Below are 56,213 nucleotides of genomic sequence, written 5' to 3'. Positions count from 1 at the left end.
TCTTCGTAAGCGCGGTACATGATCGGCACGAACACCCGACCTGTCGTCACGCTGGTACAAAGCCTTGAGGCCCTTGTGCCTGAAGCTTCGTATCATGGTCGCCAAAGTGTAAGGCCATACCTTACACACCTCAAGCACATCGAGCTCATTTGAACGTTGCTCCTCTACACAGAATGCACAATTCTGGAGGGAAGGCGTTCCGGGAGGGAGTTTCAGCTTTCCGCCTAAGGCGTGAGAGCCTTCCGATCCACTGGCGTGATCTGATACCTGCGAAAACCCACCACACAAACAGCAAAAAGGGCGACTGTCTCCAGTCGCCCTTAATCCCGCAGTTGCGCAGGCCCAGCCTCAGCCGGTCACTTCGCCAGAAACGCCAGCAAGTCGTCGTTCAATTGCTGCGCGTGGGTCACGGCAAAGCCGTGTGGTGCACCCTGATACACCTTCAACTGCGCCCCCTTGATCATCTCGGCGGCTTTCTTGCCGGTGGTCTCGAACGGCACGATCTGGTCGTCATCGCCGTGGATCACCAGTGTCGGTACATCGATCGTGGCCATGTCCGGGCGGAAGTCCGTTTCGGAGAACGCCGTCACACAGTCGATGGTGCCTTTGAGCGAGGCCAGCAGGGCAATGTTCAGGGTCTGGGCCTGCACACCCTGGGAGACTTTCTGCCCATGGTTGATGCCATAGAACGGCGCGGCGAAGTCGGAAATGAACTGCGCACGGTCGGCACGCAGGCCGTCGCGAATACCGTCGAATACCGACTTGTCGACACCCTCGGGGTTGTCGGCGGTCTTGATGAACAGGGGCGTCACCGCACCCAGCAGCACCAGCCCGGCCACGCGCTCGCTACCATGCTTGGCGATGTAGCGGGTGACATCGCCACCGCCCATGGAGAAGCCGACCAGGGTGACGTCACGCAGGTCCAGGTGCTCGATCAACTGGGCGATATCATCGGCAAAGGTGTCGTAGTCGTAACCGTTCCACGGCTGGCTGGAACGCCCGAAGCCGCGGCGGTCGAAGGCGATGGTGCGATAGCCGCGGCTGGCCAGGAACTCCATCTGGCCATCCCACATGTCGGCGTCCAGCGGCCAGCCGTGGCTGAACAGCACGGGCTTGCCGCTGCCCCAGTCCTTGTAATAGATCGCGGTGCCATCGCGGGTAACTAGTGTGCTCATGTCGGAATCTCCTGAAAGTCGGGTAGGTCTGGATCTTGAGTGCGGGGCGCGAGGAACATTCCATCGCGCGGCTGGCCGGTCGCTCACGAGGCGTACCGACCGGCCATTGGTTGGGTCACTTGCCCGCGGTGAGGGCGTTGTAGCTGGTGATCAGGTTGCGGTAGTCCGGGATGTGGTTGGAGCACAGCGCGGCCAGCCCTTCGACGTCGTTGCGCCAGTCGCGGTGCAGCTCGCAGGCCACGCCGAACCAGGTCATCAGTTGCGCACCGGCAGCTTCCATCCGGCGCCAGGCGGCATCGCGGGTCATCTCGTTGAAGGTGCCGGACGCATCGGCCACCACGAACACTTCGAAGTCCTCGGCCAGGGCCGACAGCGCCGGGAAGGCCACGCACACTTCAGTTACCACACCGGCGATGATCAGCTGTTTCTTGCCGGTGGCCTTCACCGCCTTGACGAAATCTTCGTTGTCCCAGGCGTTGATCTGGCCAGGGCGGGCGATGTAGGGGGCGTCCGGGAACAGTGCCTTGAGCTCTGGCACCAGCGGGCCGTTCGGGCCTTGTTCGAAGCTAGTGGTCAGGATGGTCGGCAGGTTGAAGAACTTGGCCAGGTCGGCCAGCGCCAGCACGTTGTTCTTGAACTTGTCCGGCTCGATGTCACGGACCAGCGACAGCAGGCCTGCCTGGTGGTCGACCAGCAGTACGGCGGCATCGTCTTTGTTCAGGCGGTTGTAGGTGAATTGGCTCATGGTCTGTACTCCCAATGTGTCTTCGATGTGCGGTAAGTGGGGTGTTGCGCGTTGATGAGTACAGATTAAAAACATCACCTTTGATGCGGTAGACTGCAAAAATTGTCTGTAGCGTTCTGTTTGGAGAACGATCTTGGAAGACCTGAATTCCCTCTATTTCTTTACCCAGGTCGTCGAGCATGGCGGCTTCGCCCCGGCGGGCCGGGCGCTGGACATGCCCAAGTCGAAACTCAGTCGGCGCATCGCCGACCTGGAAGACCGTCTTGGCGTTCGCCTGCTGCACCGTACCAGCCGCCACTGTTCGCTGACCGAGATCGGCCAGGCCTACTACAACCGTTGCCTGGCCATGCGTGTGGAAGCCGAGGGCGCGGCAGAGATCATCGAGCGCAACCGCAGCGAACCACGTGGTCTGGTGCGAATCAGTTGCCCCACCACCCTGCTCAACTCGTGGGTCGGGCCGATGCTCACGCGCTACATGCTCAAGTACCCGCAGGTGGAGCTGTTCATCGAGAGCACCAACCGTCGCGTCGACCTGTTGCATGAAGGCTTCGATGTGGCGCTACGGGTGCGCTTCCCGCCGCTGGAGAACACTGACATGGTGATGAAGGTGCTGAGCAACAGCACCCAATGCCTGGTGGGCCATCCATCGTTTCTCGCCCAACTGCCCGAAGGTTTCGAACCGCAGGTACTGAGCTCGCTGCCAAGCCTGCACTGGGGCGCGGCGCAGCAGAAGTATCAATGGGAGTTGTTCCAGGGGGAGGACATGGCGCGCAAGCTGGTGATCACGCACACGCCGCGCATGGTCACCGATGATCTGTTCGCGCTGCGGCATTTCGTGGTGGCGGGGGTGGGCATCGCGCACTTGCCGCGGGTGGCGGTGCGCGAGGACCTGGCCCAGGGGCGCCTGGTGGAGATGTTGCCGGCGTGGCAGCCGCGCTGCGGGATCGTCCATGCGATCTTCCCGTCGCGGCGCGGGCTGCTGCCTTCGGTACGCTCGCTGATCGACCATCTGGCCGAGGAGTTTGCGGTCAGTGATATGGCTTGAGTTTCAGAACGCGAAGCAGGAACAGCCCAGCGCTCCCCAGAAGCCCTGATAGTCGCTCACCGGCACGCTGGAATGGCGTGCCTTCTCATGGCTGTGCGCATGCACCCCGCACGGCCCGACGCACTGGTGTACCGCCGCAGCCAGCGGCGCACCGGCCCGCCAGTGGCCCGGCACCTTGGCCACCGGCGACCACTCGGGCACCACCGGAATCTGCGCCGGGCCGAGCTTGTCGAACTCCGCCGCGCCGTACACCACCTTGCCATCCACCACCGTCAGCACCGACTCGATGCTCTTGATCGCCTCTTCCTCGACGCTGAAGAAGTCCAGCGACAGCGCCGCCAGGTCAGCCAACTGCCCGACCTTGATCTGCCCCTTCTTGCCCTGCTCGCTGGAGAACCAGGCGCTGCCATGGGTGAACAGCTCGAGCGCCGTGGCGCGACTCAGGCCTTCCGGATACAGCTCCAGGCCGCCAACGGTCTTGCCGCTGACCATCCAGTACAGCGACGTCCACGGGTTGTAGCTCGATACTCGGGTGGCATCGGTGCCGGCACCGACCGGCACACCCTCGGCGAGCATGCGCTGGATCGGCGGGGTCTTCTCGGCGGCCTTGGCGCCGTAGCGGTCGACGAAATACTCACCCTGGAAGGCCATGCGGTCCTGGATGGCAATCCCGCCATTCAACGCCCGCACCCGCTCGATGTTCTTCGGCGAGATGGTTTCGGCGTGGTCGAAGAACCACGGCAGGTTGTTGAACGGGATGTCGCGGTTGACCTTCTCGAACACATCGAGCATGCGCGAGATGGACTCGTCGTAGGTGGCATGCAGGCGGAACGGCCAGCGCTGCTCGACCAGGTGACGGATCACCGGCTCCAGCTCTTCTTCCATGGTCTGCGGCAGGTCCGGACGCGGCTCGAGGAAGTCCTCGAAGTCGGCCGCGGAGAACACCAGCATCTCGCCAGCGCCGTTGTGGCGCAGGAAGTCGGTGCCGCTGTGAACTTTCACGCTGGAGGTCCACTTCTTGAAGTCGTCCAGCTCTTCCTTGGGTTTCTGGGTGAACAGGTTGTAGGCGATGCGCACGGTCAGCTGGTCGTTGTCGGCCAGTTGCTGGATCACCGAATAGTCGTCCGGGAAGTTCTGGTAGCCGCCACCTGCGTCGATGGCGCTGGTCAGGCCGAGGCGGTTGAGCTCACGCATGAACTGACGGGTCGAGTTGACCTGGTACTCCAACGGCAACTTCGGCCCCTTGGCCAAGGTGGCGTAGAGGATGGTCGCGTTGGGACGGGCGATGAGCATGCCGGTCGGATTGCCGAACTTGTCGCGCTGGATTTCGCCACCGGGCGGGTTGGGTGTGTCCTTGGTGTAGCCGACAGCACGCAACGCCGCGCGGTTGAGCAGCGCCCGATCATACAGGTGAAGGATGAACACCGGCGTGTCAGGCGCAGCCTGGTTGATTTCTTCAAGGGTAGGCATGCGTTTTTCGGCGAACTGGAATTCGTTCCAGCCACCCACCACTCGCACCCATTGCGGCGTTGGTGTACGCAGGGCCTGCTCCTTGAGCATGCGCAGGGCATCGGCCAGCGATGGCACACCTTCCCAGCGCAGTTCGAGGTTGTAGTTAAGGCCGCCGCGGATCAGGTGCAGGTGCGAGTCGTTCAGACCCGGGATCACCGTGCGCTGCTTCAGGTCGATGATCTGCGTGCTGTTGCCCTTGTGGGCCATGGCCTCGGCATCGCTGCCCACGGCGACGAAGCGCCCGTCCTTGATGGCCACGGCAGTGGCGGTCGGTTTTTCACGGTCGACGGTGTGCAGCTTGCCGTTGAACAGAATGAGGTCGGCGGTCATGGGATCTCCTGAAATGTTGGCATGGGCGGAATCGGTGAAGGGCAGTGCGGACCAGAGCGCGCCGGCCGCACCGAGCAGGGTGCTGTTGGCGAGGAAACGGCGGCGGCTCTTGTCGGTGGGGTCCTGGTTCATGATGCTCTCCGTCCGGTGGGGTGATCGGGCGATTGAACGCTAGCAGTGGATCGTCAGGCGTGCGCTCAACGGCGCAGCCATCCGGCGCAGCGGCGCGTCACCCACGGCATGATGAAGAACACCACCGGGAGGATGACGCACAGGTTGACCAGCAAGTTGCTCGCCAACGGCCCGCCCAGCGGCGGCACCTTTGCGAACAGCGGCGCCAGCAACAGGGGCACCAGCAAGGTCATCGGGCAGATAACCAGATAAGTCAGCACCGCCTGCTTCCAGCGCGCAGGCTGTGTAGCTGCCGTGCTGGATGGGGTGAACCAGAACTCCGGGTCATCGTGGATACGGGTCTGGTCACCCTCCTCCAGCAGCGGCAGCACTTCGGCGACCAGGCGCTGGCGCTCCGGTGAATCGACCCAGGCACGCAGTTGTCCTGCATCGGCAAAACGCACCACGGTGGTGAACTGACCGCCATTGGCGTCCGGGCGGATCACGTTCACGTCCAGATGACCCGGTTGGCGGCGGGCAACCCCGACGGTATGACGCAACCAGGTCTCGTAGTGCGCCAGGGCATCGGCCCGGACCTTGTGCTGGATCACCAGGGTGACCACGCTGCTGTTGTTCATTGCTGAATACCTGAGCAAAAGTTGACCAGGCGCCGCAGAGGGCGCCTGGCGGGGCGGCTCACTTGCCCGCGGTGAGGGCGTTGTAGCTGGTGATCAGGTTGCGGTAGTCGGGGATGTGGTTGGAGCACAGCGCGGCCAGGCCTTCGACGTCGTTGCGCCAGTCGCGGTGCAGCTCGCAGGCCACGCCGAACCAGGTCATCAGTTGCGCACCGGCAGCTTCCATCCGGCGCCAGGCGGCATCGCGGGTCATCTCGTTGAAGGTGCCGGACGCATCGGCCACCACGAACACTTCGAAGTCCTCGGCCAGGGCCGACAGTGCCGGGAAGGCCACGCACACTTCAGTTACCACACCGGCGATGATCAGCTGTTTCTTGCCGGTGGCCTTCACCGCCTTGACGAAATCTTCGTTGTCCCAGGCGTTGATCTGGCCAGGGCGGGCGATGTAGGGGGCGTCCGGGAACAGTGCCTTGAGCTCTGGCACCAGCGGGCCGTTCGGGCCTTGTTCGAAGCTAGTGGTCAGGATGGTCGGCAGGTTGAAGAACTTGGCCAGGTCGGCCAGCGCCAGCACGTTGTTCTTGAACTTGTCCGGCTCGATGTCACGGACCAGCGACAGCAGGCCTGCCTGGTGGTCTACAAGCAGTACGGCGGCGTCGTCTTTGTTCAGGCGGTTGTAGGTGAATTGGCTCATGGTCGTGCTCCTTCGGATGGGGTTGGGTTGTTGTCTCGACTGCATGGGCACAGATTAAAAACATTGCATTTCTTGCGGTAGATAGTGAAAAACAGCCTTAGCGTTCTTTTTTTGGAACGATGACATCGGTGCAGTCTTGTTCGCGGGCAAACCCTCTCCCACAGATGCCCCATTGCCTGGGCAACCAACCTGCTCTTTACTACCCCTCAGCCCTCCTCTAGCCCCCCGAGACCACCATGCTGGCCTTCATCCAGTCTTATCCCCTGCTGCTGGGTACCTGCCTGATCTTCCTCGACCTGCTGCTCTGGCAACTGATCCCGCTGGAGCGCCGCGCCTGGCGTATCGTCACGCGCCTGAGCATCTTCGTCATCTTCAGCGCGGTTCTGCTGGCTGCCGGCATGAGCCCACTGCAACCGCCGCCATGGGCGGACGATGTCGCGCGCAACCTGATCGCCACGGTGCTGACCATCGGCTGGTGGCTGTTCGGCGCGCGCACGGTGACGGTGGTGTTCGGCCTGCTGATGATCGCCCGCGGCAGTCACGGCGGACGCCTGCTGCAGGATGTCGTGGGGGCGCTGATCTTTCTCGCCGCGGCCGTGGCAGCGGCGGCCTATGTCCTGCAACTGCCGGTCAAGGGGTTGCTGGCGACCTCCGGCGTGATGGCCATCGTCATCGGCCTGGCGCTGCAGAGCACCCTGGCCGACGTGTTCTCCGGCATCGTGCTCAACACCACGCGGCCCTACCAGATCGGTGACTCGATCTCCATCGACGGCACCGAGGGCAAGGTGGTGGATATCGACTGGCGCGCCACGCGGCTGATCACCGGCAGCGGCAGCCTGGCGGTGATTCCCAACTCGGTGGCAGCCAAGGCGCGCCTGCTCAACCACAGCCGGCCTGCCGACCGCCACGGAATTTCGATCAGTGTGGTGGTTCCCGCCAGGATCCGCCCCAAGCGGGTGTTCGATGCGCTGGAAAAAGCCCTGCAAGGCACCAGCGCCCTGCTCCCGTCACCCGCAGCGAAGGTGTCGGTGAAAGCCTCGACACTGGAATCGGTGGAATACGAGGCCAGCGGCTTTATCGCCGACGCGGCGCACAAGACCGAAGTACGCAACCAGCTGTTCGACCTCGCCCACCGCCATCTCGAGGCCAGCGGCGTGATGTGGAACCTCGACCTCGCCGTGACCCCACGCAGCCGACAGCGTGAGCTGCTCGACGAAGTGCGGGTGTTCCGCTCCCTGAGCAGCGAAGAGCGCGATGCCCTCAGCCAGCGCATGATGGCGGTGGAGTATCTGGCCGACCAGGTGATCCTGGATGTCGGCGAACAGTCCGATCACCTGCTGGTGATCGGCAGCGGCGTGGTCCAGGCCTCAATCCGCAATGGCGACAAGCGGGTGGAGGCCGGGCGCATGGGGCCGGGGGAAGTGCTAGGGATCGAGGGCATCATGGACGAGGACAGTTCGTTCGCTGAATTCCGCACCCTGACCGGCTGCCTGCTGTACCGGATCGACAAGGAGCAGGTGCGCAGTTGCCTGGCCGAGCGCGGCGAAGTGGTGCAGGCGTTGAACAAGCTGCAGCGCTTCAGGCTGCAGAGCCGGGAGTCACTGCTGCTGCAGAAACCGGCAGCGGTGAAGAAGGGTGGCTTCCTGAGCTGGCTGCACAAATAAACGGGCCCTTTCGCAGGCTTATCCGCGAAAGGGCCAGGGCAATCACAACACCACGCGCAAGCACTGCCCAGCGTGATACAGCGAGAAGCCCGACTCGTAGAAGGCCGTGCGCAACGAAGGCGCACTCACCGGTTTCATCGGCGAGAACGGGATCGGCAGGTGGTCGGGATCATCCTTGAGCAGAAACTCCGCAAGGGCCCGGCCAATCACCGTGCCCGTGGTATTGCCACGACCGTTGTAGCCCGTCACCGCCACCACCCCCGACGCCGGCTCGAACAGGCGCATCAGGTGGTCGGGGGTGAAGTCGATGCAACCGGTCCAGTGCACCTCCCACTCGACCTTGCCCAGCTCGGGGAAGTAATGGCTCTGGATTCGATCGGCCCAACTGCGCACGAACCAGGCCGGCTTGTTGTCGACCCGACCCAGGCTGCCGAGCAGCAGGCGACCTTGATCATCACGGCGGATGCTGCTGAGTACGGTGCGGGTATCCCACGAGCCCTGGCCATGGGGCAGGATCCTGTCGGCCGCCGCCCCCTGCAGTGGCTTGGAGGCGACCTGGTAGTAGTAGCCGCGGAAGAAGTGCTTCTGCAAATGGCTCCAGTCGCCCTCGGTGTAGGCGCCCGTGGAAATCACCACCTTGTCGGCGCGCACGCTGCCACGGTCGGTGGCGACTCGCCAGCCGTCGCCATCACGTGTCAGGCCTTCGACCGGCGATTGCTGGAACAGCTTACCCCCCAGACGCTGCACCGCGGCGGCCAGACCCTGGGTGTAGCCCATGGGGTTGATGGTGCCAGCGCGGCGGTCGAGCAGCGCGGCGGAAATCTTGTCGGTACCGCAGTATTCCTGGCACTCGGCCCCCCGCAGCAGTTCCACGTCGGCACCACGGCGGCGCCATTGCTCGTGGCGTGCTTCGAGGTCGGCGAGGCCCGTGGCGTTGTGTGCCATGTGCAGGTTGCCTTTGTGCTGAGCCTGGCAGTCGATGCCCAGGCGTTCGATCATGGCGAAGACTTCACCGGGCGCCTCGCCCAGCACCTTGTTCAGGCGCCCGCCCTGCTCGACGCCCAGGGTTGCCTCGACGTCGTCAGGGCGAATCCAGGTCCCGGCATTGACCAGCCCGACATTGCGCCCGGAACCGCCATGCCCAACCTTCCAGGCCTCCAGCAGGATGACCGACTTGCCTTGTTCGAGCAGGTGGATCGCCGCCGACAGCCCGGTGATTCCTGCGCCGATCACGCAGACATCGGCCTTGTATTCACCGGCCAGGGCCTGTGAAGCAACGGTCGGTTGGGTGATCGATTCCCACAGACATTCTTGACGCAGTTCGGACATGGCCCGGCTCCAGCAATATTGTTCTTGTTGCGGTTAGGGCGGCGTACCGCCCAATCGCGGGACAAGCCCGCAGGGATCGCGCAGGCGATGGGGATCCCTGTAGGGGCGGCTTGTCCCGCGAACCGGGGGCCAAGGCCCCCGGCCATTACATCAGTCGAACACGATACCCTGCGCCAGCGGCAGCTCACGCGAGTAGTTCACGGTATTGGTCTGACGGCGCATGTAGCCCTTCCACGCATCCGAACCGGACTCACGGCCACCACCCGTCTCTTTCTCACCACCGAAGGCGCCGCCGATTTCCGCGCCGCTGGTGCCGATGTTGACGTTGGCGATACCGCAATCACTGCCCGAGGCGCTCTGGAAGCGCTCGGCCTCGCGGATGTCGGTGGTGAAGATGCACGACGACAGGCCCTGTGGCACTTCGTTGTTCAGGCGCAGCGCCTCTTCGAAATCATCGTAGGCCAGCACGTAGAGAATCGGCGCGAAGGTTTCGTGGCGCACCACCTCGCTCTGCGCCGGCATCTCGGCAATGGCAGGCGATACGTAATAGGCATTGGGGTACTGGTCGGCCAATTGGCGCTCGCCACCGAAGACCTGCCCACCCTCGTCGCGTGCCTTGGCCAGCGCGCCCTGCATGGCGTCGAACGACAGCTTGTCGATCAGCGGGCCGACCAGGTTGTCCTTGCGCGGGTCGCCGATGCGCACCTTGCCGTAGGCGGCTTTGACGCGGGCGACCACTTCGTCCTTGATCGAACGGTGGACGATCAGGCGGCGCAGCGTGGTGCAGCGTTGACCAGCAGTACCCACGGCCGAGAACAGGATGCCGCGCACGGCCAGGTCGAGGTCGGCGCTCGGGGCAAGGATCATGGCGTTGTTACCGCCCAGTTCGAGGATGCTGCGGCCGAAGCGCGCCGCAACCCGTGGGCCTACTTCGCGGCCCATGCGGGTGCTGCCGGTGGCGCTGACCAGCGGTACACGCGGATCATCGACCAAGGCTTCACCGGCTTCACGCCCGCCGATCACCAGTTGGCTGAGCCCCTGCGGCGCCTCACCAAAGGCTTTCAGGGCCTTCTCGAACAGCGCCTGGCAGGCCAGTGCGGTCAGCGGGGTCTTTTCCGAAGGTTTCCACACCACCGAGTTGCCAGCTACCAGCGCCAGCGTGGTGTTCCATGCCCATACCGCAACCGGGAAGTTGAAGGCGCTGATCACCCCAACCACGCCCAGCGGGTGCCAGGATTCACGCATGTGGTGGCCCGGACGCTCGGAGGCGATGGTCAGGCCGTAGAGCTGACGTGACAGGCCGACAGCGAAGTCGCAGATGTCGATCATCTCCTGCACTTCGCCCAGCCCTTCCTGGGTGATCTTGCCGGCTTCGATGGACACCAGCTCGCCAAGGTCAGCCTTGTGCGCACGCAGCACTTCACCAAACAGACGCACCAGCTCGCCGCGTCGCGGGGCCGGTACGTTGCGCCAGGCTTCGAAGGCTGTTTGCGCCTGGTCGATGCGGGCGATGGTCTCGGCTTTGCCGAGCAATTTCACCGAGGCGATCTGGCTGCCGTCGATCGGCGTGTGGACAGGGTAGTCGCCCTGGGTGTGATCCGCGGCGGCGACGCCGAGGCGCTCGAGCAATGCAGCAACCATTGTGCTTCTCCTACATCGGTTGAAGGGTTGAAAAGGTGATGGGGATCAGTATTAATCCGATTACATTGCTGCAACAAACGACCTTTATTCCTCTTATCATTCCCCTGCGGAATGGTATCGCTGCCGTAGAGAGTGCCATGTCCAAACGCCTGGTTCCGTCGATGACGGCCTTGCAGTGCTTCGAGGCTGCCGCCCGCCACCTGAACTTCACCCGCGCCGCCGAAGAGCTGCACCTGACCCAGAGCGCTGTCAGCAAGCAGGTGGCACAGCTCGAAGAGATGCTGCGTCACCACCTGTTCCTGCGCATCCGCCGGCGCCTGCAGCTCACGCCGGCGGGCTCGCTGTACCTGGCCGAGGTCAACAAGATCCTCACCCAGGTGGACATGTCCAGCCGCTATGTCCTCACCTATGGCGAGCAGACCGAAGTATTGAAAGTAGCCACTCAACCGAGTTTTGGTGTGCGCTGGCTGATTCCTCGGCTCAAGGGCTTTGGCAAACGCCACCCGAACATCCACCTGGACATCCGTAACGAAATGGAGCCCTTCGCCCTGCTGCAAGGCTCGGCCGACGTGGTGTTCTTCTTCGGCCAGGGCACCTGGCCGGGTGCGACCTGCGTGGAACTGTTCGGCGAAGAGGTAGTGCCGGTATGCGCCCCGGAGCTACTGGCCGGACAAGTGCTGGACAGCCCCGGCGCGCTGGCCGGGCAGGTGCTGCTGCAAAGCACTTCGCGGCCGGAGGCCTGGCATGAATGGTTCCTGGAACAGGGGCTGCACACCGACAACAGCTACCATGGCCCGCGCTTCGACACCTTCTACATGGCCCTCAGTGCCGCGCAGTCCGGCTGCGGCGTGGCCCTGGTGCCGCGCTACCTGGCGGCCAAGGAGTTGGCCGAGGGTAGCCTGGTGGTGGCCTGGAACCATGCCATGTCGAGCAACGGCAAGCACTACCTGGCGTTCGCCGAACATGCCGCGGAGGTGCCCAAGGTGCGGGCGTTGGTGGAGTGGATTCGGGCGCAGTTGCCTGGGTGATGCGCTGGAGCGGCCGGCCCTATCGCGGGACAAGCCCGCTCCCACAGGCACCCCGCTGGTCTCAGAGTCCGCGGGGGCCTGTGGGAGCGGGCTTGCCCCGCGATTGGGCCGACAAATTCAATAGCAAAAGGAATGACCCTCACACTTTTTTTCGCTTGTGGACAAAGTCCATTCCCCGCTTTCATGTAAGGGTATCTACTGACCTTCAGGAAGCTAGCGATGCCCGCCCACGATTTCGTCAGCCCCGACAACATCCGCGCGCAGTTCTCTGCCGCCATGTCGCTCATGTACAAACAGGAAGTGCCGCTGTACGGCACGCTGCTGGCGCTGGTGAGCGAAATCAACCAGCAGGTCATGGCCCAGCAGCCTGAAGTCGCCCAGGCCCTGCGCTGGACCGGTGAAGTCGAACGCCTGGATCAGGAGCGCCATGGCGCGATCCGCGTCGGCACCGCCGAAGAGCTGGCGACCATCGCCCGCCTGTTCGCCGTTATGGGCATGGAGCCGGTTGGCTACTACGACCTGAGCTCGGCCGGCGTCCCGGTGCACTCCACCGCCTTTCGCGCGGTGCACGAACAGGCGCTGCACATCAGCCCGTTCCGCGTGTTCACCTCGCTGCTGCGCCTGGAACTGATCGATAACCCGCCCCTGCGCGCATTGGCCCAAGACATCCTGGCCAAACGCCAGATCTTCACCCCGCGCGTGCTCGAACTGATCGCCCAGCGCGAACGCGACGGCGGCCTGAACGCAGCCGATGCCGAAACCTTCGTACAGGAGGCGCTGCACACTTTCCGCTGGCACCAGCAAGCCACGGTCACCGCCGAACAGTACCAGCAACTGCACGATCAGCACCGCCTGATCGCCGATGTGGTGGCCTTCAAGGGCCCGCATATCAATCACCTGACCCCGCGCACGCTGGACATCGATGCAATCCAGGTCGGCATGCCGGCCAAGGGCATTCCGCCCAAGGCCGTGGTCGAAGGCCCGCCCACTCGGCGTCACCCGATACTGCTGCGTCAGACCAGCTTCAAGGCGTTGCAGGAAAAGGTCGCGTTCAGCGATGCCCAGGGCAGCCACACCGCGCGCTTCGGCGAGATCGAGCAACGCGGGGCGGCGCTGACGCCGAAAGGCCGGGCGCTCTACGACCGCCTGCTCGACGCGACCCGGGCCGCCCTCAACGGCGTACCGGCCGAAACCAATGCCGAGCACTACAAGACGCTGCTGGCGCAACACTTTGCCGAATTCCCGGATGATCTGACGCAGATGCGCGAGCAGGGGCTGGCGTACTTCCGTTACTTCGCCACCGAAAAAGGCCTGGCCGAACGAGGTCGCCAGGATCGACCGTCCACGCTGCAAGGCCTGATCGACGCCGGGCATGTGCATTTCGAAGCGCTGGTGTACGAGGATTTCCTGCCGGTCAGTGCCGCAGGGATCTTCCAGTCGAATCTGGGCGACGATGCCCAGGCCGACTATGGCAGCAATGCCAACCGCGATGCCTTCGAGGCAGCGCTGGGACTCAAGGTGCAGGACGAACTTGCGCTGTACGCCCAGAGCGAACGACGTTCGCTGCAAGCCTGTGCACAGGCCTTGGGCGTTACGCTGGAATAGGGCTGCGAGGCAGCCCCTGTGTGCGGCCTCGGCCGCACGCCATCACTCGCCGATGGCAGCCTTGTAGCCTGCCGCGTCCAGCAGTTTGTCCAGCTCGGCCTTGTCGCTCGGCTTGAGCTTGAAGATCCACGATTCGTAGGGCTCTTCATTGAGCAGCTCAGGGCTGTCGGCCAGCTCCTCGTTGACGGCGATGACTTCGCCGCCGACCGGGGCGTAGATGTCGGATGCGGCCTTGACCGACTCGACCACCCCCGCAGCGTCGCCCGCGGCGAACACCTTGCCGACTTCGGCCAGTTCGACGAACACTACATCACCCAGAGCTTCCTGGGCGTGATCGCTGATACCCACGGTCACGGTGCCGTCGGCTTCCAGGCGCGCCCATTCATGACTTTCAGCAAAACGCAGGTCGGCGGGGATATTGCTCATGTGTCGTATTCCTCGGTTGGCTCAGCGGTCTACCGCCGGTAATTGAGTGTTTAGATCAGGGTCTTGCCGTGGCGCACGAAGGTCGGTTTGACCACCCGCACCGGATACCACTTGCCACGAATCTCTACTTCGGCGCGGTCGCCAGTGGCGATGGGCACGCGCGCCAAGGCAATGGACTTGCTTAGCGTAGGGGAGAAACTACCACTGGTGATCTCTCCTTCGCCAATACCGGCAACACGAACTGTCTGGTGGGCACGCAGAACGCCGCGCTCCTCCAGTACCAGGCCGACCAGTTTGTCCTGCACACCACGCTCGATTTCCGCCAGCAGGCCGCTGCGGCCGATGAAATCGCGGTCAGCAGGCTCCCAGGCAACGCTCCAACCCAGGTTGGAGGTCAGCGGTGTGTGGACTTCGTCGATATCCTGGCCGTACAGGTTCATGCCGGCCTCCAGACGCAGCGTGTCACGAGCGCCGAGGCCGCTGGGGGCGATGCCGGCGCCGACCAGGTCGTAGAAGAAGCTTGCGGCCTGATCGCCCGGCAGGATGATTTCCAGCCCGTCCTCGCCGGTGTAACCGGTGCGGGCAATGAACCAGTCGCCTTCGGCGACGCCCTCGAACGGGCGCAGCTCGCGAATCAGCGCCGCACGCGCAACACTGAGCAACGCAGCGACCTTCTCACGGGCGTGGGGCCCCTGGATGGCGAGGATCGCAAGCTCGGGGCGTACCTCGATGCAAACGGCAAAGCCTTCGCTTCGGGCCTTCAGCCAGGCCAGTACCTTGTCGCGGGTGGCAGCATTGGCCACCAGTCGATAGCCGTCTTCGGTGCGGTAGGCGATCAGGTCGTCGATGACCCCGCCCTGCTCATTGAGCAACGGGCTGTAGAGGGCTTTGCCGGGGCTTTCGAGGCGGGCCACGTCGTTGGCCAGCAGGCGCCGTAGCCAGGGGGTGGCGTCGGCACCGTCGATGTCGATGACTGTCATGTGGGAAACGTCGAAGACGCCGCAATCACTGCGGACCTGATGATGTTCTTCGACCTGAGAGCCGTAATGCAGGGGCATGTCCCAACCGCCGAAATCGACCGTCTTGGCGCCAAGCGCCAGATGCAGGTCGTACAGGGGCGTGCGCTGTCCCATGGGTTTCTCCTTCCGGGCGTGGCGAAGCAGAGGCGGTCGGTGCTGTTGAATCACCACCTGATCTTGTAGGACCCACCTCTACGAATGCCGCGCATTGTAGCCGCAAGGGCGGGGACTGGCACCCTCAGCGAGGATGCCCAGGACGAGAGGCAGAGCGGCGGATCAGGCCGATGACCGGCAAAAGCCCCACCAGCACCAGGGTCAGGGCCGGCAGCGAAGCGCGCGCCCATTCGCCCTCGCTGGTCATCTCGAACACCCGCACGGCCAGGGTGTCCCAGCCGAACGGCCGCATCAGAAGCGTGGCCGGCATCTCCTTCAGCACATCGACAAACACCAATAGCGCGGCACTGAGCGCACCCGGCACCAGCAGCGGTAGATACACCTTGAAAAACAATCTCGGCCCCGCCACGCCGAGGCTGCGCGAAGCCTCCGGCAACGACGGGCGGATCCGCTCCAGGCTGCTTTCCAGCGGCCCGTAGGCCACCGCGATGAAGCGCACCAGATAGGCCAGCAACAGCGCAGACACACTGCCCAGCAACAGCGGCTTGCCGGCGCCGCCCAGCCAGGTGGAAAGCGGAATCACCAGTTGATTGTCCAGATAGCTGAACGCCAGCATGATCGACACCGCGAGCACCGAGCCAGGCAAGGCGTAGCCCAGGTTGGCCAAGCCGACGCCGGCACGAATCGATGGCGTGGGCGCCTGACGCCGGGCAAAGGCCAGCAGCAGCGCCACGCTGACGGTGATCAACGCCGCCATCGCGCCCAGGTACAGGGTGTGCAGGATCAACGCGCCATAGCGCTCGTCCAGATCATGTCGGCCCCGCTGCCAGAACCACGCCAGCAACTGCAGCAGCGGGATGACGAAGGCGCAGGCGAACACCAGCAGGCACCAACCACTGGCCGCCAGCGCCTTGAGCCCGCGCAGATGATAGAGCGCCTGCCCGCGCGGGCGCTCGTTGCCGCTACGGCTGGCGCCACGGGCGCGGCGTTCTCCATAGAGCACCAGCATCACGGCCAGCAGCAACAGGCTGGCCAGTTGCGCCGCACCGGACAGGCTGAAGAATCCGTACCAGGTCTTGTAGATGGCGGTGGTGAAGGTGTCGAAGTTGAACACCGAGACCGCACCGAAGTCCGCCAGCGTCTCCATCAACGCCAGGGCGATGCCCGCGCCGATGGCCGGCCGCGCCATCGGCAGCGCCACCCGCCAGAACGCCTGCAACGGCGACAGCCCCAGCACCCTCGCAGCCTCCATCAGGCCCTTGCCCTGGGCCAGGAAGGCGGTGCGCGCCAACAGGTAGACATAGGGGTAGAACACCAGCACCAGCACGATGACGACCCCGCCAGTCGAACGTACCCGGGGCAGGCGCATCGGCCCGAACAGCTCGCGCAAGGCACTCTGCACCGGGCCGGAGAAATCCAGCAGGCCGACGAAGACGAAGGCCAGCACGTAGGCCGGGATGGCAAAGGGCAGCATCAGCGCCCAGTCGAGCCAGCGCCGGCCGGGGAACTCACAGAGGCTGGTGAGCCAGGCCAGGCTGACGCCCAGCACGGTGACGCCGACACCCACGCCCAGCACCAGGGTCAAGGTGTTGCCCAGCAGGCGGCTCATCTGGGTGTCGAGCAGGTGCGACCAGATCTGCGTGTCGATCGACTGCCATGACAGCACCAGTACGCTCAGGGGCAGGAGCACCAGGGCGGCGACAAGGCTGACCGGAAGGTACCAACAGCGTTGGGGGGAGTGGGGCAAGGCAGGTATCTCGGTTGCAGGTTGCGACCGCTGTGCAGTCGTTCGCAGCTAAAGCCGCTTCCAACCTGTGGGAGCGGCTTCAGGCGAAGGGGCCCAGGAAGGCCCCGAGAGGATAAGCTGTGAAACTCAGTTCCAGCCAGCCCGATCCATCAGGCGAATGGCTTCGGCCTGGCGCTTGCCGGCCACTTCCACCGGCAGGCTGTCGGCCTTGAAACTGCCCCAGGCCGCGACTTCATCCGATGGCTTGACCTTGGGGTTGGCCGGGAATTCCTGGTTGATGTCGGCGAACAGCTTCTGCGCTTCCTCGCCCGTCATCCACTCGACCAGCTTCTTCGCCGCTTCCGGGTGCGGGGCATGCTTGGTCAGGCCGATACCCGAGAGGTTGACGTGCACGCCACGGTCGCCCTGGTTGGGCCAGAAGATCTTCACCGGCAGCTTCGGGTCGGCCTTGTGCAGGCGCCCGTAGTAATAGGTGTTGACCACGCCCACGTCACACTGGCCCGCGGCAACGGCCTGGATCACTGCGTTGTCGTCGGAGAACACGTCGGTGGACAGGTTGTTGACCCAGCCCTTGACCAGCTTCTCGGTCTCGGCCTCGCCATGGGTCTCGATCAGGGTGGCGGTCAGCGACTGGTTGTAGACCTTCTTCGCGGTGCGCAGGCACAGGCGGCCTTCCCACTGTTTGTCGGCCAGGGCTTCGTAGGTGCTCAGTTCCGAGGGTTTGACCCGCTCGGTGGAGTAGATGATGGTCCGCGCACGCAGGCTCAGACCTGTCCAGTCGTGGGAAGAGGCGCGGTACTGCGGCGGAATGTTCTTGTCGATGACGTCCGACTTGATCGGCTGCAGGATGCCCATCTGCTCGGCCTGCCAGAGGTTGCCGGCATCAACGGTGAGCAGCAGGTCGGCGACGCCGTTCTGGCCCTCGGCCTTGATGCGCTGCATCAGCGGCGCTTCCTTGTCGGTGATGAACTTGATCTTCACCCCGGTCTTGGCGGTGTAGGCATCGAATACCGGTTTGATCAGTTCGTCGATGCGCGAGGAGTACACCACCACTTCATCATCCGCCGCCTGGACGGAACCGGCGAACAGGGTCAGGGCCAGGGCGGCCAGTAGGGGCTTGCGGGGCGACATGGTGGATGCTCCTCGGGGTTAAAGAGATGCAAATGGTAGTGAATCCCATTTTCCCACTCACCCTGGAAGCAGTTACCGGATGTTGCAAAGCAATCGCGGGGCACGCCCGCGCCTACAGAACCACCCCGTTCTTCAGGCAGGTGGCGTACCTGTAGGAGCGGGCTTGCCCCGCGATAGGGCCCTCAAGCCTTGGCCAGGTCTGGAAGGTCGCCGCTCAACCCCAAGGCCTGGCGCACGAACACTGCCTTGGCCTCGGGCATCCCTTCCACCAGTTTCAAGCCCGTGTTGCGCAGCCAGCGCAGCGGCAGAGGATTGGTCTGGAACAGGCGTTCGAAGCCCTCCATCGCCGCCATCAGGGCAAGGTTGTGCGGCATACGTCGACGCTCGTAGCGACTCAGCACCTTCACATCCGCCAGGCGCTCGCCACGCTCGCACGCGTGCATCAGCTCCTCGGCCAGCACTGCCGCATCGAGAAAGCCCAGGTTGACGCCCTGCCCCGCCAGGGGGTGGATGGTGTGGGCAGCATCGCCGATCAGCACCAGGCCTTCGTCCACATAGCGCTTGGCATGGCGCTGGCGCAGCGGTACGCAGACACGGCGGTCGGCGTGCAGCACCTGGCCCAGACGGCCTTCGAAGGCGCGCTCCAGCGCCTGGCAGAACGCCGCGTCATCCAACGCCATGGCCTGCTCGGCCTGCTCCGGGGTAGTGGACCAGACGATCGAGCACCAGTGCTGCCCGTCATCGCGCGACAACGGCAGGAAAGCCAGCGGCCCTTCGTCGGTGAAGCGTTGCCAGGCCGTGGCGCGGTGCGCCTCGCTGCAGCGCACGCTGGTGACGATGGCGTGATGCAGGTAATCCCACTCGCGCGTCTCGCAGCCCGCCAGGCGCCGCACGGCCGAATTGGCGCCGTCGGCGGCGACCACCAGCGGCGCACGCAGGCGACGGCCATCGGACAGGGTCACCAGCCACTCATCGCCGGAGCGGCGCAACTGCTCCAGGCGAGCATTGGGCAGCAGCCCGACGTCACTGTCGTGCAGACGGTCCAGCAGGCCGTCCTGAACCACACGATTCTCGACGATGTGGCCGAGCACCTGGGCATGCACACTGGCGGCCGAGAAATGAATCTGACCGGTACCGCTGCCGTCCCAGACCTGCATGTCCGAATAGGGTGTCACACGGCGCCCGACAATGCCCTCCCAGGCGCCAAGACGCTCGAGAATGCGCTGGCTGGCCGCCGACAGGGCACTGACCCGCGGCTCGAAGGGCGCGGCGTCATCGAAAGGCTTGACCGACAGCGGCCCGCCATCGAGCAGCAGCACCTCCAGGCCACTGTGGCGCAACGCCAGGGCCAGGGCGCTGCCGACCATACCGGCACCGACAATCAACAGATCCGCGCGCATGTCCATGCCTTACGCCTGCCTCGCTTGCGGCTTGAGCCGCACGTATAGGGTTTTGTCGACCCGCGCCACCAGCTCGCCGGCGCCATCGCGGATATCGACCTGCAGACGCGGCAGGCACTTCTTGCCACCGGCCGTCTGCTGGCGGATGTCGTCCAGCAGTGCGTCATCGATGTGGAATTCGGCGAACACCGGGCCCTTGCCCGGTGCGATGAAGTCGATGCTGGCGGCCTTGTCCCAGACGATGTACTCGCGGCCCAGTTGCTCGATCAGCAACAGCATGTAGAACGGGTCGACCATCGAGTAGAGGCTGCCACCGAACTGGGTGCCGACATAGTTGCGGTTCCAGCGGGTCAGGTTCATGCGCACCTTGACGCTGCGCATGTCGGGGCTGATGTGCTGTACGCGGATACCCGCCCCCAGGTAGGGCGGGTAGAAATTCAGCAACCAGCGCAACATGCGGGCCCGACGGGCGAGCTTGCGGGCGTCCTTCATGCGCGGCCCCGCGGGTCGGGGCGGGTTCCCAGGCCCATGGCCTGGCGGGCGAACCAGCTCTTGGCCGGTGGCAGCAGGTCCAGGCCCAGCAGGCCGAGATTGCGCCCGGCGGCGAGCAGCGGTTGGGCGCTGCCGAACAGGCGGGTGACCTGGTCGGAAAAGCCGATGGTCAGGCTCTGGTCCAGACGTTGGCGCTGGCGATACCCCTGCAGTGTTGCCAGGTCGCCCGGCTGCTGCGGGCCTGCGAGCAGGGCCTCGGCCAGTGCCTGCACGTCGCGCAGCGACAGGTTGAACCCCTGACCTGCGATCGGGTGCAGGCTGTGCGCCGCGTTGCCCAGCACCACCAGGTGCGGGCGTACCTGCTCCTCGGCTTCGACCAGCGCCAGCGGGTAGAGATGCCGTGCGCCGACCTGGCGCAGAGCGCCGAGGCGGTAGCCGAACGCGTCCTGCAGTTCGCGCAGGAAGGCGCGCTCGTCGATATCGGCCAGACGCCGTGCGTCCATGCCCTGCCGCGTCCAGACCAACGCGCAGCGGTTTTCCGGCAGTGGCAGCAAGGCCATCGGGCCTTGCTCGGTGAATCGTTCGAAGGCCTGGCCACGATGGGCCTCGCCTGGAGAGATGTTGGCGATCAGCGCGCTCTGGTCATAGGGCGTGCGGCGCACATGAATGCCCAACTGCTCGCGCAGGCCTGAGCGGCCGCCGTCGGCGAGAATCGCCAGGTCGCATTCAAGGCTGGTGTCATCGTCGAGTTGCAGGCGATAACCGCCCTCGACAGGCTGCATGGCCCTGACTTCGGCCGGGCAGCGCCAGCTCACCACCTCGCTGTCCAGCCCCTGCCACAGGCACTGGCCAAGCCAGGCGTTTTCCACCACATAACCCAGCGCAGGCACACCTTCTTCCTGGGCATCCAGGCGGGTGGCGCCAAAGCGGCCGCGGTCGGACACCTGGATCTGCCGGATCGGCTCGGCGCGGCGCTCGATGCCCTGCCACAGGCCAAGCTGGTCGTAGATCTGCCGAGTGCCGAAGGACAGCGCCGAGGAACGTGCGTCGTAGCTGGGCTGGAAGCTGTCGCCGGGGGCGAACGGCTCGATCAGCAGGATCTTCCAGCCACGCGCCTTGGCCCCGGCCTGCAGCGCCAGCGCCAGGCTGGCGCCGACCAGGCCGCCGCCGATGATCGCCAGGTTGACCCGGCTCATGCCACGTCCTTGCGCGCGTCGAGCATCAGTGCCTCGATTTCTTCGACTGTCTTCGGCACACCCGAAGTAAGAATTTCACAGCCCTTTCTGGTGACCACCACGTCGTCCTCGATCCGCACCCCGATGCCGCGCCACTTCTTCGCCACGCTCTGGTTGTCGGCTGCGATGTAGATACCTGGTTCGACAGTCAGCGCCATGCCCGGTTCGAGCACCCGCCACTGACCGCCGACCTTGTATTCACCCACATCGTGCACATCCATGCCGAGCCAGTGTCCGGCGCGGTGCATGTAGAACGCGCGGTAGGCTTCGCTGTCGATCAGCGCCTGCACCTCACCCTTGAGCAGCCCCAGTTCGACCAGGCCCTGGGTGATCACCCGCACCGTCGCTTCATGGGCGTGATTCCAGTGTTTGCCTGGCGCAATCTCGGCAAAGGCGGCTTCCTGGGCCTTGAGCACCAGTTCGTAGATCGCCTTCTGCTCGGGCGAGAACCGCCCGCTGACCGGGAAGGTACGGGTGATGTCGCTGGCGTAGCAGTCGATCTCGCAACCGGCGTCGATCAGCACGAGGTCACCGTCCTTGAGCGGCGCATCGTTCTGCTGATAGTGCAGGATGCAGGCATTGCGCCCGGCGGCGACGATCGAGCCGTAGGCCGGCATCTTCGCGCCACCCTTGCGGAACTCGTAGTCCAGCTCGGCCTCCAGGCTGTATTCGTGCAGACCGGCGCGGCAGGCCTGCATGGCTCGTACATGGGCGCGCGCGGAAATCGCCGCGGCCTCACGCATCACCTTCACTTCCGCCGCCGATTTATACAGGCGCATGTCGTGCAGCAGATGATCCAGGGCAACGAACTCGTTCGGCGGCTGCGCGCCAAGGCGTGCCTTGGAACGGATCACATTGATCCAGTCCATCAGCCGGCGGTCGAACTCGGGGTTGCTGCCCATGGCGCTGTAGACCCGCTCGCGACCTTCGATCAGGCCAGGGAGGATCTCGTCGATATCGGTGATCGGGAAGGCATCGTCGGCGCCGAAGTCGCGTATCGCGCCCTCCTGGCCGGCACGCAGGCCGTCCCAGAGCTCACGCTCGGGGTTGCGCTCCCGGCAGAACAGCACGTACTCGCCGTGCTCGCGACCGGGGATCAGGGCGATCACCGCCTCGGGTTCCGGGAAACCGCTCAGGTACTGGAAGTCGCTGTCCTGGCGATAGACGTGCTCGACGTCGCGATTACGGATCGCGACGGCCGCCGCCGGCAGGATGGCGATGCTGTCGGGGACCATCTGCGCCATCAGCGCCTTGCGCCGACGGGCGTACTCTGCCTTGGGTATGTGGCTCATGGGCAAACGACCCCCGGGTCGATCAATGCAGCGATGGTTTTGGTGCCGGCGCAACAGGCGCGGCCAGCTCCGTGTACAGCAGCAGCGGTGCGACGCGCAGGTACTCCATGACTTCCATGTAGTCGCTCTCGCCGTCCTCGGACTCTTCCAGCGCTTCTTGCACTTGCGAGATGGCGACCAGGTCCTGGAGCACTTCCTTGGCATCGGTGGACAGGTCCTTGCCGCCGGCGTTCAGGCCAAAACCGGTAATGAAGCCCTGGCACCATTGGCCCAGTGCGGTGGCGCGATCGCTCAGGGCGGCATCATCGGTCGGCAGCAGCAGCACGATGGCGACGTCTTCGCCGGTCAGCTCGGCCTTGACCATCTCCTGCAGGCCGATCAGGGCGTTGCGGACGTTGTCACCGGGCTCGGTTTCAAGCAGTTGGGCGGCGTCGGCCAGCCAGGCGTCGGCATCGAAGCCGGCACCGGCGCAGCTGCGGCCGATCAGCAGGCCGTGCAGCTCGGCAGGGGTGGCGGGATGGCCATTGCTGGAGAGCAGCATGGCGAAGGCGGTGTAAGGCGATTGGGTATTGGGCATGGGCGGCTAGGCGCCAGACGGCGCATATGACTAGAATGAAGACCTTGTATCCTAGCACCGGCAGGCGCGCCAAGACCATCTGCGCTGGCCGTCGCGGCTCGGGCAGAGGCATGATCGCCAGGCGATCGACGAAGGAGCGGATCGAGTGCAACCCATGCAAGACAATGACCTGCAAGCGCTGATGAGCCGATTCGAGTTGCTGATCGAGCGCGTCGAGCAACTAAAACGGCAAAATGCACTCCTAGTAGCTCAGGAAAAATCCTGGCGCGAAGAGCGCGCCCACCTCATCGAAAAGAACGAGATCGCCCGGCACAAGATCGAGTCGATGATCTTGCGTCTGAAGGCCCTGGAGCAAGACTCATGAGTTCAAGCAATAGCGTCACCGTCCAGATTCTCGACAAGGAATACTCGATCATCTGCCCGCCGGAAGAACGCAATAACCTGGTCGGTGTCGCGCGCTACCTGGACGGCAAGATGCGCGAGATCCGTAGCAGCGGCAAGGTGATCGGTGCCGACCGCATCGCGGTAATGGCAGCGCTGAACATCACCCATGAACTGCTGCACCGCCAGGAGCGCCCTGACGTCGCCAGCGGCGGCACCACCCGCGAGCAAGTGCGCGACCTGCTCGAGCGTGTCGACCAGGCACTGTCCGACGACGCGGTTAGCAAAAACGATTGAGATTGGTATACTGGCGCCACTCCCTGGGGGATGCGCCAGTCGGTTATGTCCCTGAGCCGATACGCACAACCACGGGGGTTGCACGTGGGGCAGGTGTGCATGTCCGCTCGACGGAAAGCCTTAACGCCTCCTGCAATCTCCACCTTGAACTTTCGGGTTCAAGGGCTACACCGATAGCGGTCTTGTCGGGGAGCCTGAATTCTCAATGCCCGCCTTTACCGGCGGGCATTTCGTTTGTGCCGCCGTCGGCGGCCAGCATCCGGGATCGCCTGTGCCATGACCGACACCGTGCCGCTCACCCGCCCACAACTTCGCCGCGTGCTGCGCAACGCACGACGCGCGTTGACGCCCGCCCAGCAACGCCAGGCTGCCGTCGGGCTGTACCGGCAACTCGCCCAGCACCCGCTGTTTCGCCGCGCGCGGCATATCGCCCTGTACCTGCCCAACGACGGCGAGATCGACCCACGCCTGCTACTGCGCGAAGCCCAGCGGCGCGGCAAGCGCACCTACCTGCCAGTGCTGCATGCCTGGCCGCGCACGCGCATGGTGTTCCAACGCTTCGAACAGGGCGAAAAACTGCGACGTAATCGCTTCCGCATTCCTGAACCGGTCATCGAGCGCAAGCGTCAGCGGCCGGTCTGGTCGCTCGACCTGATCCTGCTGCCACTGGTGGGTTTCGATGAAGTGGGCGGACGGCTGGGGATGGGCGGCGGCTTCTATGATCGCAGCCTGGCCTATCAGGGGCGGCGCAAGGCGTGGAAGAAACCGCTGCTGCTGGGGCTGGCACATGAATGCCAGAAGGTGGAACGACTGGCGCAGGCCAGTTGGGACGTACCCTTGCGCGGAACGGTCTCGGACCGTGACTGGTACCTGGCGCCGGCCTGAAGGTCAGGCCGCGCGCCGCAGCACTTCAGCGTTGCTGTTGGGCGGATACGGCCGGCGCCTGATAGGCGGCGTCCAGCTTTCGCTCCCACAGACCCTGCGCATAACCCGTGGTGACGACACCCAGACCGAAAATGAAGGCCAGGATCCACAGCAGGTCCGGTTTGCGTTTGTTCATCGTTGCCCCCCTAGGCAAACTGTTCAGGCTCGGCAGCCTTCTTGGTGCTACCGGAGCGTATAGCTTTAAAATCGGCGCATTTTCCGACAACGTGACGCGGCACGCAAACGTTGACGCCAACCGGCTGTCGGTTTGATGCAACATCTTATTTCAAACCTTGTCAGGAGCAGCACCCATGGCCTACTGGCTGATGAAATCCGAGCCCGACGAACTTTCCATCGAAGGCTTGGCCCGTCTCGGCGAGGCGCGCTGGGACGGGGTGCGCAACTACCAGGCACGCAATTTCCTGCGGAACATGAGCGTAGGCGACGAATTCTTCTTCTACCACTCCAGTTGCCCGCAACCGGGCATCGCCGGGATCGCCCGGATCAAGGCCGGCGCCTACCCCGACCCGACGGCGCTGGACCCGCAAAGCCACTACTTCGACGCCAAGGCCAGTGCCGAGAAGAACCCCTGGAGCGCAGTGGATGTCGAGCATGTGCGCACGTTCGGCCAGGTGCTTGGCCTCGGCTTGCTCAAGCAGCAGACGGCACTGGAAGCGCTTGCACTGGTACAGAAGGGCAGCCGCTTGTCGGTAATGCCGGTGACCCCGGAACAATGGCAGGCGATCTGTGCGTTGGCGAGGTGATCCAGGCAGCCGATGTGTGGGCGCCCGTCAGGGACCTCACTGCACGATCAGGTTGTTGAATAGCAGGTCCTCGACGATAGGCTTGCCTTCTTCGGTTTCCATCACCTGCTGGACCTGCTTCAAGGCTTCCTGACGCAACGCTTCCTTGGCCTCGACATTGCTCATGTTATCCACACCTTGCTGGGTGAACAGCGCCACCAGTTGGTTGCGAATCAGCGGCTCATGGTGCTTGACCGCCGCGGCAGCGGCATCGCCAGTCACGCGCAGGGCCACGTCGGCCTTGTAGACGCGCAGCTTGGGGCCGCCATCCAGGGCGTAGTTGCCGACCAGAGGCGGGCTCAGGTTGATGTAGGCAACCTTCGGCTGGCCTTCCTTGCTCTCTTCGGCCATGGCCGCCACGGGCAGCATCAGGGCCAGCACCATCAAGATCCACGCTTTCACGAAATCGCTCCTCAATACAATTGACGCCAGCTTACCCAGCGCATCGCTCAAACCCAAGCCCAGGCTTATGCCGACTCATCAGAGCAGGCCATGCTCGTTGACCCACCCCTTCGTCCTCCTACACTTATCGGCCATCACCCGCAAAGGAATAGCCCGATGAAAGCTGTGTTGTGCAAAACCCTGGGCCCGGCACGGGACCTGGTGCTGGAAGAGGTCGCAGGCCCCGTGCCGAAAAAGAACGAGATCCTCCTCGAGGTGCATGCCGCCGGGGTCAACTTCCCCGACACCCTGATCATCGAGGGCAAGTACCAGTTCCAACCACCTCTGCCCTTCTCGCCCGGCGGCGAAGCAGCTGGCGTGGTGGCGGCAGTCGGCGAGAAGGCCGGGGCTTTCAAGGTCGGCGACCGGGTCATGGCCCTCACCGGCTGGGGCGCCTTCGCCGAGCAGGTCGCGGTGCCTTATTACAATGTGCTACCCATCCCGGCAGGCATGGATTTCACCACGGCGGCCGCCTTCGGCATGACCTACGGCACCTCGATGCACGCACTTACCCAGCGTGGCCAACTCAAGGCAGGAGAAACCCTGCTGGTGCTCGGCGCGTCAGGGGGCGTGGGTCTGGCAGCGGTGGAGATCGGCAAGGCACTGGGTGCACGGGTCATCGCGGCGGCCAGCAGCACCGAGAAGCTCGCCGTGGCCAAGGCAGCCGGGGCGGATGAGTTGATCGACTACAGCCAGGCCAGCCTCAAGGAAGAGATCAAGCGCCTGACCAACGGCCAGGGTGTGGATGTGATCTACGACCCGGTCGGCGGCGAGTTGTTCGACCAGGCCGTACGAGGCCTGGCCTGGAACGGCCGGCTGCTGGTGGTGGGATTCGCCAGCGGCACCATCCCGCAGATGGCGGCCAACCTGGTGCTGCTCAAGGGCGCGGCGGTGCTGGGGGTGTTCTGGGGGGCGTTCGCCCAGCGCCAACCCGAAGACAACGCTGCCAACTTCCGCCAGCTGTTTGCGTGGCATTCCGAGGGCAAGTTGAAACCGCTGGTGTCGCAGACCTACGCGCTGGGCGAGGCGGGTGCGGCTATCGAACGGCTGGGGCAGCGGCAGGCAGTGGGCAAGCTGGTGGTGTTGGCCAGGTGATTCGGTGATGACTTCTTCGCGGGCAAGCCCGCTCCTACAAACTGTACCGTCTCTGCAGGAGCGGGCTTGCTGCGAAGAGGCCGGCGCAGTCAAACCTCGCGCAGGTTGTGGCAGCGCTGAAACCGCGCTTCCAGCTCCCGATCAGGCATCTGGTGGCTGCGCAGGGCATTCAGCGTCTGCTCCACGTACTCCCGCGTGGTGCCGTAACGCCCCTTGGCGCTGGCCAGAATCTGGCTGAACAGGGTGTCCGGCAGGTTGCCGGCATAGCACGGCAAGTGACGCTCCAGCACGAAACCCAAGGCTTGCACCTTGCTGCCGTCATCGAGTCGGCAGGTCAGCCAATGCGGACGATAGGCCGGATAAGGCATCTCCCGCTGCCACAGGGCCATCAGCGAGTCGTCCAGGCAGCTCTCGTCCAGGCGATAGGCAAAGCCGCTGCACGAACCACCGCGATCCAGGCCGAACACCAGCCCTGGGCATTCTGGTGTACCGCGGTGCTCATGAGACCACAGGTAAAGCCCACGATGATAACCGTGCACCCGCGCACGCTGACGCTCTACCGAGTTGCACTCCGGGCGCCAGATCAACGAACCGTAGGCGAACAACCACACAGGCCCACCGTCATGACGGGACATGGTCGTTGTCATGGAGTGCTGCAATTGCTCAGGGGTCAGTTGTTGACCGAAGTCGAGCGACGGAGGATAAGAAACCTGCCACGAAGAACTTTCAAGTGCCGACATAGGCTGCCGCCATTATTTCCTGTGTAACTACCGGAGTGCTGTATTGCGATCGACGCATTCGCATGCGAGCCCGTCCCCAATGCTGCGGGGCCTGTACCGCAAGAGGTTGATGACGATGTGCCTACCGTAAGACATATGACGGCGAAACCTCAACCCCTTTTGGCAAAGTTTCACGCGCGATACCGACGACTGGAAAGTGTTGTTATAAGCATAGTAAAAGTTATTAACCCGGCGGGTAATAATTCACTGCTTATAATCGACGACGATAACTTTGGTTATTAATCACGGCGCGCCATTGCAGCGCGCCGTAGGCTCTCATGAAGACCTAATTACTCAGCCGCGTGGAGCGTAGGCAAACACGTCGGCGCGCATGCGGTGCGCATCCATGCCCGCCTCGACCAGCGCATCGAGCGTGCCATAGACCATGTTCGGTGAACCGCTGGCATAGACATGCACACTGTTCAGGTCGGCGATATCCTCGCACACCGCCTCATGCAAAAGGCCGCAACGCCCCTCCCAGCCACACAGGTCGCTGACCACCTTGTGCAGGAACAGGTTGGGCAGACGCTCCCATTCGGCCCAGTGCTCGAGGGTGTAGAACTCCTCGGGCCGACGTACACCCCAGTACAGGTGCACCGGATGCTCGAAGCCGTTGGCGCGGCAATGCTCGACCAGGCTGTGCATCTGGCCCATGCCGGTCCCGGCAGCGATCAGCACCAGCGGTCCGTCCGGCAGCTCGGCCAGGTGTGCGTCACCGAATGGCAGTTCGATGCGGGCCATGCCGTTGCGTTGCAACTGCTCGATCAGCTTTACCGCACTGCTTTCACGGGCCAGCACATGCAGCTCGAGATCGCGACCTGCATGCGGGGCAGACGCCAGCGAGAAGGCAGCCTTGTCGGCCCCCTCCCGCTCGATCATCAGGTATTGCCCAGCGTGGTAGCGCGGCGGCTTGCCGGCGGGCGCGCGCAGACGCACGCGCCAGACATCCCCGCCTACCTCGACGCACTCGCTCACGGTGCAGGCCAGCTTGCGCACGGGCAACTCGCCCAAGGCCAGCACGCCATCCCACAGCAGCACGCAATCTTCCAGCGGTTCGGCGATGCAGGTGAACAGTTCACCGTGATCGCGGACCTCACCGTCCTGCCGCACCCGCCCTTCCACCAGCAACGCCGCACACACATGGCAATTGCCGTTGCGACAGCTGCTCGGGCACTCGTAGCCCAGGCGCCGCGCTGCATCCAGAATCCTCTCGCCCGGTTCGATGGACAGCACCGCGCCGGACGGCTGCAAGGTCACCTGCATCAATCTATTCCCAACTGGTCCCACAGCTCATCGATACGGCGGGTAACGGCCTCGTCCTTGACGATGACCCGGCCCCATTCGCGTGTAGTCTCGCCCGGCCACTTGTGCGTGGCGTCCAGGCCCATCTTCGACCCCAGGCCCGATACCGGCGACGCGAAGTCGAGGTAGTCGATTGGCGTGTTGTCGATCATCACCGTATCACGCTTGGGATCCATGCGCGTGGTGATGGCCCAGATCACGTCGTTCCAGTCGCGGGCGTTGACGTCGTCGTCGGTGACGATAACGAACTTGGTGTACATGAACTGTCGCAGGAACGACCACACACCTAGCATCACGCGCTTGGCGTGCCCCGGATATTGCTTTTTCATGGTCACTACCGCCATGCGGTAGGAACAGCCTTCCGGCGGCAGGTAGAAGTCGACGATCTCGGGGAACTGCTTTTGCAGGATCGGCACGAACACTTCGTTCAGCGCAACGCCCAGGATCGCCGGCTCATCGGGCGGCCGACCGGTGTAGGTGCTGTGGTAGATCGGCTTTTGCCGATGAGTGATGCGTTCGATGGTGAACACCGGGAAGCTGTCCACTTCGTTGTAGTAGCCGGTGTGGTCGCCGTAAGGGCCTTCCGGGGCCATTTCACCCGGATGGATCACACCTTCGAGGATAATTTCGGCGGTGGCCGGCACCTGCAGGTCGCTGCCGCGGCACTTGACCAGCTCGGTGCGGTTGCCGCGCAGCAGCCCTGCGAAAGCGTACTCGGAGAGGGTGTCGGGCACCGGCGTCACGGCGCCCAGGATGGTGGCCGGATCCGCGCCGAGTGCGACGGCCACCGGGAACGGCTGGCCGGGGTGCTTCTCGCACCATTCGCGGTAATCCAGCGCGCCGCCACGATGGCTCAGCCAGCGCATGATGACCTTGTTGCGACCGATGACCTGCTGGCGGTAGATGCCGAGGTTCTGGCGGTCCTTGTTCGGCCCGCGAGTCACCGTCAGGCCCCAGGTGATCAGTGGCGCCACGTCACCCGGCCAGCAGTGCTGGATCGGCAACTGAGACAGGTCGACATCCTCACCCTCGACCACCACCTCCTGGCACACCGCGTCCTTGACCACCTTGGGCGCCATGGACACGACTTTCTTGAAGATCGGTAGCTTCGACCAGGCATCCTTCAGGCCCTTCGGCGGCTCGGGCTCCTTGAGGAAGGCCAGCAGCTTGCCGATTTCACGCAGCTCGCCAACCGACTCGGCGCCCATGCCCATGGCCACACGCTCGGGGGTACCGAACAGGTTGCCCAACACCGGGATGTCGAAGCCGGTGGGCTTCTCGAACAGCAGCGCCGGGCCCTTGGCCCGCAGGGTGCGGTCGCAGACTTCGGTCATTTCCAGGACGGGCGAGATCGGAACCTGGATGCGCTTGAGTTCGCCGCGCTGCTCCAGGCCACGGATAAAGTCGCGCAAATCGCGATACTGCATGCGTGAGCCTCGTGTTGGCTGTATCGGTCGGGGGTGCAGAGTGTAGCGCCGATCGGGCTTTGATAGCCAAATGGCAGAGTGCAATGCGCTCGTTCGTAGGGCGCATCAATGACTTGGGGCCGTTCGCGCCCTTCGCGGGCAAGCCCGCTCCTACAGGATCTGTGCGATATCTGTGGGAGCGGGCTTGCCCGCGAAGGGACGCGAAGCGGCCCCAATCATTTCCAGCTTGAAACGCTTACTTGCGCTTCATCGACAGGAAGAACTCATCGTTGGTCTTGGTCTGCTTGAGCTTGTCGATGAGGAACTCGATGGCCGCCACCTCATCCATCGGGTGCAGCAGCTTGCGCAGGATCCACATGCGCTGCAGCTCGTCGTCGGCAGTCAGCAGCTCTTCGCGGCGGGTACCGGACTTGTTGATGTTGATGGCCGGGAACACGCGCTTTTCAGCGATGCGGCGGTCCAGCGGCAGCTCCATGTTGCCGGTACCCTTGAACTCTTCGTAGATGACCTCGTCCATCTTCGAGCCGGTCTCGACCAGCGCGGTGGCGATGATGGTCAGCGAGCCGCCTTCCTCGATGTTACGGGCAGCGCCGAAGAAACGCTTGGGCTTTTCCAGGGCGTGGGCGTCGACACCACCGGTCAGGACCTTGCCGGAGCTCGGGATCACGGTGTTGTAGGCACGCGCCAGACGGGTGATGGAGTCGAGCAGGATGACCACGTCCTTCTTGTGCTCGACCAGGCGCTTGGCCTTCTCGATCACCATTTCGGCAACCTGCACGTGGCGGGTCGGTGGCTCGTCGAAGGTCGAGGCGACCACTTCGCCGCGCACGGTGCGCTGCATCTCGGTCACTTCTTCCGGACGCTCGTCGATCAGCAGGACGATCAGGTGGCACTCGGGGTTGTTGCGAGTGATGTTGGCCGCGATGTTCTGCAGCATGATGGTCTTGCCCGCTTTCGGCGGAGCGACGATCAGGCCGCGCTGGCCCTTGCCGATAGGTGCGCACAGGTCGATGACACGACCGGTGAGGTCTTCGGTGGAACCGTTACCGGCTTCCATCTTCAGGCGATGGTTCGGGAACAGCGGCGTCAGGTTCTCGAACAGGATCTTGTTCTTCGCGTTTTCCGGACGGTCGAAGTTGATGGTGTCGACCTTCAGCAGGGCGAAGTAACGCTCCCCTTCCTTCGGCGGGCGGATCTTGCCGACGATGGTGTCGCCGGTGCGCAGGTTGAAGCGGCGGATCTGGCTGGGCGAGACGTAGATATCGTCAGGGCCGGCCAGATACGAGGCATCTGCCGAACGCAGGAAACCGAATCCATCCTGGAGAATCTCCAGCACGCCGTCACCCGAGATCTCTTCGCCGCTCTTCGCGTGTTTTTTCAACAGGGCGAAAATCACGTCCTGCTTGCGCGAACGGGCCATGTTTTCGATGCCCATCTGTTCGGCCATTTCCAGCAGATCGGTAATCGGCTTTTGCTTGAGTTCTGTCAGGTTCATAAGGGGAGTGACGTAATCATGTAAGAAGGGGGGAGAATTAAGCTTCTGGCTTAATGAGGCCGCGCCGCTAGATTGGCGACAGGATCGCGTACTGATTCGAATTGGGAGTGCGTCGGCGACGGCGTGCGAAGGGCACTGGAGAAGCAGTGCGAGGCCGAATGTAACACTTGCTTTTTTCGGCGTCTAGTGGTTTTGACAGGGGAAATCGAGCCTCGGGGACAAAAAAAGCCCCGCATTTGCGGGGCTCTTTCACATCACAGGTGGGCGTCGAGGAACGCAGCCAGCTGGGACTTGGACAGCGCGCCGACCTTGGTCGCCTCGACGTTGCCGTTCTTGAACAGCATCAGCGTCGGGATACCGCGCACGCCGTGCTTGGCCGGGGTTTCCTGGTTGTCGTCGATGTTCAGCTTGGCGACGGTCAGCTTGCCTTCGTAGGTGGAGGCGATGTCGTCCAGGACCGGAGCGATCATCTTGCATGGACCGCACCATTCAGCCCAGTAGTCGACCAGCACCGGGCCTTGAGCCTGCAGCACTTCGGCATCGAAGGTGGCGTCGGTGACGTGTTTGATCAGATCGCTGCTCATGGAGTTCTCCAGGTCGTAAGCATAAAAAACGTTGCCCATCATAGCCGCACCCACGCCCTACAGGAAGCCACGGCCGATTGAGTGTAACTATAGTTGTGCAAGACGCCACGAATCGAAACTGTCATACAAGCGTCATAGGATTTGTCCGAGGCCTTTGTTGATCAGTCATTCAGGCCACCCGCACATTGCCCTGCATCAATCCTCGCCATGTCGCGCGTTGGCGTATGCCCGCGATCATGGCAGGATTGCCGGGTTATCGACCGAGAACATCCAGATCATGCCGCAAACCACCGCGAAGAACCTGTCTCTGATCGCCGCCATCGACCTTGGCTCCAACAGTTTCCACATGGTCGTGGCCAAGGCCCACCATACCGAGATCCGCATTCTCGAACGGCAGGGGGAGAAGGTTCAGCTGGCTGCGGGCATCAGCGAAGATCGCCAGCTCAGCGAAGAAGCCATGCAGCGGGGCCTCGAATGCCTCAAGCGTTTCGCCCAGCTGATCAATGGCATGCCGGCCGGCGCTGTGCGCATCGTCGGCACCAACGCCCTGCGTGAAGCTCGCAACCGCAATGACTTCATCCTGCGTGCCGAAGCCATTCTCGGCCATCCGGTCGAGGTCATTTCAGGTCGTGAAGAGGCGCGCCTCATCTACCTGGGCGTGTCGCACACCCTCGCCGACACCCCCGGCAAACGCCTGGTCGCCGACATCGGCGGCGGCAGTACCGAGTTCATCATCGGTCAACGTTTCGAGCCACTGCTGCGCGAAAGCCTGCAGATGGGCTGCGTAAGCTTCACCCAGCGCTATTTCCGCGACGGCAAGATCACGCCGGCACGCTACGCCCAGGCCTACACCGCCGCGCGCCTTGAGCTGATGAGCATCGAGAACGCCCTGCACCGCCTGACCTGGGACGAGGCCATCGGTTCGTCGGGCACCATCCGCGCCATCGGCGCCGCGATCAAGGCCAACGGTTATGGCAATGGCGAGGTCAATGCCGAAGGCCTAGCCGTGATCAAGCGCAAGCTGTTCAAGCTGGGCGAAGTCGACAAGATCGACTTCGACGGCGTCAAACCGGACCGGCGCACCATTTTCCCTGCAGGGTTGGCGATTCTCGAGGCGATCTTCGACGCCCTCGAACTGCAGCGCATGGACCACTGTGACGGCGCCCTGCGTGAGGGCGTACTGTTCGACCTGCTCGGCCGCCATCATCACGAGGACGTGCGTGAGCGCACACTGAATTCGCTGATGGAGCGCTATCACGTCGATCAAGGCCAGGCCGCGCGCGTGGAGCGCAAGGCGTTGCACGCCTTCGACCAGGTGGCCAAGGCGTGGGATCTGGAAAACGGCAACTGGCGCGATCTGCTGGGCTGGGCGGCGAAGGTGCATGAAGTCGGGCTGGACATCGCCCACTATCACTACCACAAGCACGGCGCCTACCTGATCGAACACTCCGACTTGTCGGGCTTCTCCCGCGAGGACCAGCAGATGCTGGCCCTGCTGGTACGCGGCCATCGCCGCAACATCCCCAAGGACAAGTTCGCCGAGTTCGGCGACGAAGGCGTCAAGCTGATCCGCCTGTGCGTGCTGCTGCGCTTCGCCATCCTCTTCCACCACATCCGCGGCACCCAGCAAATGCCCAAGGTCGAGCTCAAGGCTGCCGACGACAGTCTGGAAGTGGTGTTCCCTGAGGGCTGGCTGGAGCAGCATCCGCTTACCCAGGCCGACTTCGCCAACGAGGCGGAGTGGCTGGCGCGGGTCGGGTTCGTGCTGAGCGTGCGCTGAACCCCGACGCTGACCCTATGTAGGCGCGGCCTTGTGCCGCGCCTACAGCGTGTCTAGCGTACGTTCAGCACCGGGTTGCTCAGGCGCTCCAGCAGCGTCGCCTGGGCGCTGCGCGGGTTCTGGTTGCCGGTCGGGGTACTGCGCACATAACGACCATCTGGCTGCAGGGTCCAGGCCTGGGTGTTGTCGGTCAGGTAGCCCTCAAGCTCCTTCTTCACCCGCAGCAGCAACTTCTTGCCCTCCACCGGGAAGCAGGTCTCGACGCGTTTGTCGAGGTTGCGCTCCATCCAGTCGGCGCTGGACAGGTAGATCTGCTCTTCACCCCCGTTGAGGAAGTAGAACACCCGCGTGTGCTCGAGGAAGCGGCCGATGATCGAGCGCACATTGATATTGTGCGAAACCCCCGGGATGCCCGGACGCAGGCAGCACATGCCACGCACCACCAGGTCGATGCGCACGCCCGACTGGCTCGCCTTGTACAGGGCCTTGATGACCTTGGCATCGGTCAGCGAGTTGAACTTGGCGATGATGTGCGCCGGCTTGCCGTCGAGCGCGAACTGCGTCTCGCGGGCGATCATGTCGAGCATGCCCTTCTTGAGGGTGAAGGGCGCATGCAGCAGCTTCTTCATGCGCAGGGTCTTGCCCATGCCGATCAACTGGCTGAACAGCTTGCCGACGTCCTCGGTGAGCGCGTCATCGGAGGTCAGCAGGCTGTAGTCGGTGTACAGGCGGGCGTTGCCGGCGTGGTAGTTGCCGGTACCCAGGTGCGCGTAGCGGACGATCTCGCCCTGCTCGCGGCGCAGGATAAGCATCATCTTGGCGTGGGTCTTGAAGCCGACCACGCCATAGATCACCACCGCACCGGCCGCCTGCAGTCGGCTGGCCATCTGCAGGTTGGACTCTTCGTCGAAACGCGCGCGCAGCTCGATCACCGCAGTGACCTCCTTGCCGTTACGCGCGGCATCGACCAACGCGTCGACGATCTCCGAGTTGGCCCCGGAGCGGTACAGGGTCTGGCGCACGGCGAGCACGTGCGGGTCCTTGGCGGCCTGGCGCAGCAGGTCGACCACCGGAGTGAAGGATTCGAACGGGTGCATCAGCAACACATCCTGCTTGCTGATGACGCTGAAAATGTTGTCTGCGTTCTGCAGGATCTTCGGGATCGCCGGGGTGAAAGGCGTGTACTGCAGCTCCGGGTGGCTGTCCAGGCTAGTGATGCTGAACAGACGAGTCAGGTTGACCGGGCCATTGACCTGGTAAAGCTCGCTCTCGCTCAGGCTGAACTGCTTGAGCAGGTAGTCGGAGAGGTGCTTCGGACAGGTGTCGGCAACCTCCAGGCGCACGGCGTCGCCGTAGCGGCGCGAGAACAGCTCGCCACGCAGGGCACGGGCAAGGTCGTCGACCTCTTCGGAGTCCAGCGCCAGGTCGGCGTTTCGGGTCAGGCGGAACTGGTAGCAGCCCTTGACCTTCATGCCCTGGAACAGGTCGTCGGCATGGGCGTGGATCATCGACGACAGGAAGACATAGTTGTCGCCGGGGCCGCCAACCTCTTCCGGCACACGGATCACCCGTGGCAGCAGACGCGGCGCCGGGATGATCGCCAGGCCCGAGTCGCGACCGAAGGCATCGACGCCCTCGAGCTCGACGATGAAGTTCAGGCTCTTGTTCACCAGCAGCGGGAACGGGTGGGTCGGGTCGAGGCCGATCGGGGTGATGATCGGGGCGATCTCGTCGCGGAAGTAGCGACGCACCCAGGTCTTGAGCTTGGGCGTCCAGTAGCGGCGTCGGATGAAGCGAATCGCATGCTTCTCCAGCTCCGGCAGCAACACGTCGTTGAGGATCGCGTACTGGCGGTCCACCTCCAGGTGCACCAGCTCGCTGATCCGCGCCAGCGCCTGATGCGGCTGCAGGCCGTCGGCACCGGCCTGTTCCCGGGCGAAATTGATCTGCTTCTTCAGCCCCGCGACGCGGATCTCGAAGAACTCATCGAGATTGCTGGAGAAGATCAGCAGGAACTTCAGACGCTCAAGCAGCGGGTAGGACTCATCCAGCGCCTGCTCCAGCACGCGGATGTTGAACTGCAGCTGCGAGAGCTCACGATGAATGTACAGGCTGCTGTCGTCCAGGCCGGGCACCGGAATCGCCGGGGCCGGCGCCGGGGCGGCGGCCTCGACGACAGGCGCAGGCTCCGGCTCAGGTGCCGCCGGCAGGTCCGGTGGGGTCTGCAGCAGTTCCTCCGGGAGGGCCTTGGCTTCCTTGATCTCGACAGCAGTGAGCACTTCGTTATTCATCTGACGTTCCTGTGAGGGCGTTACTGCCCTCTCAACAATTGAGCGGCACGCACGGCGAAATAGGTGAGGATGCCATCGGCGCCGGCCCGTTTGAAAGCGGTGAGGGATTCGAGAATCACGGCTTCGCTCAGCCAGCCGTTCTGGATGGCCGCCATGTGCATGGCGTATTCGCCGCTGACCTGATACACGAAGGTCGGCACGCGGAATTCGGTTTTGACGCGGTGAACGATGTCCAGGTACGGCATGCCCGGCTTGACCATGACCATGTCGGCGCCCTCGGCGAGGTCGGTGGCCACTTCATGCAGGGCCTCGTCACTGTTGGCCGGGTCCATCTGGTAGGAGGCCTTGTTGGCCTTGCCCAGGTTCAGCGCCGAGCCGACCGCATCGCGGAACGGGCCGTAGTAGGCGCTGGCGTACTTGGCGGAGTAAGCCATGATGCGCACGTTCACGTGGCCGGCCAGCTCCAGGGCCTCGCGGATGGCCTGCAGACGACCGTCCATCATGTCGGACGGCGCCACCACCTGGGCACCGGCTTCGGCATGCGACAGCGCCTGACGCACCAGGGCGTCGACGGTGATGTCGTTCTGTACGTAGCCCTCTTCGTCGAGGATGCCGTCCTGGCCGTGAGTGGTGAAGGGATCGAGTGCGACGTCGGTGATCACCCCCAGTTCCGGGAAGCGCGCACGCAGGGCGCGGGTGGCACGCTGGGCGATACCGTCCGGGTTCCAGGCTTCGGCACCATCGAGGGATTTCTTCTCCACCGGGGTCACCGGGAACAGCGCCAGCGCCGGAATCCCCAACTCGACCCAACCCTGTGCGGCTTCGAGCAGCAGGTCAATCGACAGACGCTCGACGCCCGGCATCGACGGCACTTCCTCGCGACGATTTTCACCGTCCAGCACGAATACCGGCAGGATCAGGTCATCGACGGTCAGGGTGTTCTCGCGAACCAGGCGACGGGAGAATTCGTCCCGGCGGTTGCGACGCAGGCGGGTAGCAGGAAACAGGCGGTTGGCGGGGGTAAAGCTCACGGCAGACTCCTGAGCCCGCGCAGGCGGGCTAGCGCGACAGTTATAAGCGCCCATTATGACGCCTAGGTTACAGGGAAGGGCAACCCTGCGACTTGTGGCCGCAGGCATTGTCCTTGTAGGAATTGTTCACGTCGAGACACATTTGGACACTTTCCCCCAGGCGCGCGAAGGGGTAGGCTGCGCGTTCATTTCGCCAGCACCTCAGAAAATGCTTCAACAATTCCTGCAGGATTTCGGCTATTTCGCCCTCTTTCTAGGCACCTTCTTCGAAGGCGAGACCATCCTGGTACTGGCAGGATTTCTCGCGTTCCGTGGATACATGGACATCAGCCTGGTCGTGGTGGTGGCGTTCTTCGGCAGCTATGCCGGTGACCAACTCTGGTATTTCATGGGCCGTCGCCACGGGCGCAAGATCCTCGCGCGCAAACCGCGCTGGCAGGCCATGGGCGACCGCGCGCTGGAACATATCCGCCGCCACCCCGATATCTGGGTGCTGAGCTTCCGTTTCGTCTATGGCCTGCGCACCGTGATGCCGGTGGCCATCGGCCTGTCGGGCTATCCCCCGCGGCGCTACCTGCTGCTCAACGGTATTGGCGCGGCGATCTGGGCCCTGGCCCTGGGCGCGGCGGCCTATCACTTCGGCGCCATCCTCGAAGGCCTGCTGGGCAACGTGAAGAAATACGAGCTATGGGTGCTCGGCGGCCTGCTGGTGCTGGGCGGGCTGCTCTGGCTGCGCCGACGTTTCCGCAACCTGCGTGCCGAGCGCAAGGCGGCGGCAGAAAGCCAGGCCGCACAGGCTGAACAGGCTGTAGAGCCCGAGCAGGAGCCAGGCCAAGGGCGTAACCGCCCCTAGGCCCAACACCCCACCCAGATAAAGCGCCGGCCCGTTGGACGCCAGCCGCAGCAGCTCGAGGCGCGCGGCCCAAGGCCGGTTCTCCAGCGCTACCCCAAGCACGAACAAGCCAAACGCCATCAGTGTCCAGCCCAGCACCAGCGCCGCTGGCGGCACGCGCTCGGCCACCTCCATCAGGTAACTCCCCAACCCTGCGTACACGGCGAACTGCAGCGCCACGTACAACTGCTGGGCTCGCCCCAGCGGTATCTCGAACTTGCGAAACTGCGCCAGATCAACCTTGGCCTGTGGATAACCCGCCTCCACATCCGCCGGTCGCCATCCGGTGGGCATGAACCAGATCCGCAGCTTGTCCCACAGACTGCGAGTGCGCCGCGCATCGCGCCAGAGCTGGGCATAGAACTGCAGGTTGGCCCACAGCGGATTCCAGCTCGCCAGCGGTGTGGTCACGCCGAACACCACGGGCTCGCGCGGGTCCTCCTCCTGGAAAGTGCCGAACAGGCGGTCCCAGAGAATGAACACGCCGCCGTAGTTGCGATCCAAGTACAAAGGATTCTGCGCATGGTGGACACGATGGTTGGACGGCGTGATCAGTACCCATTCGAGCCAGCCCAGCTTGGGCACGTGCCGGGTATGCACCCAGAACTGGTACAGCAGGTTCAGCGATGCCACGGTGACGAATACCAGCGGCGGCACGCCGATCAGGGCCAGCGGCAGATAGAAGATCCACGAGAAGAGAAAGCCGCTGCTGGTCTGGCGCAGGGCGGTGGTGAGGTTGTACTCCTCGCTCTGGTGATGCACCGAATGCGCCGCCCACAACACGTTGCGTTCATGGCCGAGGCGGTGCAGCCAGTAGTAGCAGAAGTCGTAGAGCACGAACGCCAGCAACCAGACCCAGACCGCACCGTCCGGCAGGCGCAGCAGCGCCAGGTGCTCCCAGGCCAGCGCGTAGCTCACAAGCCCCACGCCCTTGGTCAGCAGCCCCGTGCTGGTCGACAGCGCCCCGGTGCTCAGGCTGTTGATCGAATCGGCCAGGCGATAGTTGCGCTGCCCGCGCAGCCGGTCGGCGACCAGCTCCACAGCAATCAGCACGAAGAAGAACGGCACGGCCAGCAGAATCAGGTCCATGGTGACGATCCCAAGCGTTATCCACAGAGATTAGGCTGCGTCGGGCACAACCCTTATGGCCACATCTGCCAAACTAGAGGACATTTAGCGCCTCGACACTGGAGTAATGAGCATGACGAAAAAGGTAGCGGTGATTCTTTCCGGCTGTGGCGTATATGACGGCGCCGAAATCCACGAAAGCGTGATCACCCTGCTGCGCCTCGACCAGCGCGGCGCCCAGGTGCAGTGTTTCGCGCCGAACATCGCGCAGATGCACGTGATCAACCACCTGACCGGCGAAGAAATGCCCGAGTCGCGCAATGTACTGGTGGAGTCGGCGCGCATTGCCCGCGGTGAAGTGAAGGATATCCGCGAAGCCAGGGCCGAGGACTTCGACGCGCTGATCGTGCCTGGCGGTTTCGGCGCTGCGAAGAACCTGTCCAATTTCGCCGTCGAAGGGACCAGTTGCAGCGTGAACCCCGAGGTACTGGCACTGGCCGAGGCCTTCGCCGCGGCGTGCAAGCCGGTCGGCCTGATCTGCATCTCGCCGGCGTTGGCCGCGAAGATCTACGGCCCAGGCGTGGTCTGCACCATCGGCAACGATGCCGACACCAGCGCAGCCGTGGTGAAGATGGGCGGCACCCATGAAGAATGCGATGTGCATGACATCGTCGAAGACACCCAGCGCAAGCTGGTGACCACCCCGGCCTATATGCTGGCCAAGTCGATCAGCGAAGCGGCGGGTGGGATCTACAAACTGGTGGACCGGGTGCTGGAGCTGACTCACGAGAAGGACTGAAGCGCATCAGGGCGGGCCTTTTCGCGGGCAAGTCGGAGCGCCGAACCGCCGCGAAAAGGTCAACGCGTCAACCGCGTGAGGATCCGATCCAGCGAATTGGCAAACGCCTGCTTCTCCCGCTCGCCATAGGGCGCCTGCCCACCGCCGACCTGCCCCTGTTCTCGCAACTCGGTGAACAGGTTGCGCACCGCCAGCCGATCCCCCATGTTGCGCTCGTCGAACTCGCGACCACGCGGGTCCAGCGCCGCCACACCCTTCTTGATCAGACGATCGGCCAGCGGTACGTCGCTGCAGATCACCAGCTCGCCGGGCTCTGCATGCTCCACCAGGTAGTCGTCGGCGGCATCCATGCCGCTGGGCACCACGATCAGCCGCACGATCGCGAAGGCCGGTTTGGCCACGGCCTGGCCGGCCACCATCACCACTTCCAGCTTGCGCTTGAGGGCGAACTTGACGATCAGGTCCTTGGCCGCCTTGGGGCAGGCGTCGGCGTCGATCCATATGCGCATGACGATGTTTCCGTGATTCGAAAAGAAATAGTGTGCCAGCCCCGGCCTCAGTTCGCTGCAGCCCTGCGTTTTTCGGCAATGCGCGAGCGTCCGTAAAGCACCACGATAGCCAGCAATGCCACCGCCTGCGCACTCAACGAATAAGCGTCGGCATGAATCCCCAGCCAATCGAACTCGAAGAACGGCACCGGTCGCGTGCCCAGTACCCCAGCCTCCTGCAGCGCCTTGACGCCGTGCCCGGCGAACACCACCGACAGCGCGCACAACAACGCAGCGTTGATGCTGAAGAACAGCGACAGTGGCAGCTTCGCCGATCCACGCAGAATCACCCAGGCCAATCCCACCAGCAACACCAGCGCGGTAGCGCCACCGGCCAGCACCGCCTGGTGCCCGGCAGGCCCGGCCTGCAGCCACAGGGTTTCGTAGAACAGGATCACCTCGAACAGCTCGCGGTACACCGAGAAAAACGCCAGCATGGCAAAGCCGAAGCGCCCGCCACCACTGAGCAGGCTGCTCTTGATGTAGTCCTGCCAGGCTGCGGCGTGGCGCCGGTCATGCATCCACACCCCCAGCCACAGCACCATGACCGCAGCGAACAGCGCCGTGCAGCCCTCGAGCAACTCGCGCTGGGCGCCGCCGACATCGATCACATAGGCCGCCAGGGCCCAGGTGGCGAAACCTGCCACCAATGCCAGGCCCCAGCCAATGTTGACGCTGCGTACCGCCGACTGCTGCCCGGTATTGCGCAGGAAGGCGAGGATCGCGGCCAGCACCAGGATCGCCTCCAGGCCCTCGCGCAGCAGGATCAGCAGCCCGGAGATGTAGCTCAGCGACCAACTCAGACCATCGCTGCCCAGCAGTTTCGCCGCCTGCTCCAGCTTGACCTTGGCCTCGGCCAGGCGCTGCGCAGCCTGCTCGGCGGGCAAGCCATCCTGCAGCGACTGCCGGTAGGCCATCAACGACTTCTCGGTATCCTTGCGCACCTGCGCGTCGATGTTGTCGAGCGAGCTCTCCACCAGCTCGAAGCCTTCGAGATATGCGGCCACCGACAGGTCGTAGGCCTGGTCGTGATCGCCCTCGCGGTAGGCCGCCAGGCTCTTGTCCAGGGTGCTGGAGGTGTATTCGAGCAACTGTGCCGGGCCACGCTTGACCTGCGGTGGCTGGGCGCGCTGGGCACGGAATGCGGCAACGGCCGCGGCGCCTTCGTTGGCGGCGACTTCGGCCGGAGTCTGGCGGGCCAGATCGGCGATGTTCCAGGTTTTGTCACCCTTGGCCGCCTGCGGGTCGGCGGTGAAGCTGGCAATGTAGGCGGCCACGTCCCAGCGCTGGCGTTCGTCGAGCTGGTCGGCGAACGACGGCATCTCGGTGCCCTCGATACCCAGGCCGAGGGTGTTGTACAGGTCGAACAGGCTCAACTGGTCAAGGCGCTGGGCGTCACGCAGGTTGGCCGGCGCAGGCTCCAGGCCGACACCCGCAGGGCCGTCACCGGCACCGGTGTCACCGTGGCAGATCGAGCAGTTCTGCGCGTACAACGCAGCACCGCGTGCCGGATCCGGGGTGATCACCGGCGCCTGGCTGACCTCATAGGCCACCGCCAGCCGCGCGCCCAACTGCCGAGCCTGGTGCGCCACGGCGCTGCCGTCCTGGCGTTGCTCGATGGCCTGGCGCAGCGCCTGCACACCCTGCTCGAGAGCGTCGCGTTCGGGGTTGGCCGGCAAGCCATTGACCAGCTCGGCCAGCACCCCGCTGAACTCCTGCTGTTCGCGGTATTCACCTTCATCCACCACCTTGCCGCCCTCTACGGTCGGCGGGTAGTCGGCACCGATATAGTCCAGCAGGTGCAACGCCTTGATGGCCTCGGCGGGGGCTTCGGCCTGCGCCAGGGTGCTGCACAGCGCCAGCACCGGACCGAGCAACAAGGCCGGCAACCACGCGAGCGGACGGGAACGGGGAATCATGGGGCGATCTCGGCGAGAATACGAAAGCGAACATTGTTCACTTCCACTTCGACTTGCTCAAGGTTCGCGGGCGGATTTCATGAAAAATCTTGCAACGAATAAGTCCTGATCGGCCCGCTCAAGACGCTCCCAGGATCTCCACCTCAGGCAAGTCCATCGCCGCCGCCTCCTCCTGCAAGAAGGCACTCAAACGCCGCAACCGCTCGCCGCCCGGGCGGGTGCGCGGCCATACTAGGTAATAGTCCAGGCCGCTGGCCACCGCCGTCGGCCATGGCAGACTCAGTCGCCCCTGGGCGACGTCTTCGGCGACCATCAGCAGGTCACCCATCGACACCCCATAACCCCGAGCTGCGGCGATCATGCCCAGCTCCAGGGTATCGAACACCTGCCCGCCCTTGAGCGACACCGTTTCGCTCAGGCCCATGCGCGCCAGCCAACCGCGCCAGTCGCGACGATCGGGCGTCGGGTGCAGCAGCTCGACACTGGCCAGCCTGCGCGCATCCCACGGCGCTTCGGCCTGCAGGGCCGGAGCGCCAACCGGGATCAGCAGCTCGGCGAACAGCCGACGCACCTCCCAGTCCACCGGAAAGTTGCCGTCGCTGAGCAGCACGGCGCAATCGAAAGGCTCTTGATTGAAATCCACATGGTCGACGTCCATCCAGGCGCTCGTCAGTTGCACCTCGTTGCCCGGCTGCAGGTGGCGAAAGCGGCTCAGGCGCGCCAGCAGCCAGCGCATGGTCAAGGTCGAGGGGGCTTTCATGCGCAGGATGTCGTCTTCGCCGCGCAAGGTATTGCAGGCCCGCTCCAGTGACGAGAACCCGTCGCGCACACCGGGCAACAGCATCCGCGCCGCCTCGGTGGGCTGCAGATTACGACCGTTGCGCACGAACAGGCGGCAGCCGAAGTGATCTTCAAGCGTGCGGATGTGGCGGCTGACCGCGCTCTGGGTGATGGACAGCTCCTCACCGGCGCGGGTGAAGGAGCTCAGCCGCGCGGCGGCTTCAAATGCGCGCAGGGCATACAGCGGTGGTAGCTGACGAGACATGAGACACCTGTCATACGGGCGCATGAGGCAATTTGGCAGAAGCATACATCCATGAGTTGAACTCATGCCAATGATCGCTTTTATCTTTTTGTGCAATGTTGACCGAAGCCTCAGAATCGTGAGCTCTTTCTGTAGGACCCATACCCAAGGACTTCGCCCCATGCATGTCGCGCCCACCACCGAACTCAAGGCTCTGCTGCGCCTGGCCGGCCCCCTGGTCGCCTCGCAATTGGCGCACATGCTGATGGTGCTCACCGACACCCTGATGATGGCGCGCATCAGCCCACAGGCGCTGGCAGGGGGCGGCCTGGGCGCGGCGAGCTATTCGTTCGTGTCGATCTTCTGCCTGGGCGTGATCGCCGCGGTCGGCACCCTGGTGGCCTTCCGCAAAGGCGCAGGTGACATTGCCGGTGCTACGCGCTTGGCGCAGAACGGCCTGTGGTTGGCCTGGGGCCTGGCGCTGGGCGCGGCCCTGGTGTTGTGGAACCTCAAACCTTTGCTGCTGCTGTTCGGCCAGCGTCCCGACAACGTCGACATGGCCATGCAGTTCCTTACCCTGCTACCCCTGGCGCTGCCCGGCTACCTGACCTTCATGGCCCTGCGCGGCTTCACCAGCGCCCTGGGCCATTCGACCCCGGTGATGGTCATCAGCCTGGTGGGCACGGTACTCAACTACCTGTTCAACCACGCGTTGATCGAAGGCATGTTCGGCCTGCCCAAGCTGGGCCTCATGGGCATCGGCCTGGTCACTGCCGTGGTGTCGCTGGGCATGGCCATCGCCCTGGCTCTATACATCCACTGGCACCGTGCATACGACGCCTATCCGCTGCGCAAGGGCCTGTCACACCCATCGCTCGATGCACTTCGCGAGTTGTGGCGGCTGGGCCTGCCGATCGGCGGTACCTACATCGTGGAAGTCGGCTTGTTCGCCTTCGCCGCCCTGTGCATGGGTGTACTGGGCGATACCGAGCTGGCCGCCCACCAGATCGCCCTGCCGATCATTTCGGCAGCGTTCATGGTGCCGACCGGGCTGTCCTATGCGGTGACCATGCGAGTCGGGCTGTACTACGGCGCAGGCAACCTGCTGGCCGCGCGCAGCGCCGGGCGCATCGGGATCGGCCTGGGCGCGGTGGTGATGTTCACCTTCGCGGTGCTGTTCTGGCTGTTCCCGGAGACCTTCGTGGGGCTGTTGGTCGACCGCAATGACCCAGCGTTCGCCGCCATCTTCGCGCTCGCCGTGCAACTGGTGATGGTGGCCGCCTGGTTCGAGCTGTTCGACGGCACGCAGACCATCGCAATGGGCTCGATCCGCGGCCTGAAGGACGCCAAGACCACATTCGTGATCGGTCTGCTGTGCTACTGGCTGGTGGGCGCGCCATGCGCCTGGGTGTTCGCCTTCACGCTCGGCGGGGGTGCGGTGGGTATCTGGTGGGGCTTGGCGCTGGGGCTGGCGTGTGCGGCAGTGGCGCTGACGCTGGCATTCGAATGGCGGATGAAGCGGTTGCTGGGCAAGGCGGCCGTGGGGGCGGCGGTTTCGGCCTGAAATCAGTGGCGGCCCTATCGCGGGCCGCTACCGGCTAAACACTCACCAACTGCGGCTTGGCCGCCTGGAACAGGTAGACGATCAGCTCATCGATCGGCAGCGGCCGGCTGACCAGGAACCCTTGCACCTGGTCGCAACCGAAATCACGCAGCAGACCCAGTTGCTCATCGCTTTCCACCCCTTCGGCCACCACTTCCAGGTTGAGGTTGTGCGCCAGGTTGATCATCGCGTGCACCAGCTTGCGGTTTTCTTCGCGCTGTTCCATGCCGGCGACGAAGCTGCGATCGACCTTGAGCAAGGTGATGGGCAGGCTGTTCAGGTGCACGAACGACGAAAAACCAGTGCCAAAGTCATCCAGCGAGAAACGCACACCCAGGCGCCCCAGTGCATCCATGGTCTGGCGCACCACTTCGTTGCGGCGCATCACCGCGGTCTCGGTCAGCTCGAACTCCAGCCAACGCGCATCGACGCCGTGTTCGACGATCAGCCGGCTCAGGGTCGCCAACAGCTGGCTGTCCTGGAACTGGCGGAAGCTCAGGTTCACCGCCATGTGCAGCGGCGCCAGGCCGTGCTCGCCCAAGGCCTGCATGTCACGCAGGGCGCGGGAGATCACCCAGTAGCCCAGCGGTACGATCAGCCCGCTCTGCTCGGCCAGCGGCACGAACTCGCTCGGCGGCAGCAGGCCACGCTCGGCATGCCGCCAGCGCACCAGTGCCTCGAGGCCGACGATGGTGCCGTCCTTGAGGTTCAAGCGTGGCTGGTAGTGCAGTTCAAGCTCGTCACGACGCAGGGCCCGACGCAGCTCGCTTTCCAGATCGGCGAGGCTGCGGGCGTTGCTGTTTATCCGCTCGTTGAACACGTGATACGTGCAGCCTTGGCTGCCCTTGGCCTGGCGCATGGCGATGTGCGCATGCCACATCAACGGATCGGCGCCCGCTTGCGCACGGGCATGGGCCAGGCCCAGGCTGCAGCCAAGCAGCAGGCTTTCGCCATCGATCCAGTACGGCTCGGCCAGGGCTTCGACGATACGCTCGGCGGTGCGCTCGGCGCGGCTGGGGTCGCGGCGGGTGTCGATCAGCAGCGCGAACTCATCGCTGCCCAGGCGCGCCAACTGATCACCGGCCTCCAGCTGCTGCTTGAGTCGGTTGACCACCTGCAGGATCAGGCGATCACCGCCCTGGTGCCCCAGGGCGTCGTTGACGTGGCGGAAGTTGTCCAGGTCCAGGTGACCGAGGGCCAGGCCGCGGCCTGCGTTCTCCGCCAGGCGTGCGCTGAGCAGTGCCTGGAAGCCCTGGCGATTGGCGATGCCGGTGAGCGGGTCCTGCTCGGCCAGGCGTTGCAAGGTGGCGACCAGCACACCGCGTTCACGCACATGACGCAACGAGCGGCGCAGCGCGTCACTGCTCAGTTGCTCACGCACCAGCCAGTCACTCACGCCCACCGGAGGCGTCTCGGGCTCGTGCTCCAGCAGCAGGATGGTCGGCAGGTCGCAGCGTCCGGGTGTCGGCTGCAGGTCGGGCGTGGCCAGTACCACGGCCTGGCGATCGTGAACGAACAGGCTGTCCACCGCCTCCCAGTTCGGCGCAGTCAACAGTACCGCGCTGCCAGCCAGCGGCTGGACACATTCGCGCAGCAACGCAGCCCATTCCGGCTCATCGGCCAACAGCAGCAAGCGCAACGGTTCGACGGGCGTGGACAAGCGGGCTCCTTAGGGCTCGAACAGTGTGACCGAGGATGTGCCGTATCCTAACCGACAAGTGGAAATGATTCTCACTTTTATATGTGGCGTTCCCTGCCCCGCATCTCGACGGATTTTGCCGTGCATCCTGCGCGAAAGTCGCAACGCCCGCAAATCTGAATGGTGCGCTGCATCACACTGTCAGACGGTCGCGCCATAACCGACCCATGCCTGCTAGAATGCGCGGCTATTTTCTGGTTACTTCCGGTTTCTAGCATGTCCCGACTCAATCCCCGGCAACAGGAAGCCCGAGACTACGTCGGCGGCCCTCTATTGGTGCTCGCCGGTGCAGGCTCCGGCAAGACCAGCGTGATCACGCGCAAGATTGCCCACCTCATCCAGAACTGCGGCATCCGTGCCCAGTACATCGTCGCCATGACCTTCACCAACAAGGCCGCGCGCGAGATGAAGGAGCGGGTCGGCACCCTGCTGCGTCCAGGCGAAGGCCGGGGCCTGACGGTGTGCACCTTCCACAACCTGGGCCTGAACATCATCCGCCGGGAACACCAGCGCCTGGGCTACAAGCCGGGCTTCTCGATCTTCGACGAGTCCGACATCAAGGCGCTGCTGTCGGACATCATGCAGAAGGAATACTCCGGCGACGACGGGCTGGACGAGATCAAGAACATGATCGGCTCGTGGAAGAACGACCTGATCCTGCCCGCCGAAGCCCTGGAGAAAGCGCGCAACCCGCGCGAGCAGACCGCCGCCATCGTCTACACCCACTACCAGCGCACGCTCAAGGCGTACAACGCGGTGGACTTCGACGACCTGATCCTGCTGCCGGTCAAGCTGTTCCAGGAGCACACCGACGTGCTGGAACGCTGGCAGAACCGCGTGCGCTACCTGCTGGTCGACGAATACCAGGACACCAACGCCAGCCAGTACCTGCTGGTCAAGATGCTCATCGGCATGCGCAACCAGTTCACCGTGGTGGGCGACGACGACCAGTCGATCTACGCCTGGCGTGGCGCACGCCCGGAGAACCTGATGCTGCTCAAGGAGGACTATCCCTCCCTGAAAGTGGTGATGCTCGAGCAGAACTACCGCTCCACCAGCCGCATCCTGCGCTGCGCCAACGTGCTGATCGCCAACAACCCCCACGACTTCGAGAAGCAGCTGTGGAGCGAGATGGGCGTGGGCGACGAAATCCGCGTGATCCGCTGCAAGAACGAGGAAGCCGAGGCCGAGCGCGTGGCCATGGAAATCCTCACCTTGCACCTGCGCACCAATCGCCCGTACAGCGACTTCGCCATCCTCTACCGCGGCAACTACCAGGCCAAGCTGATCGAGCTGAAGCTGCAGCACCACCAGGTGCCCTATCGCCTGTCCGGCGGCAACAGCTTCTTCGGTCGCCAGGAGGTCAAGGACCTCATGGCCTACCTGCGCCTGCTGGTCAACCCGGACGACGACAACGCCTACCTGCGGGTGATCAACGTGCCGCGCCGCGAGATCGGCTCGACCACGCTCGAAAAGCTCGGCAACTACGCCACCGAGCGCGGCGTGTCGATGTACGCGGCAAGCGAGGAGCTGGGCCTGGGCGAGCACCTCGATGCGCGCTACACCGAGCGCCTGCAGCGCTTCAAGCACTGGCTCGACGGCGTGCGTCACAAGGTTGCCCTGGAAGACCCGATCGCTGCGCTGCACGAGATGGTCAAGGACATCGACTACGAGAACTGGATCCGCCAGAACACCGCCAGCGACAAGGCGGCGGATTTCCGCATCGGCAACGTCTGGTTCCTGATCGATGCGCTGAAGAACACCCTCGAGAAGGACGAAGAGGGTGACATGACCATCGAGGACGCCATCGGCAAGCTGGTGCTGCGCGACATGCTCGAGCGCCAGCAGGAAGAGGAAGAAAACGCCGAGGGTGTGCAGATGATGACCCTTCACGCCTCCAAGGGCCTGGAATTCCCCTACGTATTCATCATGGGCATGGAGGAAGAAATCCTCCCCCACCGCTCGAGCATCGAAGCCGACACCATCGAGGAAGAACGCCGCCTGGCCTACGTGGGCATCACCCGCGCCCGTCAGACTCTGGCCTTCACCTTCGCCGCCAAGCGCAAGCAGTACGGCGAGATCATCGACTGCACGCCCAGCCGGTTCCTGGATGAACTGCCGCCGGACGACCTGGCCTGGGAAGGCCTGGAGGATGCGCCTGTGGAGGTGAAGGCGGCGCGGGGCAATAACGCGCTGGCCGACATCCGGGCCATGCTCAAACGCTGACCAACCCTTACTCTTTAAACCTTAGCCGCGACCTTCTGGATGCGGCCACCTTTGCTACATCGAGGAATACACAGTGGAAGCACTGCAGCAGAAGATTCGCGAAGAAGGCATCGTGCTTTCCGATCAGGTTCTCAAAGTCGACGCGTTTCTCAACCACCAGATCGACCCTGCGCTGATGCAACTGATCGGTGACGAGTTCGCCCGCCTGTTCGCAGACTCCGGCGTGACCAAGATCGTCACCATCGAGGCGTCGGGCATCGCCCCGGCGGTGATGACCGGCCTGAAGCTGGGCGTGCCGGTGATCTTCGCCCGCAAGCATCAGTCGCTGACCCTGACCGAGAACTTGCTGACCGCTTCGGTGTATTCCTTCACCAAGCAGACCGAGAACACCGTGGCCATCTCGCCGCGTCACCTCAACAGCAGTGATCGCGTGCTGGTGATCGATGACTTCCTGGCTAACGGCAAGGCTTCCCAGGCGCTGATTTCGATCATCAAGCAGGCCGGCGCCACCGTGGCGGGCCTGGGGATCGTCATCGAGAAATCGTTCCAGGGCGGTCGCGCCGAGCTGGACAGCCAAGGCTATCGCGTCGAATCGCTGGCTCGGGTGAAGTCGCTGGAAGGTGGGGTCGTGACCTTCATCGAATAAGGCCGCTACGCGAGCTCTGTGGGAGCGGGTTTACCCGCTCCCACAGGGGCCAGCATGTCCGAGCGTTTATTTTGCAGCCTGCAACCCCGCCAGCAGCAACCGCTGGTACAGCTCCTCCTTCAGCCCCTGCGGTTCACTCAGCCCCATCCGCACCAGATGCGCCGTATAGGCCTGAGGTTCTGGCGCATCCAGCGCCGCCTTGCCCAGCTCCAGCACCTCGCTCAGCTTGAACTTGCTCTTGAGCCAGTTCAGCGCCCGCAGCAGGTCCTGCTCCTCAGGCGTGAAGTCGCTGCCCAGCGGGTACTCGGGGAACAACCCCGCATACCGCGCCCTGATCGCTTCCAGGCGCTCGGGCGTGTTGTCGGTGAAGCGTGCCGATAGCTCGAAGTCCCGCGCCAGCTTGCCGGCCTTCTTGGCCTGCTCCATCAAAGGTTTCTGAAAACGTGAGTCACTGATTGCCAGCAACCGTGCGATCACCTCGCTGTCGGTCTGCCCACGCAGATCGGCGATGCCGTATTCGGTGATCACGATGTCACGCAGGTGCCGGGGAATGGTGCAATGTCCGTACTGCCAGAACACATTCGACGTCACCTCGCCACCCGCCTCGCGCCAGCTACGCAGCAGCAGGATCGAGCGCCCGCCCTCCAGTGCATGGCCCTGGGCGACGAAGTTGTACTGCCCGCCCACACCGCTGAGCACCCGGCCATCTTCCAGCTGATCGGCCACCCCGGCACCGAGCAGGGTCATGCCAAACACCGTGTTGACGAAGCGCGCATCGCGGCGCTGGCGACGCTTGAGTGCTTCGTCGCCATACAGCTCGTTAATGAAGCTGATGGCGGTCATGGCGAAGCGTTTGCGCTGCTCAAGAGGCATCTGCCGCAAGCGCTGGTAGAAATCTGCGGTGCCGAGAAAGAACCCGCCATGCACCAGCACGCCCTGCTCGTCGGCCGGGCGCCGCACCACGCCTGCTTCGGCCAGCGCCAGCAGGCCGTTGACGAACATCTCGCTGCAGCCGTAGAGCCCTTGGGCGAAGGCATCCATACCACCCTCACGCTCGATCAGCGTTTTCCAGGGGTTCAGGTCCAGGTCTTCGAGCAACGCGCGGTAGGCGTCGTTGTCGTCCTGGCGCGCGAGCAGCGCTGCGGCCACGGCATCGCCCATGGCGCCGATGCCGATCTGCAGGGTGCCGCCATCACGCACCAGGGTGCTGGCGTACAGGCCGATGCAGTGGTCCTGGAGGGTGACCGGCATGTTCGGGGTGCAGAACAGTCGACGCTGCTCGGGGGTATCGATCAGCAGGTCGAAATCCTGTGCAGGCAGTTCGGCGTCGCCCGGCATGTAGGGCAGTTCGGCATGCACCTGGCCGAGCATGAGGATGGTTTCGCCTGCGGCACGGCGCTTGGCGATCATCGGCAGCAGGTCGAGGGTAATGTCGGGATTGCAGGCCAGGCTCAGGTGATCCGGACGCTCGGGCGTAGCGGCAACGATCTGGGCGATGAGGTTCAAGCCCTTGGCGTTGATATCGCGCGCAGCGTGGCTGTAGTTGCTACTGACGTAGTCCTGCTGGGCGGTCTCGCTGTGCAGCAGCGAACCGGGCTGCATGAAGAACTGCTCGACACGGATGTTGGCCGGGAGGGTGTCGTTGCGCAGGTCGGCGAGGTAGTCGAGCTCTTCGTAATCGGCGAAGACGCGCTCGACGAAGGGTTCGAGGAAGCGCCGCTGCAGGCCGTCACCCAGCGGCGGTCTGCCCAGGCTGAGGGCGGTGTAGATCGTCAGGCGCCGCTCGGGCAGGCTGCGGATGCGGGCATAGAGGGCGTTGACGAAGGCATTGGGTTTGCCCAGGCCCAGGGGCAGGCCCATGTGGATATGGGCCGGGAGGCGGGCCAGGACCTGGTCGACGGCCTGGTCGATCGAGCAGCGATGGGGCATCGGGGGCTCCTGTGGCTTTGTGGGGGCTTGCAGGCTGTGACCATTACCCTGGCTGATTTGCTGACCAGACCGGCCCTTTCGCGGGCAAGCCCGCTCCTACAGGTTGTGATCATTACCCTGGTTGATTTGCTGAACAGGCCGGCCCTTTCGCGGGCAAGCCCGCTCCTACAGGTTGTGACCATTGCCCTGGCTGATTTGCTGAACAGGCCGGCCCTTTCGCGGGCAAGCCCGCTCCTACAGGTTGTGACCATTACCCTAGCTGATTTGCTGACCGGGCCGACCTCTTCCCGGGGCCGGCACCTACCCCTAAATGCAAAAGCCCGCCATTAATGGCGGGCTTTACGCAAATCCAGTCCGGTCTACAGCCCGGACATCTTCTTGATCGCACCCTTGAGCTCTTCATCCGAGCAGTCGGCGCAGGTGCCCTTGGGCGGCATGGCGTTGATGCCGGTGATGGCCTTGGCCAGAATCCCGTCGAGGCCGCCCTGGTGATCGGCGCGCTCTTTCCAGGCCGCCGTGTCGCCGATCTTCGGCGCATTCAGCAGGCCCGTGCCATGGCAGGCATTGCAGTGCTTGGCGATGATTTCGTCGGGTGTCTTGGCGCCACCGCCACCGGCCGATACGGCCACTTCCATGCCCTTGCACTCCTGGCCCTGAACGCACACCTGCCCCACCGGCTCCAGGCGCTTGGCGATGTCGTCGTTGGTCGCAGCGCTTGCATTGAGTGCCCAGAGGGCGAATACGGCTGCTGGTACGGCCAGCATTTTCTTGATTTGGTTCACGCGTACACCCTCATGGTGGCTAATCACGCCCGCCGCCACGGCTGGCGAGCGTTGAAAAGTATAGCGGCTACCCGGAAGGCGTGAAACGACCCCACACAGGAAAGGGGTATTGGCGAAACAATACGCTGCGCTGGATCAAAAGTTCGAAGGCGTGGCAGCACTGATCAGGCGGGCAGGTTCGTCGAAAGGGTTGCGGAAACGGTGCGGACGGGTGCTCTCGAAGTAGTAGCTGTCGCCCGCTTCGAGGATGAAGGTTTCGGCGCCGACCACCAGTTCAAGACGGCCTTCGAGGAGGATTCCGGTCTCTTCGCCATCGTGTGTGAGCATCTCTTCACCCGTGTCGGCCCCCGGCGGATAAACCTCGTTGAGAAAGGCGATGGCACGGTTGGGGTGCGATTTGCCGACCAGCTTCATGGTCACCGCGCCGTCGGAAATGTCGATCAGCTCGTGGGCCTTGTAGACGATCTGGGTGGGGCTTTCCGGCGCAAGCTCGACGGAAAAGAACTCGACCATCGACATGGGAATGCCGCTCAGCACCTTGCGCAGGGAGCTGATCGACGGGCTCACGCTGTTCTTCTCGATCATCGAGATGGTGCTGTTGGTTACGCCCGCCCGTTTGGCGAGTTCGCGCTGGGACAGGCCCTTGAGCTTGCGGATGGCTTGCAGTCGTTCGCCGACGTCCAAAGCTTGCGCCTCCAGAAACGGTCGAGATGGGGTCAAATGTGAACGATATCATGGCAATGCCGTTCAGTATTTACAACACGCAAGACCCCAGCCTGTCCGCTTCAGCGCCTCATTCGCCGTAATAATCCAATGGCACGCGCCGCAGGTTGCAGAAGATCTGGTAGGGAATGGTGCCAGCCTGCTGTGCCACGTCACTGGCCAGGACCTGCTTGCCCCACAGCTCGACCGGGCTGCCGATACCCGCTTCGGGCACTTCGGTGAGGTCGACGCAGAGCATGTCCATCGAGACCCGACCAATCAGTTGAGTACGCTTGCCGGCGACCACCACCGGGGTGCCGGTGGGCGCGTGGCGTGGGTAGCCATCGGCGTAACCCATCGCGACCACGCCAACCCGGGTCGGGCGCGGGCTGGTGAACTTGGCACCGTAGCCGACTGACTCACCGGTCGGCAGTTCGCGCACGCTGATGATCCGCGATTGCAGGGTCATTACCGGTTGCAGGCGCGCAGCTGCGGCCTGCTCGACTTCGAACGGCGTGGCCCCGTACAGCATGATGCCCGGACGCACCCAATCACTCGGCACCTGCGGCCAGCCCAGCACACCGGGGGAGTTGCGCAGGCTGCACTCGGCGGCCAGCCCCTGGCGGGCGGCCTGGAACACGGCGACCTGCTGCTCGGTGGTCGAGGCATCGAGCTCGTCGGCACGGGCGAAGTGGGTCATCAGCACGATGCGCGCGACCTTGCCGCTGGCCAGCAGGCGCTGGTAGGCCTCGTGGTAGTCCTTGGGGTGCAGGCCCACGCGGTGCATGCCGCTGTCGAGCTTGAGCCAGATGTTCAGCGGCTTGCGCACAGCGGTCTGCTCGATCGCTTCGAGCTGCCACAGCGAGTGCACCACGCACCACAGGTCGTGCTCGGCGATCAGCGCCAGCTCGCTGGCCTCGAAGAAGCCTTCGAGCAGCAGCACCGGAGCCTTGATCCCTGCGGCACGCAGCTCCAGGGCCTCTTCGATGCAGGCAACGGCGAAACCGTCAGCCTCGGTCTCCAGCGCCAGGGCGCAACGTACCGCACCGTGGCCGTAGGCATCGGCCTTGACCACGGCAAGGGCCTTGGCGCCGGACAATTCACGGGCCAGGCGGTAGTTGTGACGGAGGGCTTGGAGGTCGATCAGGGCACGGGCGGGGCGCATGGAGGGCAGCCTTCTGGTGGATCTGTTTATGACGGAGGAACGGTGCTGGCCTTTTCGCGGGCAAGCCCGCTCCCACAAGTCCTCATCCTGCCGTGGGAGCGGGCTTTCCCGCGAAGAGGCCAGCGCTGCAATTACTGGTGAGCCGATACCGGGCTACCGTGGCCAGCACTCTCGCGGCTGTTGCCGTAGCGCGAGATATCCAGCCCTTCGGCACTGATCTGCGGCTTCTTGCGCGCGATCAGGTCGGCCAGCAGGCGACCGGAACCGCAAGCCATGGTCCAGCCCAGGGTGCCGTGACCTGTATTGAGGAACAGGTTGCGGAACGCGGTGCCACCGACGATCGGGGTGCCATCCGGAGTGGCCGGGCGCAGGCCGGTCCAGAAACTGGCCTGGCTCAGGTCGCCGCCGCGAGGATAAAGGTCGTTGACGATCATCTCCAGCGTTTCGCGTCGACGCGGGTTCAGCGACAAGTCAAAACCGGCGATTTCAGCCATGCCACCGACACGGATACGGTTGTCGAAACGGGTGATGGCGACTTTGTAGGTTTCGTCGAGAATGGTCGACGTCGGCGCCATGTCGGCATCGGTGATCGGCACGGTCAGCGAGTAGCCCTTGAGCGGATACACCGGTGCCTTGATGCCCAGCGGCTTGAGCAGTTGCGGCGAATAGCTGCCCAGCGCCAGCACGTAGCGATCGGCTGTCTCCAGCTTGCCGTCGATCCACACGCCATTGATACGGTCACCGGCATGGTCCAGGCGCTGGATGTTCTGGCCGAAGCGGAACTCGACGCCCAGCTTGATGGCCATGTCGGCCAGCTTGGTGGTGAACAGCTGGCAGTCGCCGGTCTGGTCGTTGGGCAGGCGCAGGGCGCCAGCAAGGATGTCCTTCACGCCCGCCAGCGCAGGCTCCACGCGGGCGATGCCGTCGCGGTCGAGCAATTCGTAAGGCACGCCAGACTGCTCGAGCACGGCGATATCCTTGGCTGCGGCATCGACCTGGGCCTGGGTACGGAACAGTTGGGTGGTGCCCAGGGTGCGGCTCTCGTAGGCGATGCCGGTTTCGGCGCGCAGCTCGTCGAGGCAGTCGCGGCTGTACTCGGACAGGCGCACCATGCGCTCCTTGTTCACCGCATAGCGATTGGCGGTGCAGTTACGCAGCATCTGCGCCATCCACAGGTACTGGTCGACGTCACCGGTCAGCTTGATGGCAAGCGGTGCGTGGCGCTCGAGCAGCCACTTGATGGCCTTGAGCGGCACGCCTGGCGCGGCCCAGGGCGAGGCATAGCCGGGCGAGATCTGGCCAGCGTTGGCGAAGCTGGTTTCCATGGCCACCGCCGGCTGGCGATCGACCACCGTCACTTCGAAACCTTGCCGGGCCAGGTAGTAGGCACTGGCGGTTCCGATCACACCGCTACCAAGTACCAGAACTCGCATCGTCTATCCCTCGCACGCGGTACACCGCAGTCTTTTGTTGAAATGGCATGGATGCGCGCAGTATAAGAATCTCGGCCCAGTGCTTTTCACTATATAAAAACCTATATTTGGCGAGAATTCTCGGCAAAAACGCCTTTCACGGAGGGGCATCCCCTATGAGAACCCAACACCAGAGCAAACGTGAACTGGACAAGATCGACCGCA

51 protein-coding genes, 1 other RNA gene and 1 pseudogene (2 of these 53 running past the window's edge) are annotated in these 56,213 nt (G+C 64.0%); 17 read left to right on the top strand and 36 right to left on the bottom strand.

The features are described from left to right. The 3 genes from ACMGGG_RS24720 to ycaC (ACMGGG_RS24710) all read right to left on the bottom strand — a co-directional run. Positions 1-96, bottom strand: partial view of a type II toxin-antitoxin system RelE/ParE family toxin gene (locus ACMGGG_RS24720; protein WP_414155842.1) — the 5' end (the start) only. The gene continues 183 nt to the left of window position 1, outside the view; the window shows 96 of its 279 coding nt (coding positions 1-96); it begins with the start codon at positions 94-96; its stop codon lies beyond the left edge, outside the window. A 260-nt stretch (positions 97-356) separates the two neighbouring features. Then, positions 357-1,175: an alpha/beta fold hydrolase gene (locus tag ACMGGG_RS24715; RefSeq protein ID WP_414154582.1), complete on the bottom strand. Its 819-nt coding sequence runs from the start codon at positions 1,173-1,175 to the stop codon at positions 357-359. Between the two features lie 115 nt (positions 1,176-1,290). Further along, positions 1,291-1,920 (bottom strand): isochorismate family cysteine hydrolase YcaC, encoded by a 630-nt coding sequence (gene ycaC / locus ACMGGG_RS24710; protein WP_054893711.1) that lies wholly within the window; start codon positions 1,918-1,920, stop codon positions 1,291-1,293. Between the two features lie 133 nt (positions 1,921-2,053). Between ycaC (ACMGGG_RS24710) and ACMGGG_RS24705 the strand changes: the two genes are divergently transcribed. Then, complete coding sequence (locus tag ACMGGG_RS24705) at positions 2,054-2,965, top strand: LysR substrate-binding domain-containing protein (protein ID WP_063542074.1); 912 nt, start codon at positions 2,054-2,056, stop codon at positions 2,963-2,965. A 3-nt stretch (positions 2,966-2,968) separates the two neighbouring features. On the opposite strand, the gene ACMGGG_RS24700 is transcribed toward ACMGGG_RS24705, so the two are convergent. From ACMGGG_RS24700 to ycaC (ACMGGG_RS24690), 3 genes are all read right to left on the bottom strand, one after another. Continuing rightward, positions 2,969-4,807 (bottom strand): amidohydrolase, encoded by a 1,839-nt coding sequence (locus ACMGGG_RS24700; protein WP_172964840.1) that lies wholly within the window; start codon positions 4,805-4,807, stop codon positions 2,969-2,971. Positions 4,808-5,004: 197 nt separating this feature from the next. Further along, on the bottom strand, positions 5,005-5,556 hold the full coding sequence (locus ACMGGG_RS24695; RefSeq protein ID WP_063542070.1) for an antibiotic biosynthesis monooxygenase: 552 nt from the start codon (positions 5,554-5,556) through the stop codon (positions 5,005-5,007). Positions 5,557-5,614: 58 nt separating this feature from the next. Next, positions 5,615-6,244, bottom strand: a complete 630-nt coding sequence (gene ycaC / locus ACMGGG_RS24690) for an isochorismate family cysteine hydrolase YcaC (RefSeq protein WP_054893711.1) — start codon at positions 6,242-6,244, stop codon at positions 5,615-5,617. Positions 6,245-6,480: 236 nt separating this feature from the next. Here ycaC (ACMGGG_RS24690) and ACMGGG_RS24685 point away from each other — a divergent pair, with 236 nt between their 5' ends. Beyond that, a complete protein-coding gene (locus ACMGGG_RS24685; RefSeq protein WP_414154581.1) occupies positions 6,481-7,908 on the top strand; it encodes a mechanosensitive ion channel domain-containing protein in 1,428 nt (475 codons plus the stop codon). 42 nt (positions 7,909-7,950) lie between these two features. Here ACMGGG_RS24685 and ACMGGG_RS24680 read toward each other — a convergent pair whose 3' ends face one another. Beyond that, positions 7,951-9,237, bottom strand: a complete 1,287-nt coding sequence (locus ACMGGG_RS24680; protein ID WP_065861742.1) for an NAD(P)/FAD-dependent oxidoreductase — start codon at positions 9,235-9,237, stop codon at positions 7,951-7,953. A gap of 150 nt (positions 9,238-9,387) precedes the next feature. After that, positions 9,388-10,878 carry an aldehyde dehydrogenase family protein gene (locus tag ACMGGG_RS24675; RefSeq protein ID WP_054893714.1) on the bottom strand — a complete coding sequence of 497 codons (1,491 nt, stop codon included), beginning with the start codon at positions 10,876-10,878 and terminating at the stop codon, positions 9,388-9,390. A 137-nt stretch (positions 10,879-11,015) separates the two neighbouring features. Between ACMGGG_RS24675 and ACMGGG_RS24670 the strand changes: the two genes are divergently transcribed. Then, positions 11,016-11,906: a LysR substrate-binding domain-containing protein gene (locus tag ACMGGG_RS24670; protein ID WP_112897083.1), complete on the top strand. Its 891-nt coding sequence runs from the start codon at positions 11,016-11,018 to the stop codon at positions 11,904-11,906. A 219-nt stretch (positions 11,907-12,125) separates the two neighbouring features. After that, the gene (locus ACMGGG_RS24665) at positions 12,126-13,511 is read left to right on the top strand and encodes a VOC family protein (RefSeq protein WP_414154580.1); all 1,386 of its coding nucleotides are present in this window, start codon (positions 12,126-12,128) and stop codon (positions 13,509-13,511) included. A 42-nt stretch (positions 13,512-13,553) separates the two neighbouring features. Here the strand turns inward: ACMGGG_RS24665 and gcvH are convergent, their stop codons facing one another. From gcvH to ACMGGG_RS24620, 9 genes are all read right to left on the bottom strand, one after another. Further along, positions 13,554-13,937, bottom strand: coding sequence for a glycine cleavage system protein GcvH (gcvH, locus tag ACMGGG_RS24660; RefSeq protein WP_054894075.1), 384 nt, complete (start codon positions 13,935-13,937; stop codon positions 13,554-13,556). A 50-nt stretch (positions 13,938-13,987) separates the two neighbouring features. Continuing rightward, positions 13,988-15,070 (bottom strand): glycine cleavage system aminomethyltransferase GcvT, encoded by a 1,083-nt coding sequence (gene gcvT, locus ACMGGG_RS24655; RefSeq protein WP_414154579.1) that lies wholly within the window; start codon positions 15,068-15,070, stop codon positions 13,988-13,990. 124 nt (positions 15,071-15,194) lie between these two features. Beyond that, positions 15,195-16,817 carry an ABC transporter permease gene (locus ACMGGG_RS24650; RefSeq protein ID WP_414154578.1) on the bottom strand — a complete coding sequence of 541 codons (1,623 nt, stop codon included), beginning with the start codon at positions 16,815-16,817 and terminating at the stop codon, positions 15,195-15,197. A gap of 126 nt (positions 16,818-16,943) precedes the next feature. Then, positions 16,944-17,948 carry an extracellular solute-binding protein gene (locus ACMGGG_RS24645; protein ID WP_054894078.1) on the bottom strand — a complete coding sequence of 335 codons (1,005 nt, stop codon included), beginning with the start codon at positions 17,946-17,948 and terminating at the stop codon, positions 16,944-16,946. A gap of 182 nt (positions 17,949-18,130) precedes the next feature. Then, positions 18,131-19,348: a 2-octaprenyl-3-methyl-6-methoxy-1,4-benzoquinol hydroxylase gene (locus tag ACMGGG_RS24640; protein ID WP_414155841.1), complete on the bottom strand. Its 1,218-nt coding sequence runs from the start codon at positions 19,346-19,348 to the stop codon at positions 18,131-18,133. A gap of 9 nt (positions 19,349-19,357) precedes the next feature. Continuing rightward, on the bottom strand, positions 19,358-19,840 hold the full coding sequence (locus ACMGGG_RS24635) for a DUF4442 domain-containing protein (protein WP_054894080.1): 483 nt from the start codon (positions 19,838-19,840) through the stop codon (positions 19,358-19,360). Then, complete coding sequence (gene ubiH, locus ACMGGG_RS24630; protein ID WP_063542059.1) at positions 19,837-21,036, bottom strand: 2-octaprenyl-6-methoxyphenyl hydroxylase; 1,200 nt, start codon at positions 21,034-21,036, stop codon at positions 19,837-19,839. The genes ACMGGG_RS24635 and ubiH overlap by 4 nt, the downstream gene beginning before the upstream one ends. Further along, the gene (gene pepP, locus ACMGGG_RS24625; protein ID WP_125931030.1) at positions 21,033-22,367 is read right to left on the bottom strand and encodes a Xaa-Pro aminopeptidase; all 1,335 of its coding nucleotides are present in this window, start codon (positions 22,365-22,367) and stop codon (positions 21,033-21,035) included. Before pepP ends, ubiH begins: the two co-directional genes overlap by 4 nt. A gap of 22 nt (positions 22,368-22,389) precedes the next feature. Then, a complete protein-coding gene (locus tag ACMGGG_RS24620) occupies positions 22,390-22,944 on the bottom strand; it encodes a YecA family protein (RefSeq protein WP_112897075.1) in 555 nt (184 codons plus the stop codon). A gap of 154 nt (positions 22,945-23,098) precedes the next feature. Here ACMGGG_RS24620 and ACMGGG_RS24615 point away from each other — a divergent pair, with 154 nt between their 5' ends. From ACMGGG_RS24615 to ACMGGG_RS24600, 4 genes are all read left to right on the top strand, one after another. Continuing rightward, positions 23,099-23,308 (top strand): TIGR02449 family protein, encoded by a 210-nt coding sequence (locus ACMGGG_RS24615; protein WP_054894084.1) that lies wholly within the window; start codon positions 23,099-23,101, stop codon positions 23,306-23,308. Then, the gene (locus ACMGGG_RS24610) at positions 23,305-23,622 is read left to right on the top strand and encodes a cell division protein ZapA (protein WP_414154577.1); all 318 of its coding nucleotides are present in this window, start codon (positions 23,305-23,307) and stop codon (positions 23,620-23,622) included. Before ACMGGG_RS24615 ends, ACMGGG_RS24610 begins: the two co-directional genes overlap by 4 nt. A 17-nt stretch (positions 23,623-23,639) precedes the next feature. Beyond that, a non-coding RNA gene (gene ssrS / locus ACMGGG_RS24605) (6S RNA) lies at positions 23,640-23,818 on the top strand. A gap of 80 nt (positions 23,819-23,898) precedes the next feature. After that, positions 23,899-24,507, top strand: coding sequence for a 5-formyltetrahydrofolate cyclo-ligase (locus ACMGGG_RS24600; RefSeq protein WP_063542056.1), 609 nt, complete (start codon positions 23,899-23,901; stop codon positions 24,505-24,507). Positions 24,508-24,532: 25 nt separating this feature from the next. Here ACMGGG_RS24600 and ACMGGG_RS24595 read toward each other — a convergent pair whose 3' ends face one another. After that, positions 24,533-24,682, bottom strand: a complete 150-nt coding sequence (locus tag ACMGGG_RS24595; protein ID WP_172964797.1) for a hypothetical protein — start codon at positions 24,680-24,682, stop codon at positions 24,533-24,535. Positions 24,683-24,857: 175 nt separating this feature from the next. On the opposite strand from ACMGGG_RS24595, the gene ACMGGG_RS24590 reads away from it, so the two are divergent. Beyond that, positions 24,858-25,310, top strand: a complete 453-nt coding sequence (locus tag ACMGGG_RS24590) for an EVE domain-containing protein (RefSeq protein WP_054894087.1) — start codon at positions 24,858-24,860, stop codon at positions 25,308-25,310. Between the two features lie 36 nt (positions 25,311-25,346). On the opposite strand, the gene ACMGGG_RS24585 is transcribed toward ACMGGG_RS24590, so the two are convergent. After that, complete coding sequence (locus ACMGGG_RS24585) at positions 25,347-25,751, bottom strand: flagellar basal body-associated protein FliL (RefSeq protein WP_063542054.1); 405 nt, start codon at positions 25,749-25,751, stop codon at positions 25,347-25,349. A 156-nt stretch (positions 25,752-25,907) separates the two neighbouring features. Here ACMGGG_RS24585 and ACMGGG_RS24580 point away from each other — a divergent pair, with 156 nt between their 5' ends. After that, positions 25,908-26,885, top strand: a complete 978-nt coding sequence (locus ACMGGG_RS24580) for an NADPH:quinone oxidoreductase family protein (RefSeq protein WP_063542052.1) — start codon at positions 25,908-25,910, stop codon at positions 26,883-26,885. 89 nt (positions 26,886-26,974) lie between these two features. Here ACMGGG_RS24580 and ACMGGG_RS24575 read toward each other — a convergent pair whose 3' ends face one another. The 5 genes from ACMGGG_RS24575 to trxA all read right to left on the bottom strand — a co-directional run bounded on the left by ACMGGG_RS24575 (position 26,975) and on the right by trxA (position 32,472). Continuing rightward, positions 26,975-27,625, bottom strand: coding sequence for a gamma-glutamylcyclotransferase (locus ACMGGG_RS24575; protein WP_054894090.1), 651 nt, complete (start codon positions 27,623-27,625; stop codon positions 26,975-26,977). Positions 27,626-27,958: 333 nt separating this feature from the next. Continuing rightward, positions 27,959-28,927 carry a CDP-6-deoxy-delta-3,4-glucoseen reductase gene (locus ACMGGG_RS24570; protein WP_063542050.1) on the bottom strand — a complete coding sequence of 323 codons (969 nt, stop codon included), beginning with the start codon at positions 28,925-28,927 and terminating at the stop codon, positions 27,959-27,961. Next, a complete protein-coding gene (ubiD, locus tag ACMGGG_RS24565) occupies positions 28,927-30,393 on the bottom strand; it encodes a 4-hydroxy-3-polyprenylbenzoate decarboxylase (RefSeq protein WP_054894092.1) in 1,467 nt (488 codons plus the stop codon). The genes ACMGGG_RS24570 and ubiD overlap by 1 nt, the downstream gene beginning before the upstream one ends. A gap of 235 nt (positions 30,394-30,628) precedes the next feature. Further along, complete coding sequence (gene rho, locus ACMGGG_RS24560) at positions 30,629-31,888, bottom strand: transcription termination factor Rho (RefSeq protein ID WP_039581904.1); 1,260 nt, start codon at positions 31,886-31,888, stop codon at positions 30,629-30,631. Between the two features lie 254 nt (positions 31,889-32,142). Beyond that, positions 32,143-32,472, bottom strand: coding sequence for a thioredoxin TrxA (trxA, locus tag ACMGGG_RS24555; protein WP_054894093.1), 330 nt, complete (start codon positions 32,470-32,472; stop codon positions 32,143-32,145). A 277-nt stretch (positions 32,473-32,749) separates the two neighbouring features. On the opposite strand from trxA, the gene ppx reads away from it, so the two are divergent. Next, complete coding sequence (gene ppx, locus ACMGGG_RS24550; RefSeq protein WP_065861757.1) at positions 32,750-34,252, top strand: exopolyphosphatase; 1,503 nt, start codon at positions 32,750-32,752, stop codon at positions 34,250-34,252. 53 nt (positions 34,253-34,305) lie between these two features. Here ppx and ppk1 read toward each other — a convergent pair whose 3' ends face one another. Beyond that, positions 34,306-36,543 carry a polyphosphate kinase 1 gene (gene ppk1, locus ACMGGG_RS24545; RefSeq protein WP_112897072.1) on the bottom strand — a complete coding sequence of 746 codons (2,238 nt, stop codon included), beginning with the start codon at positions 36,541-36,543 and terminating at the stop codon, positions 34,306-34,308. A gap of 20 nt (positions 36,544-36,563) precedes the next feature. After that, positions 36,564-37,574, bottom strand: coding sequence for a porphobilinogen synthase (hemB, locus tag ACMGGG_RS24540; RefSeq protein WP_063542047.1), 1,011 nt, complete (start codon positions 37,572-37,574; stop codon positions 36,564-36,566). Between the two features lie 208 nt (positions 37,575-37,782). Here hemB and ACMGGG_RS24535 point away from each other — a divergent pair, with 208 nt between their 5' ends. Then, a complete protein-coding gene (locus ACMGGG_RS24535) occupies positions 37,783-38,427 on the top strand; it encodes a DedA family protein (protein WP_414154576.1) in 645 nt (214 codons plus the stop codon). Positions 38,428-38,976: 549 nt separating this feature from the next. Here the strand turns inward: ACMGGG_RS24535 and ACMGGG_RS24530 are convergent. After that, positions 38,977-39,555: pseudogene (locus tag ACMGGG_RS24530) on the bottom strand (sterol desaturase family protein); the annotation flags it as partial. Positions 39,556-39,667: 112 nt separating this feature from the next. Between ACMGGG_RS24530 and elbB the strand changes: the two are divergent. Next, the gene (gene elbB / locus ACMGGG_RS24525; protein ID WP_414154575.1) at positions 39,668-40,333 is read left to right on the top strand and encodes an isoprenoid biosynthesis glyoxalase ElbB; all 666 of its coding nucleotides are present in this window, start codon (positions 39,668-39,670) and stop codon (positions 40,331-40,333) included. A gap of 59 nt (positions 40,334-40,392) precedes the next feature. Here the strand turns inward: elbB and ACMGGG_RS24520 are convergent, their stop codons facing one another. The 3 genes from ACMGGG_RS24520 to ACMGGG_RS24510 all read right to left on the bottom strand — a co-directional run bounded on the left by ACMGGG_RS24520 (position 40,393) and on the right by ACMGGG_RS24510 (position 43,845). Beyond that, the gene (locus ACMGGG_RS24520) at positions 40,393-40,842 is read right to left on the bottom strand and encodes a YaiI/YqxD family protein (RefSeq protein WP_054894100.1); all 450 of its coding nucleotides are present in this window, start codon (positions 40,840-40,842) and stop codon (positions 40,393-40,395) included. Between the two features lie 47 nt (positions 40,843-40,889). Continuing rightward, on the bottom strand, positions 40,890-42,800 hold the full coding sequence (locus tag ACMGGG_RS24515; protein ID WP_414154574.1) for an FTR1 family protein: 1,911 nt from the start codon (positions 42,798-42,800) through the stop codon (positions 40,890-40,892). Positions 42,801-42,918: 118 nt separating this feature from the next. Then, positions 42,919-43,845, bottom strand: coding sequence for a LysR substrate-binding domain-containing protein (locus ACMGGG_RS24510; protein ID WP_414154573.1), 927 nt, complete (start codon positions 43,843-43,845; stop codon positions 42,919-42,921). A gap of 160 nt (positions 43,846-44,005) precedes the next feature. Between ACMGGG_RS24510 and ACMGGG_RS24505 the strand changes: the two genes are divergently transcribed. Continuing rightward, the gene (locus ACMGGG_RS24505) at positions 44,006-45,388 is read left to right on the top strand and encodes a NorM family multidrug efflux MATE transporter (RefSeq protein WP_054894103.1); all 1,383 of its coding nucleotides are present in this window, start codon (positions 44,006-44,008) and stop codon (positions 45,386-45,388) included. A 34-nt stretch (positions 45,389-45,422) separates the two neighbouring features. Here ACMGGG_RS24505 and ACMGGG_RS24500 read toward each other — a convergent pair whose 3' ends face one another. Next, positions 45,423-47,087 (bottom strand): putative bifunctional diguanylate cyclase/phosphodiesterase, encoded by a 1,665-nt coding sequence (locus ACMGGG_RS24500; RefSeq protein WP_414154572.1) that lies wholly within the window; start codon positions 47,085-47,087, stop codon positions 45,423-45,425. Between the two features lie 255 nt (positions 47,088-47,342). On the opposite strand from ACMGGG_RS24500, the gene rep reads away from it, so the two are divergent. Further along, the gene (gene rep / locus ACMGGG_RS24495; RefSeq protein ID WP_054894105.1) at positions 47,343-49,352 is read left to right on the top strand and encodes a DNA helicase Rep; all 2,010 of its coding nucleotides are present in this window, start codon (positions 47,343-47,345) and stop codon (positions 49,350-49,352) included. Between the two features lie 73 nt (positions 49,353-49,425). Then, positions 49,426-49,998 (top strand): xanthine phosphoribosyltransferase, encoded by a 573-nt coding sequence (locus tag ACMGGG_RS24490; RefSeq protein ID WP_011536381.1) that lies wholly within the window; start codon positions 49,426-49,428, stop codon positions 49,996-49,998. 66 nt (positions 49,999-50,064) lie between these two features. Here ACMGGG_RS24490 and ACMGGG_RS24485 read toward each other — a convergent pair whose 3' ends face one another. The 5 genes from ACMGGG_RS24485 to dadA form a co-directional block, all read right to left on the bottom strand. Continuing rightward, positions 50,065-51,927, bottom strand: coding sequence for an acetyl-CoA hydrolase/transferase C-terminal domain-containing protein (locus ACMGGG_RS24485; protein WP_063542039.1), 1,863 nt, complete (start codon positions 51,925-51,927; stop codon positions 50,065-50,067). 359 nt (positions 51,928-52,286) lie between these two features. Continuing rightward, a complete protein-coding gene (locus ACMGGG_RS24480; protein ID WP_054894126.1) occupies positions 52,287-52,691 on the bottom strand; it encodes a c-type cytochrome in 405 nt (134 codons plus the stop codon). 153 nt (positions 52,692-52,844) lie between these two features. Beyond that, positions 52,845-53,393, bottom strand: coding sequence for a cupin domain-containing protein (locus tag ACMGGG_RS24475; RefSeq protein ID WP_054894107.1), 549 nt, complete (start codon positions 53,391-53,393; stop codon positions 52,845-52,847). Positions 53,394-53,502: 109 nt separating this feature from the next. Further along, positions 53,503-54,576, bottom strand: a complete 1,074-nt coding sequence (gene alr, locus ACMGGG_RS24470; RefSeq protein ID WP_414154571.1) for an alanine racemase — start codon at positions 54,574-54,576, stop codon at positions 53,503-53,505. A 131-nt stretch (positions 54,577-54,707) separates the two neighbouring features. Continuing rightward, complete coding sequence (dadA, locus tag ACMGGG_RS24465; RefSeq protein ID WP_065864728.1) at positions 54,708-56,009, bottom strand: D-amino acid dehydrogenase; 1,302 nt, start codon at positions 56,007-56,009, stop codon at positions 54,708-54,710. Between the two features lie 155 nt (positions 56,010-56,164). Between dadA and dadR the strand changes: the two genes are divergently transcribed. Continuing rightward, positions 56,165-56,213, top strand: partial view of a transcriptional regulator DadR gene (gene dadR / locus ACMGGG_RS24460; RefSeq protein ID WP_003258963.1) — the 5' portion only. Its footprint extends 440 nt past the window's final position; only the first 49 of its 489 coding nucleotides appear in the window; the start codon lies at positions 56,165-56,167; its stop codon lies off the right edge, out of view.

It is taken from the genome of Pseudomonas sp. BNK-44-b (genome assembly GCF_047456245.1).
GTDB lineage: Bacteria > Pseudomonadota > Gammaproteobacteria > Pseudomonadales > Pseudomonadaceae > Aquipseudomonas > Aquipseudomonas machongensis.
Note: the sequence above shows the minus strand (reverse complement) of the source record. Positions and strands in the feature narration are given on the sequence as shown.

Coding starts and splice junctions, on each gene's coding strand:
- ACMGGG_RS24715 (WP_414154582.1), bottom strand. CDS start 1,175: ATGAGCACACTAGTTACCCGCGATGGCACCGCGATCTATTACAAGGAC.
- ycaC (WP_054893711.1), bottom strand. CDS start 1,920: ATGAGCCAATTCACCTACAACCGCCTGAACAAAGACGATGCCGCCGTA.
- ACMGGG_RS24700 (WP_172964840.1), bottom strand. CDS start 4,807: ATGACCGCCGACCTCATTCTGTTCAACGGCAAGCTGCACACCGTCGAC.
- ACMGGG_RS24695 (WP_063542070.1), bottom strand. CDS start 5,556: ATGAACAACAGCAGCGTGGTCACCCTGGTGATCCAGCACAAGGTCCGG.
- ycaC (WP_054893711.1), bottom strand. CDS start 6,244: ATGAGCCAATTCACCTACAACCGCCTGAACAAAGACGACGCCGCCGTA.
- ACMGGG_RS24685 (WP_414154581.1), top strand. CDS start 6,481: ATGCTGGCCTTCATCCAGTCTTATCCCCTGCTGCTGGGTACCTGCCTG.
- ACMGGG_RS24680 (WP_065861742.1), bottom strand. CDS start 9,237: ATGTCCGAACTGCGTCAAGAATGTCTGTGGGAATCGATCACCCAACCG.
- ACMGGG_RS24675 (WP_054893714.1), bottom strand. CDS start 10,878: ATGGTTGCTGCATTGCTCGAGCGCCTCGGCGTCGCCGCCGCGGATCAC.
- ACMGGG_RS24670 (WP_112897083.1), top strand. CDS start 11,016: ATGTCCAAACGCCTGGTTCCGTCGATGACGGCCTTGCAGTGCTTCGAG.
- ACMGGG_RS24665 (WP_414154580.1), top strand. CDS start 12,126: ATGCCCGCCCACGATTTCGTCAGCCCCGACAACATCCGCGCGCAGTTC.
- gcvH (WP_054894075.1), bottom strand. CDS start 13,937: ATGAGCAATATCCCCGCCGACCTGCGTTTTGCTGAAAGTCATGAATGG.
- gcvT (WP_414154579.1), bottom strand. CDS start 15,070: ATGGGACAGCGCACGCCCCTGTACGACCTGCATCTGGCGCTTGGCGCC.
- ACMGGG_RS24645 (WP_054894078.1), bottom strand. CDS start 17,948: ATGTCGCCCCGCAAGCCCCTACTGGCCGCCCTGGCCCTGACCCTGTTC.
- ACMGGG_RS24640 (WP_414155841.1), bottom strand. CDS start 19,348: ATGCGCGCGGATCTGTTGATTGTCGGTGCCGGTATGGTCGGCAGCGCC.
- ACMGGG_RS24635 (WP_054894080.1), bottom strand. CDS start 19,840: ATGAAGGACGCCCGCAAGCTCGCCCGTCGGGCCCGCATGTTGCGCTGG.
- ubiH (WP_063542059.1), bottom strand. CDS start 21,036: ATGAGCCGGGTCAACCTGGCGATCATCGGCGGCGGCCTGGTCGGCGCC.
- pepP (WP_125931030.1), bottom strand. CDS start 22,367: ATGAGCCACATACCCAAGGCAGAGTACGCCCGTCGGCGCAAGGCGCTG.
- ACMGGG_RS24620 (WP_112897075.1), bottom strand. CDS start 22,944: ATGCCCAATACCCAATCGCCTTACACCGCCTTCGCCATGCTGCTCTCC.
- ACMGGG_RS24615 (WP_054894084.1), top strand. CDS start 23,099: ATGCAAGACAATGACCTGCAAGCGCTGATGAGCCGATTCGAGTTGCTG.
- ACMGGG_RS24610 (WP_414154577.1), top strand. CDS start 23,305: ATGAGTTCAAGCAATAGCGTCACCGTCCAGATTCTCGACAAGGAATAC.
- ACMGGG_RS24600 (WP_063542056.1), top strand. CDS start 23,899: ATGACCGACACCGTGCCGCTCACCCGCCCACAACTTCGCCGCGTGCTG.
- ACMGGG_RS24595 (WP_172964797.1), bottom strand. CDS start 24,682: ATGAACAAACGCAAACCGGACCTGCTGTGGATCCTGGCCTTCATTTTC.
- ACMGGG_RS24590 (WP_054894087.1), top strand. CDS start 24,858: ATGGCCTACTGGCTGATGAAATCCGAGCCCGACGAACTTTCCATCGAA.
- ACMGGG_RS24580 (WP_063542052.1), top strand. CDS start 25,908: ATGAAAGCTGTGTTGTGCAAAACCCTGGGCCCGGCACGGGACCTGGTG.
- ACMGGG_RS24575 (WP_054894090.1), bottom strand. CDS start 27,625: ATGTCGGCACTTGAAAGTTCTTCGTGGCAGGTTTCTTATCCTCCGTCG.
- ACMGGG_RS24570 (WP_063542050.1), bottom strand. CDS start 28,927: ATGCAGGTGACCTTGCAGCCGTCCGGCGCGGTGCTGTCCATCGAACCG.
- ubiD (WP_054894092.1), bottom strand. CDS start 30,393: ATGCAGTATCGCGATTTGCGCGACTTTATCCGTGGCCTGGAGCAGCGC.
- rho (WP_039581904.1), bottom strand. CDS start 31,888: ATGAACCTGACAGAACTCAAGCAAAAGCCGATTACCGATCTGCTGGAA.
- trxA (WP_054894093.1), bottom strand. CDS start 32,472: ATGAGCAGCGATCTGATCAAACACGTCACCGACGCCACCTTCGATGCC.
- ppx (WP_065861757.1), top strand. CDS start 32,750: ATGCCGCAAACCACCGCGAAGAACCTGTCTCTGATCGCCGCCATCGAC.
- ppk1 (WP_112897072.1), bottom strand. CDS start 36,543: ATGAATAACGAAGTGCTCACTGCTGTCGAGATCAAGGAAGCCAAGGCC.
- ACMGGG_RS24535 (WP_414154576.1), top strand. CDS start 37,783: ATGCTTCAACAATTCCTGCAGGATTTCGGCTATTTCGCCCTCTTTCTA.
- elbB (WP_414154575.1), top strand. CDS start 39,668: ATGACGAAAAAGGTAGCGGTGATTCTTTCCGGCTGTGGCGTATATGAC.
- ACMGGG_RS24520 (WP_054894100.1), bottom strand. CDS start 40,842: ATGCGCATATGGATCGACGCCGACGCCTGCCCCAAGGCGGCCAAGGAC.
- ACMGGG_RS24515 (WP_414154574.1), bottom strand. CDS start 42,800: ATGATTCCCCGTTCCCGTCCGCTCGCGTGGTTGCCGGCCTTGTTGCTC.
- ACMGGG_RS24510 (WP_414154573.1), bottom strand. CDS start 43,845: ATGTCTCGTCAGCTACCACCGCTGTATGCCCTGCGCGCATTTGAAGCC.
- ACMGGG_RS24505 (WP_054894103.1), top strand. CDS start 44,006: ATGCATGTCGCGCCCACCACCGAACTCAAGGCTCTGCTGCGCCTGGCC.
- rep (WP_054894105.1), top strand. CDS start 47,343: ATGTCCCGACTCAATCCCCGGCAACAGGAAGCCCGAGACTACGTCGGC.
- ACMGGG_RS24485 (WP_063542039.1), bottom strand. CDS start 51,927: ATGCCCCATCGCTGCTCGATCGACCAGGCCGTCGACCAGGTCCTGGCC.
- ACMGGG_RS24480 (WP_054894126.1), bottom strand. CDS start 52,691: ATGCTGGCCGTACCAGCAGCCGTATTCGCCCTCTGGGCACTCAATGCA.
- alr (WP_414154571.1), bottom strand. CDS start 54,576: ATGCGCCCCGCCCGTGCCCTGATCGACCTCCAAGCCCTCCGTCACAAC.
- dadA (WP_065864728.1), bottom strand. CDS start 56,009: ATGCGAGTTCTGGTACTTGGTAGCGGTGTGATCGGAACCGCCAGTGCC.